Source organism: Burkholderia latens (assembly GCF_902499045.1).
Taxonomy (GTDB): Bacteria; Pseudomonadota; Gammaproteobacteria; order Burkholderiales; family Burkholderiaceae; genus Burkholderia; species Burkholderia latens.
This window is the reverse complement of record NZ_CABVPL010000013.1, coordinates 1-57,079: the sequence shown is the minus strand read 5'-3', so window position 1 is coordinate 57,079 and position 57,079 is coordinate 1. Positions and strand designations below refer to the sequence as shown.

47 protein-coding genes and 3 pseudogenes (1 of these 50 cut by a window edge) are annotated in these 57,079 nt (G+C 66.9%); 34 read left to right on the top strand and 16 right to left on the bottom strand.

Features of this window, described 5'->3' with window-relative positions:
* Window positions 1–34, bottom strand: the 5' portion of a protein-coding gene (locus tag BSE24067_RS32500) for a hypothetical protein (protein WP_151063942.1). The gene continues 161 nt to the left of window position 1, outside the view; 34 of the gene's 195 nt are visible here — the first part of the coding sequence; the start codon lies at window positions 32–34; its stop codon lies off the left edge, out of view.
* 607 nt (window positions 35–641) lie between these two features.
* On the opposite strand from BSE24067_RS32500, the gene BSE24067_RS12030 reads away from it, so the two are divergent.
* The 4 genes from BSE24067_RS12030 (at window position 642) to BSE24067_RS12015 (ending at window position 4,716) form a co-directional block, all read left to right on the top strand.
* Entirely contained in the window at window positions 642–1,628 is a 987-nt protein-coding gene (locus BSE24067_RS12030; RefSeq protein WP_151063941.1) for a TRAP transporter substrate-binding protein, read from the top strand.
* On the top strand, window positions 1,625–2,203 hold the full coding sequence (locus tag BSE24067_RS12025) for a TRAP transporter small permease (RefSeq protein ID WP_174904764.1): 579 nt from the start codon (window positions 1,625–1,627) through the stop codon (window positions 2,201–2,203). Before BSE24067_RS12030 ends, BSE24067_RS12025 begins: the two co-directional genes overlap by 4 nt.
* 4 nt (window positions 2,204–2,207) lie before the next feature.
* On the top strand, window positions 2,208–3,560 hold the full coding sequence (locus BSE24067_RS12020; RefSeq protein ID WP_151068558.1) for a TRAP transporter large permease: 1,353 nt from the start codon (window positions 2,208–2,210) through the stop codon (window positions 3,558–3,560).
* A gap of 331 nt (window positions 3,561–3,891) precedes the next feature.
* Window positions 3,892–4,716, top strand: a complete 825-nt coding sequence (locus BSE24067_RS12015; protein WP_151068559.1) for an alpha/beta fold hydrolase — start codon at window positions 3,892–3,894, stop codon at window positions 4,714–4,716.
* Window positions 4,717–4,782: 66 nt separating this feature from the next.
* On the opposite strand, the gene proP is transcribed toward BSE24067_RS12015, so the two are convergent.
* The 7 genes and pseudogenes from proP to BSE24067_RS11980 form a co-directional block, all read right to left on the bottom strand.
* Complete coding sequence (gene proP / locus BSE24067_RS12010; RefSeq protein ID WP_151068560.1) at window positions 4,783–6,252, bottom strand: glycine betaine/L-proline transporter ProP; 1,470 nt, start codon at window positions 6,250–6,252, stop codon at window positions 4,783–4,785.
* A 537-nt stretch (window positions 6,253–6,789) separates the two neighbouring features.
* Window positions 6,790–7,857: a porin gene (locus BSE24067_RS12005; RefSeq protein WP_151068561.1), complete on the bottom strand. Its 1,068-nt coding sequence runs from the start codon at window positions 7,855–7,857 to the stop codon at window positions 6,790–6,792.
* Between the two features lie 228 nt (window positions 7,858–8,085).
* Window positions 8,086–8,349 (bottom strand): annotated as a pseudogene (locus BSE24067_RS12000) (hypothetical protein); the annotation flags it as partial.
* A 242-nt stretch (window positions 8,350–8,591) separates the two neighbouring features.
* The gene (locus BSE24067_RS11995; RefSeq protein ID WP_420883510.1) at window positions 8,592–10,493 is read right to left on the bottom strand and encodes a sigma-70 family RNA polymerase sigma factor; all 1,902 of its coding nucleotides are present in this window, start codon (window positions 10,491–10,493) and stop codon (window positions 8,592–8,594) included.
* Window positions 10,477–10,791, bottom strand: coding sequence for a high-potential iron-sulfur protein (locus tag BSE24067_RS11990; protein ID WP_151063253.1), 315 nt, complete (start codon window positions 10,789–10,791; stop codon window positions 10,477–10,479). Before BSE24067_RS11990 ends, BSE24067_RS11995 begins: the two co-directional genes overlap by 17 nt.
* A 79-nt stretch (window positions 10,792–10,870) precedes the next feature.
* Window positions 10,871–12,139, bottom strand: a complete 1,269-nt coding sequence (locus BSE24067_RS11985) for a c-type cytochrome (RefSeq protein WP_151063136.1) — start codon at window positions 12,137–12,139, stop codon at window positions 10,871–10,873.
* Window positions 12,140–12,225: 86 nt separating this feature from the next.
* On the bottom strand, window positions 12,226–13,953 hold the full coding sequence (locus tag BSE24067_RS11980; protein ID WP_151063138.1) for a methanol/ethanol family PQQ-dependent dehydrogenase: 1,728 nt from the start codon (window positions 13,951–13,953) through the stop codon (window positions 12,226–12,228).
* Between the two features lie 678 nt (window positions 13,954–14,631).
* Here BSE24067_RS11980 and BSE24067_RS11975 point away from each other — a divergent pair.
* Together BSE24067_RS11975 and BSE24067_RS11970 are read left to right on the top strand one after the other, a co-directional pair.
* On the top strand, window positions 14,632–14,775 hold the full coding sequence (locus tag BSE24067_RS11975) for a hypothetical protein (RefSeq protein ID WP_170297425.1): 144 nt from the start codon (window positions 14,632–14,634) through the stop codon (window positions 14,773–14,775).
* Window positions 14,730–15,128, top strand: a pseudogene (locus BSE24067_RS11970) (TonB-dependent receptor domain-containing protein); the annotation flags it as partial. The gene BSE24067_RS11975 and the pseudogene BSE24067_RS11970, both read left to right, overlap by 46 nt.
* Here the strand turns inward: BSE24067_RS11970 and BSE24067_RS11965 are convergent.
* Window positions 15,032–16,105, bottom strand: a complete 1,074-nt coding sequence (locus tag BSE24067_RS11965) for an alpha/beta fold hydrolase (RefSeq protein ID WP_151063140.1) — start codon at window positions 16,103–16,105, stop codon at window positions 15,032–15,034. The pseudogene BSE24067_RS11970 and the gene BSE24067_RS11965 overlap by 97 nt on opposite strands.
* A 327-nt stretch (window positions 16,106–16,432) precedes the next feature.
* On the opposite strand from BSE24067_RS11965, the gene BSE24067_RS11960 reads away from it, so the two are divergent.
* From BSE24067_RS11960 to BSE24067_RS11865, 20 genes and pseudogenes are all read left to right on the top strand, one after another.
* A complete protein-coding gene (locus BSE24067_RS11960) occupies window positions 16,433–18,451 on the top strand; it encodes a sigma-54-dependent Fis family transcriptional regulator (RefSeq protein WP_151063142.1) in 2,019 nt (672 codons plus the stop codon).
* A 300-nt stretch (window positions 18,452–18,751) separates the two neighbouring features.
* Entirely contained in the window at window positions 18,752–18,826 is a 75-nt protein-coding gene (pqqA, locus tag BSE24067_RS11955) for a pyrroloquinoline quinone precursor peptide PqqA (protein ID WP_006410019.1), read from the top strand.
* A gap of 62 nt (window positions 18,827–18,888) precedes the next feature.
* Window positions 18,889–19,812: a pyrroloquinoline quinone biosynthesis protein PqqB gene (gene pqqB / locus BSE24067_RS11950; protein WP_151063144.1), complete on the top strand. Its 924-nt coding sequence runs from the start codon at window positions 18,889–18,891 to the stop codon at window positions 19,810–19,812.
* Window positions 19,813–19,815: 3 nt separating this feature from the next.
* Complete coding sequence (gene pqqC, locus BSE24067_RS11945) at window positions 19,816–20,535, top strand: pyrroloquinoline-quinone synthase PqqC (RefSeq protein ID WP_151063146.1); 720 nt, start codon at window positions 19,816–19,818, stop codon at window positions 20,533–20,535.
* On the top strand, window positions 20,532–20,813 hold the full coding sequence (gene pqqD, locus BSE24067_RS11940) for a pyrroloquinoline quinone biosynthesis peptide chaperone PqqD (protein WP_151063148.1): 282 nt from the start codon (window positions 20,532–20,534) through the stop codon (window positions 20,811–20,813). Before pqqC ends, pqqD begins: the two co-directional genes overlap by 4 nt.
* A gap of 1 nt (window position 20,814) precedes the next feature.
* Window positions 20,815–21,939: a pyrroloquinoline quinone biosynthesis protein PqqE gene (gene pqqE, locus BSE24067_RS11935; protein ID WP_151063150.1), complete on the top strand. Its 1,125-nt coding sequence runs from the start codon at window positions 20,815–20,817 to the stop codon at window positions 21,937–21,939.
* Between the two features lie 924 nt (window positions 21,940–22,863).
* Complete coding sequence (locus BSE24067_RS11930; protein WP_174904763.1) at window positions 22,864–23,934, top strand: helix-turn-helix domain-containing protein; 1,071 nt, start codon at window positions 22,864–22,866, stop codon at window positions 23,932–23,934.
* Between the two features lie 776 nt (window positions 23,935–24,710).
* Window positions 24,711–25,772, top strand: coding sequence for a sugar transferase (locus BSE24067_RS11925; protein WP_151063152.1), 1,062 nt, complete (start codon window positions 24,711–24,713; stop codon window positions 25,770–25,772).
* A 185-nt stretch (window positions 25,773–25,957) separates the two neighbouring features.
* Entirely contained in the window at window positions 25,958–27,133 is a 1,176-nt protein-coding gene (locus tag BSE24067_RS11920) for a polysaccharide biosynthesis/export family protein (RefSeq protein ID WP_151063154.1), read from the top strand.
* On the top strand, window positions 27,130–27,564 hold the full coding sequence (locus BSE24067_RS11915; protein WP_151063156.1) for a low molecular weight protein-tyrosine-phosphatase: 435 nt from the start codon (window positions 27,130–27,132) through the stop codon (window positions 27,562–27,564). The genes BSE24067_RS11920 and BSE24067_RS11915 overlap by 4 nt, the downstream gene beginning before the upstream one ends.
* Window positions 27,565–27,617: 53 nt before the next feature.
* Window positions 27,618–29,855, top strand: coding sequence for a polysaccharide biosynthesis tyrosine autokinase (locus BSE24067_RS11910; protein ID WP_151063158.1), 2,238 nt, complete (start codon window positions 27,618–27,620; stop codon window positions 29,853–29,855).
* 66 nt (window positions 29,856–29,921) lie between these two features.
* Window positions 29,922–31,154: an oligosaccharide flippase family protein gene (locus tag BSE24067_RS11905; protein WP_151063160.1), complete on the top strand. Its 1,233-nt coding sequence runs from the start codon at window positions 29,922–29,924 to the stop codon at window positions 31,152–31,154.
* A gap of 28 nt (window positions 31,155–31,182) precedes the next feature.
* Entirely contained in the window at window positions 31,183–32,382 is a 1,200-nt protein-coding gene (locus tag BSE24067_RS11900) for a capsular polysaccharide export protein, LipB/KpsS family (RefSeq protein ID WP_151063162.1), read from the top strand.
* Between the two features lies 1 nt (window position 32,383).
* On the top strand, window positions 32,384–32,914 hold the full coding sequence (locus BSE24067_RS11895) for a serine O-acetyltransferase (protein WP_151063164.1): 531 nt from the start codon (window positions 32,384–32,386) through the stop codon (window positions 32,912–32,914).
* Window positions 32,911–33,864, top strand: coding sequence for a glycosyltransferase (locus BSE24067_RS11890; RefSeq protein ID WP_151063166.1), 954 nt, complete (start codon window positions 32,911–32,913; stop codon window positions 33,862–33,864). The genes BSE24067_RS11895 and BSE24067_RS11890 overlap by 4 nt, the downstream gene beginning before the upstream one ends.
* 54 nt (window positions 33,865–33,918) lie before the next feature.
* Complete coding sequence (locus tag BSE24067_RS11885) at window positions 33,919–35,001, top strand: glycosyltransferase family 4 protein (protein WP_151063167.1); 1,083 nt, start codon at window positions 33,919–33,921, stop codon at window positions 34,999–35,001.
* 76 nt (window positions 35,002–35,077) lie between these two features.
* Window positions 35,078–35,923 (top strand): 3-deoxy-8-phosphooctulonate synthase, encoded by an 846-nt coding sequence (gene kdsA, locus BSE24067_RS11880; protein ID WP_151063169.1) that lies wholly within the window; start codon window positions 35,078–35,080, stop codon window positions 35,921–35,923.
* Window positions 35,920–36,471 carry a KdsC family phosphatase gene (locus tag BSE24067_RS11875; RefSeq protein ID WP_151063171.1) on the top strand — a complete coding sequence of 184 codons (552 nt, stop codon included), beginning with the start codon at window positions 35,920–35,922 and terminating at the stop codon, window positions 36,469–36,471. The genes kdsA and BSE24067_RS11875 overlap by 4 nt, the downstream gene beginning before the upstream one ends.
* Window positions 36,455–37,271: pseudogene (gene kdsB, locus BSE24067_RS11870) on the top strand (3-deoxy-manno-octulosonate cytidylyltransferase). Before BSE24067_RS11875 ends, kdsB begins: the two are co-directional and overlap by 17 nt.
* Complete coding sequence (locus BSE24067_RS11865; RefSeq protein WP_151063175.1) at window positions 37,249–38,184, top strand: KpsF/GutQ family sugar-phosphate isomerase; 936 nt, start codon at window positions 37,249–37,251, stop codon at window positions 38,182–38,184. Before kdsB ends, BSE24067_RS11865 begins: the two are co-directional and overlap by 23 nt.
* 57 nt (window positions 38,185–38,241) lie before the next feature.
* Here BSE24067_RS11865 and BSE24067_RS11860 read toward each other — a convergent pair whose 3' ends face one another.
* The 4 genes from BSE24067_RS11860 to galU form a co-directional block, all read right to left on the bottom strand.
* A complete protein-coding gene (locus BSE24067_RS11860) occupies window positions 38,242–39,435 on the bottom strand; it encodes a sialidase family protein (RefSeq protein WP_151063177.1) in 1,194 nt (397 codons plus the stop codon).
* Entirely contained in the window at window positions 39,432–40,625 is a 1,194-nt protein-coding gene (locus BSE24067_RS11855) for a hypothetical protein (RefSeq protein ID WP_151063179.1), read from the bottom strand. Before BSE24067_RS11855 ends, BSE24067_RS11860 begins: the two co-directional genes overlap by 4 nt.
* A 285-nt stretch (window positions 40,626–40,910) precedes the next feature.
* On the bottom strand, window positions 40,911–41,498 hold the full coding sequence (locus BSE24067_RS11850) for a phosphatase PAP2 family protein (protein WP_151063255.1): 588 nt from the start codon (window positions 41,496–41,498) through the stop codon (window positions 40,911–40,913).
* 25 nt (window positions 41,499–41,523) lie between these two features.
* Window positions 41,524–42,408 (bottom strand): UTP--glucose-1-phosphate uridylyltransferase GalU, encoded by an 885-nt coding sequence (galU, locus tag BSE24067_RS11845; RefSeq protein WP_151063180.1) that lies wholly within the window; start codon window positions 42,406–42,408, stop codon window positions 41,524–41,526.
* A gap of 357 nt (window positions 42,409–42,765) precedes the next feature.
* Between galU and BSE24067_RS11840 the strand changes: the two genes are divergently transcribed.
* Together BSE24067_RS11840 and BSE24067_RS11835 are read left to right on the top strand one after the other, a co-directional pair.
* A complete protein-coding gene (locus tag BSE24067_RS11840; protein WP_151063182.1) occupies window positions 42,766–42,999 on the top strand; it encodes a flagellar transcriptional regulator FlhD in 234 nt (77 codons plus the stop codon).
* A gap of 117 nt (window positions 43,000–43,116) precedes the next feature.
* Window positions 43,117–43,425 (top strand): H-NS histone family protein, encoded by a 309-nt coding sequence (locus BSE24067_RS11835; protein WP_151063184.1) that lies wholly within the window; start codon window positions 43,117–43,119, stop codon window positions 43,423–43,425.
* A 105-nt stretch (window positions 43,426–43,530) separates the two neighbouring features.
* Here BSE24067_RS11835 and BSE24067_RS11830 read toward each other — a convergent pair whose 3' ends face one another.
* Complete coding sequence (locus BSE24067_RS11830) at window positions 43,531–44,595, bottom strand: DNA topoisomerase IB (RefSeq protein ID WP_151063186.1); 1,065 nt, start codon at window positions 44,593–44,595, stop codon at window positions 43,531–43,533.
* Between the two features lie 448 nt (window positions 44,596–45,043).
* On the opposite strand from BSE24067_RS11830, the gene BSE24067_RS11825 reads away from it, so the two are divergent.
* The 4 genes from BSE24067_RS11825 (at window position 45,044) to yjfF (ending at window position 49,734) form a co-directional block, all read left to right on the top strand.
* The gene (locus BSE24067_RS11825) at window positions 45,044–46,006 is read left to right on the top strand and encodes an ABC transporter substrate-binding protein (protein WP_151063190.1); all 963 of its coding nucleotides are present in this window, start codon (window positions 45,044–45,046) and stop codon (window positions 46,004–46,006) included.
* Between the two features lie 70 nt (window positions 46,007–46,076).
* A complete protein-coding gene (locus tag BSE24067_RS11820; RefSeq protein WP_151063192.1) occupies window positions 46,077–47,591 on the top strand; it encodes a sugar ABC transporter ATP-binding protein in 1,515 nt (504 codons plus the stop codon).
* On the top strand, window positions 47,588–48,628 hold the full coding sequence (locus BSE24067_RS11815) for an ABC transporter permease (protein ID WP_151063195.1): 1,041 nt from the start codon (window positions 47,588–47,590) through the stop codon (window positions 48,626–48,628). The genes BSE24067_RS11820 and BSE24067_RS11815 overlap by 4 nt, the downstream gene beginning before the upstream one ends.
* Window positions 48,625–49,734, top strand: a complete 1,110-nt coding sequence (gene yjfF, locus BSE24067_RS11810; protein WP_151063196.1) for a galactofuranose ABC transporter, permease protein YjfF — start codon at window positions 48,625–48,627, stop codon at window positions 49,732–49,734. Before BSE24067_RS11815 ends, yjfF begins: the two co-directional genes overlap by 4 nt.
* Before the next feature lie 138 nt (window positions 49,735–49,872).
* Here the strand turns inward: yjfF and BSE24067_RS11805 are convergent, their stop codons facing one another.
* Both BSE24067_RS11805 and BSE24067_RS11800 read right to left on the bottom strand, forming a co-directional pair.
* Window positions 49,873–52,215: a sensor histidine kinase gene (locus BSE24067_RS11805; RefSeq protein ID WP_151063198.1), complete on the bottom strand. Its 2,343-nt coding sequence runs from the start codon at window positions 52,213–52,215 to the stop codon at window positions 49,873–49,875.
* Window positions 52,208–53,041, bottom strand: coding sequence for a response regulator transcription factor (locus BSE24067_RS11800; protein WP_151063200.1), 834 nt, complete (start codon window positions 53,039–53,041; stop codon window positions 52,208–52,210). The genes BSE24067_RS11805 and BSE24067_RS11800 overlap by 8 nt, the downstream gene beginning before the upstream one ends.
* 171 nt (window positions 53,042–53,212) lie before the next feature.
* Here BSE24067_RS11800 and BSE24067_RS11795 point away from each other — a divergent pair, with 171 nt between their 5' ends.
* A complete protein-coding gene (locus BSE24067_RS11795) occupies window positions 53,213–53,377 on the top strand; it encodes a hypothetical protein (protein WP_170297426.1) in 165 nt (54 codons plus the stop codon).
* 1,213 nt (window positions 53,378–54,590) lie between these two features.
* On the top strand, window positions 54,591–57,079 hold a 2,489-nt coding region (locus BSE24067_RS11790; RefSeq protein WP_302479008.1), incomplete at its 3' end, for an ESPR-type extended signal peptide-containing protein.

Genomic DNA, 57,079 nt, shown 5'->3' with positions numbered 1-57,079 from the left:
GATGCTGTCGTTCTTGCGGCTCGTTCGTCTGCATCACGCACCTCCTTTCGCGTTTGGCTGTCGCGGCTGGCGCGCATTGTCCGTGCCCGCCGCGACAAGCACGTAAGCAGGTGGCGGACCGCGTGCAGGCAGGGTGCGCAAATGCGCACGATGGAAGCAGCGGCCCGCGTCACCGCATGAACACTGAAGCGGCGGAAGACCTCCGGCGGACCGGTGCGCCTGGCTCCGCCTCGCGCGGTCGCACGCGACTATGTGCGGCCGGCGCGGGTTCATGACGGCGCGGTGCGTCGTTGTTATGTGATCGGTCATCCTACAACAAGTGATGTCGAGCCGAATTACACCGCCCGATGGCAGGAAAGCACCGCAACGGTCGATCGGATTCGCGGGCCGCGCCGTTTCCGGAAAACGTTTCGCGATATAGATCAAAGAAAGAGAAGGGTTTCCCGCTGAGACCGGCTGAAACCCGTGACAGAAGCGTGTCTAGGGGTATGCACCGAGTGAGTTAAACGATTAACCGACGTACATTCCGGTCAACACGTCATACAACGTATGACTGCGGCCCAGCGCAGACGCTGCCTCGACGCGTGCGGAACCCGCCGGAATCGCCGCCGAACAACGAGCAACCATCAAGGAGACTGACGATGAAGCACCGATTCACCCGCTCCCGTACCGCCCTGGCCGTCGCGCTGCTGGCCGGCTTCGCGGTGTCCGCGCACGCGCGCGTGTTCCGCTCGGCGGACGTGCACGGCGACAGCTTCCCGACCAACATGGCGGTCAAGTTCATGGGCGACGAGCTGTCGAAGCTCACGGGCGGCAAGGATTCCATCAAGGTATTCGGCAACAGCGCGCTCGGTTCGGAAAAGGACACGGTCGACCAGGTGCGGATCGGCGCGATCGACATGGCGCGCGTGAACGGCGCGTCGTTCAACGAGATCGTGCCCGAGTCGCTGATTCCGTCGTTTCCGTTCCTGTTCCGCGACATCGATCACTTCCGCAAGGCGATGTACGGCCCGGCCGGCCAGAAGATCCTCGACGCATTCGCGGCGAAGGGGATGATCGCGCTGACGTTCTACGAGAGCGGCGCGCGCTCGATCTACGCGAAGCGCCCGGTGCGCACGCCGGCCGACATGAAGGGGCTGAAGGTGCGCGTGCAACCGTCCGACCTGATGGTCGACGAGATCAAGGCGATGGGCGGCACGCCGACGCCGATGCCGTTCGCCGAGGTGTACACGGGCCTGAAGACGGGCCTCGTCGACGCGGCGGAAAACAACCTGCCGTCGTACGAGGAAACCAAGCACTTCGAGGTGGCGCCCGACTACTCGGAGACGCAGCACGCGATGACGCCCGAAGTGCTGGTGTTCTCGAAGAAGATCTGGGACACGCTGTCGCCGCAGGAGCAGGCGGCGATCCGGAAGGCCGCGGCCGATTCGGTGCCGTACTACCAGAAGCTGTGGACCGCACGCGAGGCGTCCGCGCAGCAGACGGTCACGAAGGGCGGCGCGAAGATCCTGCCGGCCGCGCAGATCGACCGCGCCGCGTTCGTGAAGGCGATGCAGCCGCTGTGGGCGAAGTACGAGAAGACGCCGCAGATGAAGCAGATCGTCGACGAGATCGAGGCGACCAAGTGACCCGACGCACTTCCCTGAATGGCGCCGCGGCCGTGGGCTCGCCGGACGCAGCCGCCGCCGACGGCGCGGCGCCGTGCCGGCCGCGCGCGGCCGCGCCGCTGCTGCGCTGCGCGAACGACGTGCTGTACCGCGCGCTGGCGGTGATCGCGTCGCTGAGTCTCGCGGCGCTCACGGTGCTGGTGTTCTACGCGGTCGTGATGCGCTACGTGTTCGAGAACGCGCCTGATTTCGTCGAGCCGATCGCGCTGCTGCTGGTGATCGTGATCGCGATGTTCGGCGCGGCGATGAAGGTGCGAGACGGTGGCCACATCGGCCTCGACTCGTTCGTGCGGCGGCTGTCCGCGGGCCCGCGGATGGCCGTGATCGCGATTCAGCACCTGAGCCTGATCGCGTTCGCGATCGCGATCATGGTCGGCTGCGGCACCATGGCCGCCGAGACGATGGGCGACCGCATTCCGATCATCGGGCTGCCCGAAGGCGTGCGCTACCTGATCACGATTCCCGCGGCGATTGCCATCATCCTCTTCTCGCTCGAGCATCTGCTCGCGCTTCGTCGTTCTTCGTCGGAACAATAACGCCATGGAACTCGCGATCTTGTCCGTCAGTTTTCTGATATTCCTCGCGCTCGGCGTACCCGTGTCGTTCGGGCTCGGGCTTGCATGCGTGCTGACCTACATGGTCGAAGGGCTGCCGATCGCGACCGCGATGCAGTCGATGATCTCGGGAATGAACGCGTTCTCGTTTCTCGCGGTGCCGTTCTTCATCTTCTCCGGCGAGCTGATGCTGCATGGCGGCATCGCCGATCGGATCCTGCGCTTCGCGCAGGCGACCGTCGGCCATTTCCGCGGCGGCCTCGGGATGGCCAACGTCGTCGCGTGCACGCTGTTCGGCGGCGTGTCGGGCTCGCCGACCGCCGATACGTCGGCGATGGGCGGCGTCGTGATTCCGCTGATGAAGCGCGAAGGCTACAGCGCCGCGTATGCGGTCAACGTGACGACGCACGCGTCGCTCGCCGGCGCGCTGATGCCGACGTCGACCAACATGATCATCTACGCGTTCGCCGCGCAGGGGATCACCGGAATGCTGCACGGCCAGCAGGTGAGCGGCGTGTCGATCGGCGACCTGCTGTTCTCCGGCCTGCTGCCGGTGCTTTGGGTGATGGGTTTCGTGCTCGCGGCCGCGTACTGGCAGGCCGTGCGTCACGGCTATCCGCGCCGCGACGACGGTTCGTCCGCGCTGCCGTCGTTTCCCGGCTGGTATGCGGTGCTGCGCAGCTTCGTCGGCGCGGTGCCGGGCCTGATGGTCATCGCGATCATCCTCGTGTGCGTCGCGAAGGGGATTGCGACCGCGACCGAGGCTGCAGCGATCGCCGTCGTGTATTCGCTCGTGCTGACCGCGATCGTGTACCGCACGCTGACCGTCGACAAGCTGCGCCGCGCGCTGTCGCATGCCGCGCGTACGACGGGCGTCGTGCTGCTGCTGATCGCGGTGTCCAACATGCTGCGCTTCCAGATGTCGTACCTGGAGATTCCCGATGCGATCGAGGGGCTGCTGAAGCAGTCGACCGCCGCGCCGTGGCTGATGCTGCTGTACATCAACATCATCCAGGTGTTCCTCGGCACGTTCGTCGACATGGCCGCGCACATCCTGATCACGACGCCGCTGTTCCTGCCGATCGCGATGGCATGCGGCGTCGGGCCGGTGCAGTTCGGGATCATGCTGTTGTTGAACTGCTCGCTCGGTCTCGTGCATCCGCCGATCGGCTCCGTGCAGTTCGTCGGCTGCGCGATCGGCAACGTGTCGATCGGCGAGACGACGAAGATGGCGTGGCCGTACTACCTCGCGATCTTCAGTGCGATCAACATCGTCACGTACATGCCGTTCTTCTCCACCTGGCTGCCGAGCCTGATCAGCGGGCACGCGGTGTTCTGACCGCATGCGTTGCCCGTCGCGGCGCGAAGCGGTGCCGGCTGGCAGCGTCCGCGGGCGCCGCCAGCCGGCGTGACTGTGATCCGATTGCCCGACTAATCCTGTCGTGCCTTCACACCGTCGGCTTCGTCCGACGCGTCGTCGCCCTCCGGGATGGCGGACCGCATCCGCTGCGCGGCAACTCGTCGCCATTTGAAGCCTGCGTCGTCATTGGCAAATCGCTGCAACCTGTGCGATGATTCGCAGCTTCGCGCGCGTCGCAATACGCCGCTGAACACGGCACCCGCTGGCGGGCCGCCATCCATCGTCAAGACATCCACGAACCGGAGGCGGGATGCCCGCACTGACCCTTCGACGCAGCACGCTCCACTACCAGGATCACGGCACCGGCTTTCCGGTGCTGCTCGGCCACAGCTATCTGTGGGATTCGGCGATGTGGGCGCCGCAGATCGACGCACTGTCGAGCCGCTATCGCGTGATCGTGCCGGACCTGTGGGGCCATGGCGCGTCGGGCCCGCTGCCCGACTGCACGCATACGCTCGACGATCTCGCCGCGCAGGCGAGCGCGTTGCTCGACGCGCTCGAGATCGAGCAGTGCGCGGTCGTCGGCCTCAGCGTCGGCGGGATGTGGGGCGCGCGGCTCGCATTGCGCGAACCGCAGCGCGTGCGCTCGCTGGTGCTGATGGATGCGTCGCTCGAGGCCGAACCCGATGCGACGCGGCTGCGCTACTTCGGAATGCTCGATGCGATCGCCGCCGCAGGCACCATCGTGCCGCCGCTGCTCGATGCGATCGTGCCGCTGTTCTTCCGGCCGGACGTCAACCTGGCCGACCCGGTGCCGAGCGCGTTTCGCGCGGCGCTCGCGAGCCTGCCGGCCGACCGGCTGCGGGAATCGATCGTTCCGCTCGGCCGGCTGATCTTCGGGCGGCCGGATACGCTGGCGTCGCTCGCGGAACTGGACGCCGAACGTACGCTGCTGATGTGCGGCGCCGGCGACATGGCGCGCCCGCCGTCGGAAACCTTGAAGATGGCGAGCGTGATCGGCTGCCGGCATGTGCTGGTGCCGGACGCCGGCCATATTTCGAACCTGGAGAATCCGGCATTCGTCACGCGCACGCTGCTCGACTGGCTGGACGAGCAGCAGCTCGCGGCGGGCTGACCGTCAGGCGCGCGACGCCGGCGGCGGAGTGCCGCGCGGCATCGCGCGGCGGCACAACGGCCTGCGTTACGCGCGTTCGCCGATCGGCGTGAGTTTGCGCTCGCGCACGCGGCCGTCGTCGGCGCCACGGCGAATCAGGTCCTGCGCTTCCGCGCGGCTCGATACGCACGGCGCGGAACCCGGCAGCGGCCGCCGTGCGCTCTCGCGCAGCGCGAGCACCGACACGATGCCGATGAACGACGCGCCCATCAGGTAGTAGGCCGGCATCATCAGGTCGCCGGTGCGATCGACGAGCCATGCGGTGACGAGCGGCGTCGTGCCGCCGAACAGCGACACCGACACGTTGAAGCCGATCGCGAGCGCGCCGTAGCGGATGCGCGTCGGGAACAGCGCCGGCAGCGCCGACGGCATCACGCCGGTGAAGGTCGACAGCAGCGTGCCGTAGATCAGCATCCCGCCGAACACCGGCAGCATCCCGCCGGTGCGGATCGGCAGCAGCGCCGGCACCGACAGCACGAGCAGGCCGACACAGCCGAACATCATCACCGGCTTGCGGCCGAGCTTGTCCGACAGATGGCCCGCGTAGAGCGTCATCGGCATCATCAGCACCATCACGAGCAGCACCATGAAAAGGCCGTGCGTCTCGTTGAAGTGCAACGTCGCCGACAGATAGTTCGGCAGGTACGACAGCGCCATGTAGTCGGTCACGTTGAAGATCAGCACGAGGCCGACGCACTGCAGCAGCGGCTTCCACTGCTCGACGAGCAGCGCGCCGAACGACTGTTTCGGCCGCGCCCGTTCGTCGGCTTCGCGCGCGTCGGCTTCCCTCTTGAACGCGGGCGTCTCTTCCAGCTTGAGCCGCACGTACAGGCCGACGAGACCGAGCGGCCCGGCGATGAAGAACGGCACGCGCCAGCCCCACGACAGCAGCGCTTCCTGCGACAGCGTGGCCGTCAGGATCGCGACGGTGGCCGCGCCGAGCGTGTAGCCGATCAGCGTGCCGAACTCGAGGAAGCTGCCCATGAAGCCGCGGCGCCTGTCGGTCGAGAACTCGGCGATGAAGGTGGCTGCGCCGCCGTATTCGCCGCCGGTGGAGAAGCCCTGCACGAGGCGGGCGACGAGCAGCAGGACCGGCGCCATGATGCCGATCGACGCGTAGCTCGGGATCATGCCGATCGCGAAGGTGCCGACGGCCATCATGATCATCGTCGCGGCGAGCACGCGCTGGCGGCCGATGCGGTCGCCGAGCGGGCCGAACACCATGCCGCCGAGCGGGCGCACGAGGAACGCGGCCGCGAACGTGCCGAACGTGGCGAGCAACTGCGCGGACGGGCTGCTCGACGGGAAGAACACCTTGCCGAGCGTGACGGCGATATAGCTGTAGACGCCGAAGTCGAACCATTCCATCGCGTTTCCGAACGCCATTGCGCCGACCGCGCGTTTCAGCACGGCAGGGTCGACGATCGTGACGTCGTCCAGCTTGAGGGCCTTGCGCGAAGACCGGGCTTTCGCGGGGTGCGCTTGCGATGAACTCAATGAACGCTCCTGGAAGGGCCTTCGCGGCTGGCCGAGCAGCGGCGCGGCGGCAGGGGCGCGTGACTGTCGGGGCGAAGGCGGTTGTCTCTGGATCGCCGTGATGTCGGTGGCGCGGCGCGCGGCATGCGACACCCGGCAAGCGTGTGTTGGTGTGAAGCAGTGTAGAGAAACGGATGGAGCGGACTATCGGTCATGCGCCCGGAAACCGGTCGTAAACGACACGGATGGCGCACGCAGGCAACTCGCCGCACGACATTTCGGCGCATGTGCATGTCAGGCGGGGGCGGTACGGGTCGTGCCGGTGGCGGTCTATACCGGGGCCGCCCGGACTGCGACTGTGGCGCACACGCACGCGCGTGCCGATACGTCGCGCGTCGCGCGAGCATGACGGCGGCACGGCACGGTACGCGCGAAGCCTTACGCGATGAAGCCGGCGCAGAATCCGGACGCATCGCTGCAACCCGGATTCTGCGCAGATCGATTCGCACTGCGAATGCATGACGGCGGCGATCCGGCGCAGCAATCACCGCCGGTGCATCAGAACATGTGGCGGATCCCGAGGTTCGCACCGACGGTCGTGCCGGTGACCGCATACAGCGCGTTGTTGATGCCGAGCCCGGTGTTCATCGCGCCGTGGTTATTGACCATCGCGACCTGCGCATACAGCGCGGTTGCCTTCGACAGGCTGTACGTCGCGCCAAGCGCCGCGAGCAGCGAGTGATTGGCCGTGTCGTTGCGATCGCTGGTGAACCACACGCCGCCATTCAGGTCGACCGCCGGCGTCGCCTGGTAGTCGAGGCCGCCGCCGTACACGTTGTTGCTGAATGATCCGCCGACCTTGTAGCTCGCGAATGACGCCTTCGCGGTGAGCGGGCCGAACCGGTACGCAGCGCCGATCGTGCGTCCGACGAATGCGACCGTGCTCGGCGTTGGCGTGGGGTTGGTGCCGTCGTTGCCGTCGTAGAACGCGGCGTCGACCATGAAGCCGTCGTGCTCGTACTTGACGCTCGCCGAATATTGGCGGCCGGCCTGGAAGTCGCCGGCCTTGCCGCCGAATGCGAACATCGCGCTGCCGGTTAGGCCGGCGATCGTCGGGCTCGTGTACGACACGGCGTTCGGGTTGAACAGGCCGGTCACGAGCACGTTGTCGACGTAGTTGATCAGCCCGCTGCCGAAGTGCGAGAAGCCGCGCGGATCCGAATCGAAAATCGCGAGCAGGAACGGCGAGTACTGCACGCCGGCCTTGATCGTGCCGAAGCCGCCGTCGAGCCCTACCCATGCCTGGCGGCCGAAGAAGTTGCCGTTCGAATGGTTGAACGCGCCGTTGGTCACGGCGAAGCCGCTTTCGAGCTGAAATTTCGCCTTGAGGCCGCCGCCGAGATCCTCGGTGCCGGTCATTCCGAACGTCGTCGGCGTCATGCCGGTGTCGGTCATCGCGAACTGATGGCCGGCGTTCGCGCCGGTGGCTGCGTCGAGCGTCTTGCTCGTGTACAGCAATGCGGCGTCGAGGTTGCCGTACAGCGTCACGCTGCTTTGCGCGAAGCTGCCGGTGCTGGCCAGTGCGCCCGCGAGTGCGGCACAGCCGATCACGATTCTGCTTTTCATTGGGGTGTCTCCAGTGTTGTGGTGTCGTACGTCGATGCATCGAACAGCGGATGCGACGGGTGCCCGCATGGCGGGCGCCGTCGCGCACGTCGCGCACGCGGGATGGGGCGCGGCTGGGCGCACGTGGGCGGCCGGATAGCAGCCGCGCGCGACGCGTTCATGGCGCGGATGAGCGCCGGAACGCGCGTGCGTCGAAGATGTCGGGTGAGGCCGGCCGCTTCGTCAGACCATCGTGCCGAGCCGGTGGCCCGACACGTTCAGCACGTCGTCGATGCGGCCCACGATCGTGAAGTAGCCGGTGTCCTTGTCGCGCACCGTGCCGTCGCGTGCGAGACGCGCCCAGAAGCCTTCGTAATCGCGCTCGGCTTCGGCGGCCAGTGCGCGGTAGGCCGGCATGCCGGAGATGGTCGCCGGCTCGCGCGCGTCGGCCGTCGGTTCGAAGATTCTGTTCTCCTGAAGAATCGATACGAGGGCGGTCAAGGTGTTCTCCATGGAAATCGTCCGGTGTAGCGTGACTGTCGAAACGCAACTTGCATGCCAATCGACGGGAGGATCGGCTGCAACGGCGTGCGGTCGCGATGCCGCGCGGCTTCCGGCGTTCGATCCGCAGTGCCGGGCACGGACAGACGATGATCGGCGTTCCTGGCGGCGTACGCGTTGCGTCGAAATGCAGCAGCCGGTGTTGCAGGCGTCAACATGGCGAGCGGCACGCGGCGTGCGCGCAGAATGCCGTGCTACGCGATGAACGACCGGAGCGCGCCCAGCGCGTCGGATTCGCGCAGGCGGGCAAGTGCCGACGCCTCGATCTGCCGCACGCGTTCGGCGGACAGGTTCAACTGGCGGCCGATGTCGCGCAGCGAGCAGCCTTCGTCGGTGTACAGCCCGTAGCGCAGCCTCAGGACCGTCGCTTCGCGCGGCGGCAGCCGGTCGATCGCGGCGGCGATTGTTCTGCGCAATTGCGTGGCGCCGGCGGCATCCTCGGGCGACGGCGACGACAAGTCCGGCGCGACGTCGGCGAACGTCATGTCGCCTTCCGGCGAGATCGGCACGTCGGCCGATACCGGTTCCTTCACGATCGCCATCAAGTCGCGCACCTTGTCGACCGGTTCGTCCATGCGCGCGGCCAGTTGCGCGAGCGTTGCCGCCGTGCCCGCGCGCTGCCGATGCGCGCGGGCGACCCGCGTGAGCTTGTTCAGCGCATCGACCGTGTGCGTCGGCACGCGGATCGTGCGGCCGAGATCGGCGAGGGCATGCGTGATCGCCTGCCGGATCCACCACGTCGCGTAGGTCGAGAACCGGAAGCCGCGCCGGTAGTCGTAGCGCTCGATTGCCTTCAACAGGCCGATGTTGCCTTCCTGGATGAGGTCGGCGAACGGCAGCCCGCGATCGGGATAGCGCTTCGCGATCGACACGACGAGCCGCAGGTTCGCGTCGAACAGCGCTGTACGGGCCGGTTGCATCGCGCGCTCGATTGCGTCGACGCGCGCATCGAGCGTCGCGGTCGCGGCGGGCGGAAGCGCCGATGTCCGGGCATCGCGCAGGATCGTGTCGCGTGCGTCGACGAAGTCGGCGGCACGCCGTGTCAATGCCGGGCCGCAGGACGGATGCGCGGCGATGCATGACGCGAGCCAGCCCGCGTGATCGTCGTCGGCCGCGTGCGCGAACGACGGCGGCACGCCCGCGTCGGCCAGCATGCGCGCGAGCCGGCCCCGCAGCACGCGTTGCCGGCGTGCGCGGGCGCGCAACGGTTCGCTCATCCGCTCGAGCGCGCGTGCGGACAGGTGCAGCGTGCCGAGCAACGCGGCGGCGTCGCTGACGTGCGTGCGATACGCGGCCGACGCCGTGCCGCCGCATGCGAGTGCCGCGCGCATGCCGTGGGCGAGTGCGTCGAGGCCGGCGAGCCGCGCCACGATCGCGTCGCGCGCGGCGGAATCGTCGTGGCGTGGGTCCGTGTCGCTGTTTTCGACATCGTGAGCGGCTTCACCGGCGAGTGCCGGCGAAGCGTGTGCCTCTGCGTTGACAGACCTTGCATCATCGCCGTCGCCATCGGCAACACAGATCACATAGATCGATGCGGCGGCCCGGCAATCGGCGATTTCCGTGCGGATGGCGATCAGCGCATCGAGGGCATCGGGGTCGCCGCACAGCACCGCGACCGATGCCGCGCGGCCGCGCTCGAGCCGCCGCGCATACGCGAATTCCTGGTCGCGCGTGAGGAGCGGCGTCATGCCCATGTCGCGCAGGTACAGCCGGACCGGATCGGTCGTCCGCGGCGCGAGCAGGTCCGCGGCGGCAATCGGGCCGGCGCCGTCGGCCCACCCGCGCGCCGGCGGCGCCGGCCGGAAGTGGCGGTCGAGCGACCAGCCATTCGCGGTATCGGCGCGCTCGCATACGGCGATGCCGAGCTCGCCGAGCGCCGCGGCCGCCGCGTCGATGCCGCCTTCGTGCGCGTCGTCGTCGGGCAGCGCGTCGATGATGTCGCCGCGCGTGACGAACCCGCGCGCCAGGCCCGTCGCGATCAGCGCATGAAGATGCGCGGCGGCGTGCGGCAGCGTGCCGTCGTCGCCGCCGGCCGCGGCGACCGGTGCGGGCCGCGCGGGCATCCCGCCGCGCGCCGCGTCACGCGCGCTTCGCATATACGTTGCACCAGCCGTCCGCCGCGACCGACTTGCCGCCGAACATCGGACACGAGCCGGTCGCATCGGCCGCCTCGCCCTTGTAGAAGCGGCAGTTCGAGCAGCGCTGGCCGGCCTGGTATTTCGGGAACTGCGCGGCGTCGACGCTCGATGCGTGCGCGCGATAGCCGAGCGTCTTCGCGGCGGCGTCGTTCTCGTCGACGAGCGGCGGCGCCGCGAAGGCCGCACGCGTGGCGGCGAGCGTCGCGCACAGGCCGATGGCGTGGATGAAGAAGGTTCTACGAGAGGTCGGATGCATCACGGTCGTTTCCTGGTGAAGATGAAATCGTGGGGAAGGGCGCGGCTCGCGTCGCATCGCGAAGCCGCCGGGCGCGCTGTCACTGGCTCGCGTCCTTGTGTCCGGCCGGACCGACGACGAGCGGCGCCGTCGATGCGCGCGCGGCATCGGCCGTCAGCTTCGTCTTGCTCGCGACATAGCCGTTCGACGCGAGCAGGAACGCCATCAGGTCCGCGTATTCGTCGTCCTTGAGCTTGCCGGGCTGATCCGCCGGCATGTTGGTCGCCATGTAGCCGAACACGCCGCCGATCGTCAGGTGCGAATGCGACAGCGGCGCGAACGACGGGCCGCTCAGCGCGGGCGCGGTGTTGCCTTCGAGATCGGCGCCGTGGCATTTCGCGCACGCACTGCCGTAGATCTGCTTGCCATGCGCGGCTTGCGCGGCGTCGAATGCGGGCGCGGCGTCGCCCCCGCTCGCGGCGATGCGGATGAAGCGGCCGCCAGCGGATGCATTGCGCGCGTGCAGCAAGCCGACAGACGTGCGGCCGCCGGCCGCCATCGCACCGTCGAGGAAGCGCGCCGGCATGCGCGACCCGTGCGACTCATGCGCTTCGAGCGCACTGCCGGGGAGCGCCCACTTGCGCGTCAGCGCGGCGAGCCGGCCATCGTTCTTCATTTGGGTGAGCGCTGCATCGATACGCTGCTGCAACGCGGCCGAGCGCGGCGCGAACGCGAACGTGAGCTGCCACTCCGCATACGGCGACGACGTCGCGCCGATACGGAACGCCTGCTTCGGATGCGTGGCTTGGTACGCGACGACCGCCGGATACCAGACGATCGCGCGATGTGCACGACCGCGGGCGACCGCGTCCACCGTCTGCGCGGACGTGTTCTCGAGATCGAAGCGCGCGTCCTTCTGCTGGACCGCGATCAGTTGCGCGGGGCTCGCGTAAGTGGCCGCGACGATTTCGCGGCCGGGCGCCGGCGTGCCGGCGTCGCGGCGCGTGACGCTCACGTAGCCCGAGCGCAGGTAGCCCTGCGAGAACAGCAGCTTCGTGTCGGACGCGTCGGCGATCGCCGAGCGCGGGAAGCCGGCGAGCACGTCGCAATCGCGTTCGAGGATGCCGGCGAGTTCGTGCGCGGACACGCCGTCGTCGTCGCTGCCGCCGGCTTCGTGCGCGGAAAACGTTGCGGCGATGCCGGCCGTGCGAAACGCGTCGCGGGCGACGGCCTTGTCGAGCGCGGCCGTCGGCGTACCGGGCAGCGAGCAGACGCGCACCGGCGTCGCGGCCGTGGCCGGCGCCGGGGTCAGCGCGGCGCCGGCCGCGAACGCACAGGCCGCGGCGACGCGGGAATATCGGATGTTCATGATCGGACGCTCGGTTGAAAAGAGTAACGAGGGGGAACGCACCCGCGCCGGCGGCGCGGGCGTCATGCGGTTGAATGGGACGACGCTCAGCCGCGGTTCAGCGCGAACACGTACAGCGTGCCGCCGCGCGGCACATCGTCCGCCGCCTTCGCCATCGGGCCGCCCCAGATCGGGTTCGCGCCGCCGTAGCCGGCGAGCACCGCTACGTACTCCTTGCCGTCGACTTCAAACACGGACGGCTGCGCGATGATCCCGCTCGCGAGCTTCGGGCTTTCCCACAGCACCTTGCCGGTCGACACGTCGAACGCGTACAGGTGGCCGTCGAGCGAGCCGCTGAACGCGAGGCCGCTCGCGGTCGTCGCGACGCCGCCGTTCCACGGCAGCTTGCTCCAGTGACTCCACACCTTCTTGCCGGTGTTCACGTCGATCGCCTGCAGTTCGCCGTAGCCTTCGCTGCCCGGCTCCGGCTTGATCTCGAAGCCTTCGCCGAGATACGGCAGCCCTTCCATATAGGTGACCGATTTGCCCGACAGGCTCATGCACGCATGCAGCGACGGCACGATCGCGAGATGACGCTCGGGGTCGTACGACACCGACCACCAGTTCTTGCCGCCGAGGAAGCTCGGGCACGTATCGATCGTCGTGCCGACCTTCGGATACTTCGCGGGATCCTGGATCGGCGCACCGTCTTCCGTGTAGCCGGTGACCGACGTCGCCTTCACGAACGGCTCCGCGTAGATCAGCTTGCCGCTGTCGCGGTCGATCGCGTGGAAGTAGCCGTTGCGGTCCGCGTGGATGATCGCGTCGTGTTCCTTGCCCTTGTACTTGATCGTCGCGAGCACGGGCGTGTTGACGCCGTCATAGTCCCAGGTGTCGTGCTTCGTGTACTGGTAGTGCCACTTGAGTTCGCCGTTCTTCGGATCGAGCGCGAGCAGCGAATCGGAGTACAGGTTGTCGCCGGGGCGCAGGTCCGCGAGCCACGGCCCCGGGTTGCCGACGCCCCAGTACAGCGTGCGCGTCGCCGCGTCGTAGGTGCCGGTGAGCCACGCCGGTGCGCCGCCGTGCGCCTGCATCCCGTCGGGCCACGTGTCGCCATGCTTCTCGCCCTGGCCGGGGATCGTGAAGCGCTTCCACAGCACCGAGCCGTCGTTCGGGCTGAGTGCGGCGATGAAGCCGCGCGCACCGTATTCGCCGCCCGAGCTGCCGACGACGATCGCGCCGTCGATCGCGAGCGGCGCGAGTGAGAACGCGTAGCCGAGCCCCGGCTCGAACATCTGCTTCTTCCACACGAGCGCGCCGGTCTGCGCATCGAGCGCGGCTACTTCGCCGCTCAGCATCGCGACGTAGACGTTCTTGCCGTACAGCGCGACGCCGCGGTTCACGACGTCGCAGCACGCCGTCTTGAACGATTCTGCTCCGAGCTTCGGCTCGTATTTCCACAGTTGCGCGCCGGTGGCCGCGTCGAACGCATATACGTTGTCCTTCGGCGTGGTCACGAACAGGTAGCGGCCGTTGACGATCGGCGTCGCTTCGAAACCCTGCTTCAACTCGGCCGGAAACTTGTAGCTCCACGCCTGCGTGAGCTGCTTCACGTTTGACGGCTCGATCTGCTTGAGCGGCGAATGCGCGTGGCCGTTGTATGTGCGGTAGTAGGTGAGCCAGCCCGGATCGCGCTGCGCATCGGTGAGACGCTGGTACGTGACGGCCTGGTAATCCGCGGCGGCATTCACGAAGCCGGGATTGAAGACGACCGCGGCTGCCGCCGCGATGCCGATCATTGCCAGTCGGCTCGTCGAAGCCGAGAGTTTTTTCATGGTTGTCTCCTGAGTCATTGTGGTCGCACCGCGGCCAACATCCGGCCAGGCCGGCTCGGTGGGGTTCCGGGTTCAGTGCGCTGCCAATCACGCAAATCGCATGCCATTGCGCAGCGAGCCTTGCCGTGCAACGCAGAGCGGGAAATCGCGCGCGCTGCGGCCACGCGCGCGGTGCAGCGCAGTTGATCCGCGTGTGTTGCGTTCGGGGACAGCCGTTGCCCGAGTGTTGCGAAACATGACAGTGCGTCGATGGGGGGATGGTGCGCAGCGGGCGCGTTTCGATGGCGGCGGCGGCGCGGGCGCGCGTCTGGACGCTGCCGATGACCGTCGGGTGATGCACCCGGATTTCCGGCCGCGTGTGCGCGATGTCGCGCCGCGGCGATGTGCACGTGATCGGCAGCCGGCGTGGCGCCGCGCTCGCGTCAATGCCGCGGCGCTGATCCAAATTGACACAGGTGCAACAGCGTTGGCACGAACCGCAACAGCGACGCACGGCACTTCCCGGCGCGGTCGCGGCAACCAGGCACCCGGTCGGACGATTCGCACATCGGCATGTTTCTTGCCGCTGTCGGTGCGCCGCGAGACAGCCAACGTGATGTTGAACGAGGTCGCGCGATGCAACATTGCCGACCGCCGCCGCGTCGCTACGGATAACGATATAAAAAGAGGAGACGGAAGATGAAGGGAGCGCACGCACCGAAGCGCCGCGTCGTCGCACGGCGCGCGAGCGTCACGGTGTGCTTCGGCGGGCTGCTCGGCGGCTGGCTGATGCCGGCGTCCGCGCCGGCGACCGCATACCGGGGATTCCGTCGCGCACCGTGAAGTTGCGGCTGGACTATGCGGCGACGCCGGAACGGGACGTCGGCGCGAACGTCACGTACCGCAGCGGCGTATTCGCGCGCGGCGACGAGAACAACGAGGACGTCAACGGCAAGATCCCGAGCTATTGCCTGATCGATGTCGACACGACGTGGCAAGTCACGAAACACGTGCAACTGTTCGCGTCGGTGACGAACCTGCTCGACAAGCGCTATGCGAGCTTCGCGATGCTCGGCCGCAGCTTCTTCAACGGCCCGAATCACGAGTTCGACGGGTTCAAGCCCGTCAACGAGCAGTTCGTCGGGCCGGGCGCGCCGCGCGGTGCGTGGATCGGCGCGCGCCATGCGTGGGACTGAGCGGGCGCGTCGGTGTGCTGCGGGGCGCCGGCTGCCGTGACGCCGAGCATGTCGCGCACCGCGCGTGCGACGCCACGCGCAAGCGCATCGTCGGTCGCCAGATGCCCGGCGGCCACGCGTTCGACGATCGCGGCCGGCACCGCGCGCGCGAGACGATCGACGTTATCGACCGGACATACGCGGTCGCGCGTGCCATGCACCGCGTGGATCGGCACGCCGGCTTGCGCGGCCTGTCGCGCGAGCGCGAGCAGCCGGCGCTCGCCGAGCCAGCAATTGCGCCGCAGGTAGTGCGCCTGGATCCGGTATTTGGCGATCAGGCGATCGATGGCGGGTTGCGTCGGCCTTGCCCCACGTGCCGGCTGCCCGGTGAGGATCGCGTCTTCATACGCGTTCCACGCGAGCGCGATCGCACGTTGTCGCGCCGCGGCGGCGCCGGGCTGCAAATGCCGCGCGCAGTTGGCGATCAGACGATGCGCGCACGCCGTGCCGGCGGCGGCCGTCAGGCGTCGCCATGCTCGCGGCGCTTGCGCACGTGCGCCGACGAACAGGCCGCGCACTTCGCGCGGCGACGTGAGGAACAACCCGCGCAGCACGACGCCTGTCACGCGACACGGATGCCGTCCCGCATACGCGAGCGCGAGCGCCGCGCCCCACGATCCGCCGACGACGCCCCAGCGCGCGATGCCGAATTGCGCACGCAGCGCGTCGAGGTCGCCGACGAGGCGCATCGTGTTGTTGTGACGCAGGCCGCCGCGCGGTGTCGACGCGCCCGCGCCACGCTGATCGACCAGCACGACGCGCATGCGCGTCAGGTCGAACAGGCGCAGTACGGCAGGACGGCTGCCGCTGCCGGGGCCGCCGTGCAGCACGACCACCGGGTCGCCGAGCGGATTGCCGGCTTCGGTCCACGCGATCGTGCACGCGTCGCGCGACAGCCGGCGCGCGGCGAGGGGGAAATGGCGGGGCGATTGCGTCATGTCGATCGTGCGTCACGAGAAAAGGGGGCTGCCGTGCGCTGGGCGGCCGGCGGCGAAACGAAACGTATGAAGCCAGAATCGCGCCCGTGATCAAGATAGGGATTCGTCCGGGTGGCGATTCGCCCGCGTTTCGCGCTATCACGTTCGCGATGCCGGACCGCGCTGCGCTACGTGCGTCCCGTCGACATGCTTGCGTTTTCCTTTCATATCGGGCCGAGCAGCACCGCGGCCGGCCGACGCGTGGCGCGGAACACGTCGTGGCCCGATGTTTGCTTGCCTCTACGGCAAAGAGTCCGGCACCGACCGGAAGGATCCCCGGAGGAGACAATGCGCGATGACGTTCATCCGACGGCCAACGCACGGGCCACGCATGCGCCCGGCTGGCCGACGCCGACGATCCAGAAATCCCATCAGCGGTCCGAGACGTTCGGCCTGCAGGCGTCCGCACGTCCCGACTACGACGTGCTGTCCGGCGCCGCACTCGCGCTCAAGCGCGAACAGAACCGCGTGCTGTGCGTGCATGCGATGCCGGTGATGGAAACGCTGCACGAGCAGATCGTCAATACGCAAAGCATGATCGTGCTCACCGATGCGGAAGGGCTGATCCTGCATTCGATCGGCGACGACGACTTCCTGCGGCGCGCGGAACGCGTCGCGCTGCGCCCCGGCGCGAACTGGGCGGAGAACCGGCAGGGCACCAACGCGATCGGCACCGCGCTCGCGGAGCTGTGCCCGATGGTCGTGCACGGCGACCAGCACTTCCTGGCTGCGAATCATTTCCTGACCTGCTCGAGCGTGCCGATCCTCGACCCGTACGGCGATGCGATCGGCGTGCTCGACGTGACGGGCGACCATCGCAGCTATCACCAGCACACGATGGCGCTCGCGAAGATGTCGGTGCAGATGATCGAGAACCACCTGTTCACGACGACGTTCCAGGAGACGCTGCAGGTGTCGTTTCACGGCCGCCCCGAATTTCTCGGCACGCTGATGGAAGGCATCGTCGCGTTCACGGCCGACGGCCGCTTCCTGTCGGCGAATCGCAGCGCGCAGTTTCAGCTCGGGATGCCGCTCGCGGCGCTGCGCGCGCATACGCTCGCGTCGCTGTTCGACGTGACGAGCGCGCAGCTGATCGACCGGATGCGCGCGAGCACCGAGCCGCACGTGTCGCTGAACCTCGGCAACGGCGCGGTGGTGTGCGCGCGTGTGCAATTCCGGCGCGCGTTGCGGGCCGAGGGCAGCCGGCCCGCCGAAGTGCACGACGGCGCCGCGCCGCCCGCGCGGCCGGCAGCGGCGCAGGGCGCGGCGAGCCTGTCGCGGCTCAGCTATCTCGACACCGGCGATCCGCAGGTCGCGGCGGTAATCGCGAAGGTCCGCAAGGTGATCGGCAAGGACATCCCGGTGCTGATCACCGGCGAGACCGGCACCGGCAAGGAACTGCTCGCGCAGGCGATTCACAATGATTCGCCGCGCCGCGACGGTCCATTCGTCGCCGTCAACTGCGCGTCGATTCCGGAGACGCTGATCGAATCCGAGCTGTTCGGCTACGAGGAGGGCGCGTTTACCGGCGCACGCCGCAAGGGCGCGACGGGCAAGCTGCTGCAGGCGAACGGCGGCACGCTGTTTCTCGACGAGATCGGCGACATGCCGTATCCGCTGCAGGTGCGGCTGCTGCGCGTGCTGCAGGAGCGCATCGTCAATCCGCTCGGCTCGACGAAGGCGATCGGCGTCGACATCGCGATCATCTGCGCGACGCACCGCGACCTGCGCGACATGATTGCGCAGAACCGTTTCCGCGAGGACCTGTACTACCGGCTCAACGGCCTCGTCGTGCGCCTGCCGCCGCTGCGCGACCGCACCGATCTCGCGGTGGTCGTCCAGAAGATGCTGCAGCGGGAGACGCTGTCGGGGCCCGGCCGCCGGCCGCTGAGCGTCGCGCCCGACGTGATGGCGCTGTTCGAGCGCTGCACATGGCCCGGCAACTTCCGGCAGCTCGCGAATCTGCTGCGCACCGCGGCCGCGATGGTCGACGACGACTGCGAGATCCGCTGCGAGCATCTGCCGGACGATTTCTTCGACGACGTGCGGCGCGCCAGTGCGCGCACGGCGCAGCACGGTTGCGCGGCGCCGGCGCCGTCTGCCGGGGAAACCGCTCCGCTCGCGCCGGTGCCGGCCGCTTGCGATGCGCGGCTGCAGGACGTGGCGGCTTCCGCGATCGCGGCCGCGCTCGCGCGTCATGGCGGCAACGTGTCGGCCGCTGCCCGTGCACTCGGCGTGTCGCGCAATACGATCTATCGGAAGATGCCGGCCGCCGGAACGGACCCGCGGGAGGCCGGCGAACATTGACGGCGGCCGCGAGTGTCACGCGGGTGTGTCAGGTTGCAACACCCGGTGTTCACGGATTCAACACCTGTTCAATCCGCCGCGCGCACCGTGAGCCATCGCTCGATGGTTTCTGAAATGTATTCGTATTGTAATCGTAAGAATGCCGGCGCCGCGAGTACCCGGCGGCTGCCGCATGCACGCGCACGCCGCTGCATGACGCACAACCGGCCCCGGCATGCTCCTTGCTGAATGGGTATCGGCTGCTCGATCGATGCGGCTGTTTCGAATCACCAGCTCACCAACTCAACAAGGAGACACATCATGCAGTGGACGACCCCCGCATATACCGACCTGCGTTTCGGCTTCGAAATCACGATGTACATCGCCAACCGCTGATCGCGCGCGCAGTGCCGCCCGCATCGACGACACGTTGCGGGCGGCACCGGGAGCACACGCAGATGAAGATCACGATACTGGGCTCGGGCGCCGGCGGCGGGCTGCCGCAATGGAACTGCAACTGCGGCAACTGCCGCCGTGCGCGCGCCGGCACCGACGGCATCGTGCCGCGCACGCAATCGTCGATCGCGGTCAGCGGCAACGGGATCGACTGGGTGCTGGTGAACGCATCGCCGGACATCCTCGCGCAGTTGCGCGCGGCGCCCGATCTGCAGCCGGCCCGCGAGATCCGCGACAGCGCGATCGTCGCCGTCGTGCTGTGCGACGCGCAGATCGATCACGTGACGGGCCTGCTGATGCTGCGCGAGCGCACGTCGCCGCTGCCGCTGTACGCGAGCGCGCCGGTGCTCGACGATCTGTCGACCGGCTTGCCCATCGTGCCGCTGCTTGGTCATTACTGCGGCGTCGACGTGCACGCGATCGCACCGGGCGAACCGTTCGCGATTCCGGGCGCCGCCGGCCTGCGCTTCACCGCCGTGCCGGTCGACAGCAAGCCGCCGCCTTATTCGCCGCGCCGCGACGCGAGCGTGGAAGGCGACAACATCGCACTCCTGATCGAAGATGCGCGGACCGGCCGGCATGCGTTTTATGCACCGGGGCTTGCCGACGTCGACGACGGTGTGCGCGCCGCGATGCGCGATGCCGATCTCGTCCTGGTCGACGGCACGTTCTGGACCAGCACGGAGATGATCGATCTCGGCCTGTCGTCGAAGCAGGCGGCCGACATGGGCCATCTCGCGCAGTGCGGCGATGCAGCGCGGCCGGGGATGATCGACCGGCTGCGGCTGTTGCCCGCGCGCACGCGCAAGGTCCTCACGCATATCAACAATACGAATCCGATTCTCGACCCCGGCTCCGTGCAGCGTGCGAAATTGCGCGAGCACGGGATCGAGGTCGCCCACGACGGCATGCAATTCGAGGTTTGACCGATGAACGCACCGATTCCCGCCGCGGCGCTGCACGCGACGCCCTGGAGCGCGGAGGAATTCGAGGCGCGCCTGCGCGCGCTCGAATCGCGCTACCACATCCATCATCCGTTCAACCGGCGCCTGAACGCCGGCGCGTGTTCGCCGGCGCAGATCCGCGGCTGGGTCGCGAACCGCTTCTACTATCAGGTCAGCATTCCGCTGAAGGACGCGGCGATTCTGTCCAATTGCCCCGATCGCGATACGCGCCGGTTGTGGGTCGAGCGCATTCTCGACCATGACGGCCATGGCGATCAGGAGGGCGGAATCGAAGCGTGGGCACGGCTCGGCGAAGCGGTCGGGATCGAGCGCGCGCAATTGTGGTCGCTCGAGCACGTGCTGCCCGGCGTGCGGTTCGCGGTCGATGCGTACGTGAATTTCGCGCGGCGCGCGCCGTGGCAGGAAGCCGTGTGCTCGTCGCTGACCGAGATGTTCGCGCCGCAGATTCACCTCGACCGGCTCGCCGGCTGGCCGTCGCACTATCCGTGGATCGATGCTGAAGGGCTGCATTATTTCCGCAGTCGCGTGCCGCTCGCGCAGCGCGACGTCGAGCACGGGCTCGCGGTCACGCTGCGCCATTTCACGACCCCGGAAGCGCAGCGGCGCGCGCTCGACATCCTGTCGTTCAAGCTGGATGTGCTGTGGTCGATTCTCGATGCGATTGAAAAGGCGTACCCAGCATGAACACCAACGACGCCGTCAGCGGCGTGCCGCTGCGCCCCTCGCTGAGGGGCATGTACCGCCTGCAGTGGGAGGCGGCCCAGGATGCCTACGTGCTGCTGTACCCGGAAGGAATGGTCCGGCTCAACCCGAGCGCGGGCGAGATCCTCGTGCGTTGCGACGGCACGCGCGAGCTCGACGACATCATCGGCGAACTCGAGCAGCTGTTCAGCACGTCGGATCTCGCGTCGGACGTCTACCGCTTCCTCGATCATGCGCGACTGCGCGGCTGGCTCGACTGACATGGACATGACACCTCCTCCGAACCGGCCGTCCGCGCCGCTGTGGCTGCTCGCCGAACTCACGTACCGGTGCCCGCTGCACTGCGCGTTCTGCTACAACCCGGTCGACTTCGCGACGCACGGCCCCGAACTCGATACCGACGCGTGGCGCACGGTGATCAGCGACGCGCGCGCGCTCGGCGCCGCGCAGATCGGCTTTTCCGGCGGCGAGCCGCTGCAGCGCGACGATCTCGAGGAGCTGGTCCGGCATGCGCGGTCGCTCGGCTTCTATACCAATCTGATCACGTCGGGCGTGGGCCTCAACGACGCGCGCATCGACCGGCTCAAGGCCGCCGGGCTCGATCATATTCAGCTGTCGCTGCAGGATTCGACGCGCGAGCTGAACGATTTCCTGACGAGCACGCGCACGTTCGATCTCAAGCGCGGCGTCGGCCGGCTGATCAAGTCGCGCGGCTACCCGATGGTGCTGAACTGCGTGCTGCATCGCTACAACCTGCCGCACGTCGGGCAGATCATCGAGATGGCGCTCGACCTCGGCGCCGATTTTCTCGAGCTCGCCAACACGCAGTATTACGGGTGGGCGATGCTGAATCGCGACCAGCTGATGCCGACTGCCGAGCAGTTGCGCGAGGCGGAGGAAACGGTCAACCGCTACCGGAAGCTCGTCGGCGAGCGTTGCAAGATCCTGTTCGTCGTGCCCGACTACTTCGAGCAGCGGCCGAAGGCGTGCATGAACGGGTGGGGCTCGGTGTTCCTCGGCGTCGCACCGGACGGCACCGCGCTGCCATGCCATGCCGCGCGCTCGCTGCCGGGCCTCGCGCTGCCGAACGTGCGCGAGCGGTCGCTGAAGGAAATCTGGTACGAAAGCGACGCGTTCAACGCATTTCGCGGCGACGGCTGGATGCGCGACCCGTGCCGAACCTGCGACGAGCGCCATGTGGATCATGGCGGATGCCGATGCCAGGCCTACATGCTGGCCGGCGATCCGGCGCAGGCCGATCCGGTCTGTGCGAAATCCGCGCATCACGGGCGCGTCGAGCAGGCGGTACAGTTCGCGAGGCGGCCGGCGCGCGACGACGAGCGGCCGCTGGTTTTTCGCAGTGTTGCCAATTCGATAGCGCGTTGAGCGGCACGCATGCCGCCCGGGCTCGCGTTTCCATTCAAACGGCTGTTCGATATATGCGGGGCGCATGGGTATACCATGGCGCGCACACCTGCGTCGTCCCGTTTCCCCATTCGACCGAAGCACAACGGTCATGTAAGCGATGGGCTTCCGGATGCGGTTCGGCTTTAGCGCATCCGCACGCGCTCTCATGTGACGAATGCGCGCCGGCCCGTCCGGTAAATGGCGGCGGATTCGCATCACATACGCGTCGGCTGTAATCCACGGTAATGCCGGATAATCCGATGCATCTGCTCATGGGTAAGTCCGTTTCGACGACAACGTTTGCCCGGCGCTAAATCACGCAGATCCGACGATGACAGCAATATTGCATTGTCGATACGAAACGACACATTGCGCGAATTGCCATTAATGTTCGCCAAAATTGCCGTGTCGAGCGTTTCCCCGAAATCGAAGCGTGTACGATGCAAACACGGTGTCGCCGATCGGCATTCACTGACCCGCCGGATCGCGCTCGCGCCATTCGGCCGTCTGTCGCATGCGTAACATTTAAAGCGCCGGGGATCCCGCCTCGGCAGTATCCGCCCATTGTGGTCGCGATACCGTCCCTTCGTCCGTTTCGGCAGTGCCAGCCGGAATAGACAGCACATTCAGCCGATTTCAGCTTCTCTTCATCCCCGCTGGAGAAGGCATACGCCATATCCTGATTAAAATTGCGGCACATTGACACATGTCAATCGTCTGAAAATACGCGCGAATGCAATTCGTCCGAATGTGACGGATATCACTAAATAGTGCCATACCATAGGCTTGATGGATTCCGACAACAACACGGCGAAAACAGACATTGGGAAATCGGCGGGCAAGGGTCGCCCCTATGATGCGGCGCAGAAAACAACAAATGTAAGAAATTGTTAAAGGGCCGCAATGATGCAAACAGTGTCGAATCATTCCTCGACGGGGTTAAGCGTGAATCGTGGTAGAAGCGCCGGCAACCGGCATCAACGAGCAAGCGTAATCGTACTGTTGCTCGAGGGTTTCTCCATCATGCAAATGGGCAAGCTGGCTGCCGTTTTCGAACTCGCAAATCAGCTAGGGCGTGCCGATGGCGCTTTCACCGATCGTTACGAATTGCGGTTGTATTCCGTGCATGGCGGCCCGGTCCGTTCGTCGTCCGGCGTCGGCATCTGGACGGAAGCAGCCCGGACGCTCGAGGCGAGCACGGTGCACGCGATGTTCGTACTGAGTGGCCAGGACGGGATCGACGCGCTCGACGAACAACTGATCGGGTGGCTCCGGCATGCGCATCAGCGCGCACGGGTCGTGCGCGGCAGTCACGGCGGCCGCAAGTTGCTCACGCAGATTCGTCTGAACCAGAAGGCGGCCGAAAAGGCTGCGGCCGGGATCGGCGCGGGCGTTGCGTCGGCCGACGGCCGCGATGGCGGTGAGCCGGACGGAGACGAAGACGACGGACCGTTCTCCGACGCGTTGTCGATCGTCCGCGCGGACATGGGCTACGAAATCGCGCAGGAAATCGTGATGTGCATGGTGTCCGGCGCGAACCGCAAGCTGACCGACGTACTGTTCGGCGCACGAATCGCACGCGCGAGCACGTTGATCCGGATGGCCGCGCATCATCTGCGCGTGAACAGCGAGAACCGGATATCGATCGCGGATGCGGCGCAGGCCGCGGCGATGAGCGAGCGCAACTTTCTGCGGCGTTTCAAGAACGAGATCGGCGTCACGCCGACCGAGTTCGTACTGAAAATCCGCCTCGAAAAGGCGTGCCGCATGCTGATCGAGACCGACCTTCCGGCGGACAAGGTCGCGCGACGCACCGGTCTCGGCAGCGGCGACCGGATGGCGAAACTGTTTCGCCAGCACCTTCAGACGTCGCCAACGGAATATCGCGCGGCCGCACGCAAGGACGGCGCCGCATCGGCGGACCTGCTCTACGCGGCGGATCTCGGCGACTGGATGAGCGGCGCACCCTCGTAGATCCGCGATTGCGATTCGACGTTGGCCGCCGGGCGCCGCGTCGGTCGACGCGGCGCAATTGCATTGCGCGAATTCGAATCGATATTCCCGGCATTAACGACTCGTTCGAATGACGATGCCGTTATTCCGGCGTCGAAAATTCCCGATATAAATCGCGCTGCATCTGACGAAGGCGAATTCGGCCACAATCGTGGCGCAGTCCGACACAGGCCGGCCCAAACCCGCTTTTCCCGCTTAATTTATCGACTGGCCTTTCGAGGAGGCGGCACCCCGGCACTCCTCGGAATTTTGCCTGCCGTGTTGCCGTGAGCACACCGTGCAGGCCTTTTTATTCATTGTGCGAGCATCCGGCGCGTCCATCGGCCGATGCTCGCCTGCAGCTTGCCGCAGTGCCGCGCGAAGCATCGAATGCTCGATGCGCGCGCTGCAGCGCGCACGCCGAGTCGCGCCTCGACATGCAATAACGGGTCGTGCGCGCGATTTGAAATTCGATCGGAAATTATCGTGCGCGGCCGTTATGCACGCATGAAACACGCATTGCCGGATTCAAGAAATCAATTGAATAATTCGCGCGCGTAACGTGCCTTGATGTGTTCCGCCATCAACAAGGCGAATTCGGACGCCAGCGATAAAACCGCGAGTTGCGACGCATATGATGCACTGCGGAAACGTTGAAGCAACGGTATCGCAACAAGCGCGCCCTGTGGACGCGCATCGGCGTGATGCGCCGCTGCACCTCGAACGGATGTTGGACGATGAATTAGGAGTTCATATCAATGAATTCGTTGATCAATCGAGCGACCGATATCGGACTGATCGTGCTGGGCGCATTCATTCCCGCGTTGATCGGGGCTACCGGCGGCGCACGCGGGACCCTGTTCGACGGCGTACTCGTGGCATTCGCGGCAGCGCTCGCGCTGTCGGTCTTTCCCGCGTGCGGCATCTACGAGGCGGCGCGCACGCGCTCCGCGCTGCACGTGCTCGGCCGCACGATACTCGCATGGATCGTCGTGCAGGGGATGAGCACCGCGCTGCTGTACGTGCTGCATCGCGCGCACGTGCTGTCGAGCGAGTGGTTCGTGTACTGGACGCTCGCGAGTGGGATCGCTCTGATCGCGTTCCGCGCGCTGACGCTCGCGATCTTCGGCATGCTCGAGCGGGCCGGCGGCCGGGTGCGCGCGGCAGCCATCGCGCACGCGGACCTGCGTGGACAACGCACGGTCGGCCGCATCAAGCGGTTGGTCAAGCGCAGCTTCGACCTGGCCGGCGCGTCGTTGCTGCTCGTCATGCTGGCGCCGGTATTGCTCTGCATCGCCTGGATCGTGCGGCGCGACGGCGGTCCGGCGATCTTCGGGCACGAGCGTGTCGGTCGTGACGGCCGCCGGTTCAAATGCCTCAAATTCCGCTCGATGGTGACGAACGCCGATGCGGTGCTCAAGGCGCTGCTCGAGCGCGATGCCGACGCCCGCGCGGAATGGGATCGCGAATTCAAGCTGAAGAACGACGTGCGCATTACGCCGATCGGCCGCCTGCTCCGCAAGACGAGTCTCGACGAACTGCCGCAGCTGCTCAACGTGCTGAAGGGCGACATGAGCCTGGTCGGACCGCGTCCCATCGTCGAGGCGGAACTCGAGCGCTACGGTGCAGACGTGCGCTATTACCTGATGGCAAAACCCGGCATGACCGGTCTCTGGCAGGTCAGCGGCCGCAACGACACCGACTATTCGACGCGCGTGTCGCTCGATGTGCGCTACGTGCGCGAATGGTCCCTGCGTCGCGACATCGGCATTCTGTTCCGGACGATCAACGTGGTGGTGCGCGGTTCGGGCGCGTATTAGTACGCCACCGCGCGCCGGTCCGCCGCCACTGTGCGGCGGGAACGCGTGACGACGGCGGGCGACACGGTATTCGGCAGCAGGCAGTGGCAGCAAGCATGTCCGGTCTCGACAGGGGTGCTGTACTCGCGGTCGACACGACGCGGGGCGACCGGCGCAATTTCAAATTAAAAAAGTGCGAGGTTGTAATGCAGAGGTTGCGTCAAATGGAGTCGGCGCGCGGGTGCGCGCCGCGTCGACCATCGCGTGTCGGTCCGCTCGTGATGATCCTGCCGCTGTGTGCATTGCTGGGCGCATGCGGCATCGCACCGGGCATGCGCATGCAGCAGCCGGCGTCGATCCCGCTGCAAAGCGGCGCCACGCCGGCCGACAGTGCGGCGCTGCCGGTGCCGGTCACGAATATCGATGTTGCGCTGATCCGTCGGATGCGCGACAGCGAGCGCAGTACGCACGGCGATGCGCACGATATCGTGTCGGCGCCGGGCGCGTACACCATCGGCCGCGGCGACGTGCTGCAGATCACCGTGTGGGACCATCCTGAACTCGCAGCCGCACTCGGCGCGCCCGCGCAGGCCGCGCCGCGCGCGGCGGATGCGCCGCCGGGCTTCGTCGTCGACCAGGACGGCACGCTGCAGTTTCCGTTCGCGGGCCGGTTGACGGTTGCCGGGCTGACGGCCGAGCAGGTGCAGACGCAGCTCACGCGCCGTCTCGACAAGACGTTCAGGAATCCGCAAGTGACGGTGCGCATTGCGTCGTTCCGTGCGAAGCAGGTGTATATCGAGGGCGAGGTGCACACGCCGGGCTCGCAATCCGTAAACGATATTCCGATGACGCTGTACGACGCGATCGGGCGAGCCGGCGGCTTTTCCGCGTCGGCCGACCAGAGCCGCATCGTGCTGGTGCGCGACGGCGTCGAGCGCCGGATCGACCTGACCGAGATGGCCGAGCAGGGGCGCAATCCGTCGAAGATCGTGCTGCGCAACGGCGATCTGGTGCGCGTGTTGCCGCGCGACGAGAGCGGCGTGTTCGTGATGGGCGAGGTCAACAAGCCCGTCACCGCGCTGCCGATGCGAAACGGCAGGCTGACGCTGAGCGAGGCGCTCGCGCAGGCAGGCAGCCTGAACGCGAACACCGCCGACGCCGCGCAGCTGTACGTGGTGCGCGGAATGCAGGGCCAGCAGCCGCAGATCTATCACCTCGATGCGCGCTCGCCCGTCGCGATGGTGCTGGCGAACCAGTTCCAGCTGAAACCGAAGGACGTCGTGTACGTCGACGGCAACGGGCTCGTGCGCTTCAGCCGGGTGCTCAGCCTGTTGCTGCCGGCCATCAACGCCGGCCTGACCGCGGCGATCGCGACGAAATGATGGAATCGATCCTGATCGTTTGCGAGGGCAACATCTGCCGCAGCCCGATGGCCGAAGCGATGCTGCGCCGAGCCATGCCCGGGCGGCGCGTCGCGTCCGCCGGGCTGAACGCACTGGTCGGCATGCCGGCCGCGCCGTACGCGTGCGAGGTGATGCAGATGCGCGGCTTCGACGTGTCGACGCATCGCGCGCAGCAGATCGGCCGCTCGCTGTGCACCGACGCCGATCTGATCCTCGTGATGGACCGTCGCCAGCGCACGGCGCTGGAGAACCAGTTCCCGTTCGTGCGGGGACGCGTGTTCCGTCTCGGCGAGTACTCGGATTTCGACGTGCATGACCCGTACCGCCAGCCCCGATTCGTGTTCGAACGCTGCGCGCGCCTGATCGAACTCGGCGTGTCCGAGTGGTCGCAGCGCTTGCGTATCGTCTGATGCGGCCGCAGGTCGATGCCCCACTGGAACCCAATACGCCTTCTATCGTTGCCATGACCCAACCTTCCGCCCCGCCGCAGCGACCCGTCGAAGACGGCAGCGAGACCGATTTCGTCGCCGTGCTCGACATCCTGCTGGAAAGCCGCTGGCTGATCGCGGCCATCACGTGCGTGCTGCTCGCCGCCGGGCTCGCGTACGCGATTCTCGGCAAGCCCGTGTTCGAAGCGAACATCATGGTCCAGGTCGAGGACAGCCCGGACACGTCGGCCGCCAAGTCGTTGCTCGGCGACGTGTCGTCGCTGTTCGACGTCAAGTCGTCGGCCGCCGCCGAACAGCAGATCCTCGCGTCGCGTCTCGTCGTCGAACGCGCGGTCGACAAGCTCAACCTGTTCATCGACGCGGAGCCGAAGCGCTTTCCGTTGATCGGCGACTGGATCGCGCGCCATGGCGACGGCCTGTCCGATCCGGGCCTCGCCGGCTTCGGCGGCTACACATGGGCGCGCGAGCGCATCGCCGTACCGCGTTTCGACGTGCCGCGCAAGAACGAAGGCGATTCGTTCACGCTGACGAGCCTCGGCGGCAAGCGCTATCGGCTCGAAGGCGGCGATCTCGCGGCTCCGGTCGAAGGGACGGTCGGCACACTCGAGCGCTTCCATTCGCCGCGCGGCCCGATCACGCTGCAGGTCGCATCGATCGCCGCGAAACCCGGCGCCGCGTTCGTGCTGGTGCGCAATTCGCGGCTGAAGACGATCGAGGACATCCGCGACCGCCTCAACGTGCAGGAACGCGTGAAGCAGTCGGACGTCGTCGTCGCCAGCCTGCAGGACACCGATCCGAAGTGGGTCAGCGACACGATGAACGAGATCGGCCGTCAGTACGTGCGGCAGAACATCGAACGGAAATCGGCGGAGGCCGCGCAGTCGCTGGAATTCCTGACCGCGCAACTGCCGCAGCTCAAGCGGCAGTTGACCGATTCCGAGGCACGGCTGACCAGGCTGCGCAACGAGCGCAGCACGGTCGACCTGACCGAGGAAGCGAAGCTCGCGCTGGCGCAAACCGCCGACGCGAAAACGCGCCTGCTCGAACTGCAGCAGAAGCGGCAGGAGCTGATGTCGCGCTTCACCGAACGGCACCCGAGCGTGGCCGCGATCGACGAGCAGATCGCCGCGCTGAGCGGCTATCGAAACGCGGCCGAGCAGCAGATCCGGCGCTTGCCCGACTTGCAGCAGGAAATGGTGCGGCTGATGCTCGACGTGAAGGTCAACACGGATCTCTACACCGCGCTGCTCAACAACATGCAGCAGTTGCAGCTCGTGCAGGCCGGCAAGACCGGCAACGTGCGGCTCGTCGACACCGCGGCGGTGCCGGAAGTGGCCGTGCGGCCGAAGAAAGCGCTCGTCGCGCTGGCGTCGCTGCTGCTCGGGTTGCTCGCCGGCTGCGGCACCGCGATCGTCCGCTCGATGCTGTTCCACGGCATCTCCGATCACAACGAGATCGAGCGGCGTCTCGGCCTCGCGGTGTACGCGACGGTGCCGATCAGCGACCATCAGCGCGAGCTGGCCGAGGAGGCCGCACGCAAGAGCGGCCACAAGTCGATCCTGTCGATCGATTTCCCGAACGAGCCCGCGGTCGAATGCCTGCGGAGTTTGCGCACCGCGCTGCAGTTCGCGATGCTCGAGGCGAAGAACAACATCGTGCTGATTGCAGGTCCCGCGCCAGGCGTCGGCAAGACCTTCCTGTCGTCGAACCTCGCAGTCGTGATGGCAAGCGCCGGCAAGCGCGTGCTGCTGATCGACGGCGACATCCGCAAGGGCCGGCTGCACGACTATTTCGGCTTCCCGCGCGGCCGCGGCTTTACGGAACTGATCGCCGGCAGCGTGCGCGTGGAGGACGTGATTCATCGCGACGTGGTCGACGGTCTCGACTTCATCTCGACCGGGACGATGCCGAAGAACCCCGCCGAACTGCTGCTGAACCGCAATCTCGCGATGCTCGTCGGCGATCTGTCGTCGTGCTACGACATCGTCGTGATCGACTCGGCGCCGGTACTCGCCGTGCCCGATACCGGCATACTCGGCGCGGTCGCCGGCACCGCGCTGCTCGTCACGATGGCGGGCAAGACGAAGCTCGGCGAGATCGACGAATCCGCGAAGCGGTTCGCGCAGAACGGCGTCCGCCTGAACGGCGTGATCTTCAACGGCGTCAATCCGCGGCTCGGACAGTACGGGTATGGATCGAAGTACGGCGGCTATCGCTACGTCGCGTACGAATACGGGGCGCAGGATGCGTGACGCGCGCAGCGCTGCCGTCGGCGGCACCGCCCGCGCATCTGCCCGCGCACGGCGCATGGAGGCGAGATGATCAATCCACGGGACTCGATCGTATCGCTTGCCGGCGTCGTGGCCGGGCAGATCGCGCTGTTCGTCTGCATCTTCGTGATCGGACGGCGTTTCGGGCCGGAGTCGCTCGGCCACTTCAACTATCTGCTTGCGCTCGCGACCTTCGTCGGCACGTTGCTCGCGTTTCGTTACGAGCTTGCGTGCGTCGACGACGCACCGGGCGAGTCGTTCAATGCGTTCGTCAACGTGACGGCGCTGAGCATGGCAGTCGTTGCCGGGTTCGCGACGCTGCTCGCGATCGCCGGGCGTGGCGACCTGTATCTCGTCGCCGTCTATGCGCTCGCAACGTTCGTGCAACTCGCTGCCGGATCCTATCTGAACAGTCTCCGACGCTACGGCTGGATCGCGCTGTCACGCGTGGTGGTCAACGGTGCGTTTCTCGCGGGCCTCGCGCTGTCGCTCGCTTGCGCCGCGTGCGGGCATGCCGACGTGTTCGCGCTGTACACATGGGTCACCGCCGCGGTGTCGAGCGTGATGGCGGCGGCAATCATGATTTCCGGTTATCGGGCCGGGCATTCGTTCCGGCTGTCGCGCGGATTTTTCGTGAGGAACCGCCGTTTCGCGCTGTATATCCTGCCGTCGACACTGTGCGCGTCCGTGCTGACTTACGCGCTGTCGATCGCGATTCCGCACTGGTTCGATGCGCAGAGCGCCGGTTACTTCGCGGCCGCGTACCGGCTTGGGTTCTTTCCGGTGTCGCTGATCGCACAGAGCGTCGGCGGCGTGTTCCGCCGCGACGCGATCGGCGCGATGGCCCGCCCGGATGCCGACACGATGGTGCCGCGCGTGTATCGGTCCTACGCTCGCGCGCTGACGGCGCTCGCGGCCGTGTACCTGGCCGGAGGGCTCCTGCTGTTCGCGCCGCTCGTCAATCTCTTTTTCGGCGAAAGCTGGCGCGGCTCGGTCGGGTTCTATCACAGCCTGATGCCGCTGTTCGCGTTGCAGCTGATCTACGTGCCGCTGTCGCAGATCTTCCTCGCGACGCGCGCGCAGCGCATCGATTTCCTGTTTCAGCTGACCTGCGGCGTGTGTCTTGCCGGCGCGCTGGGCGCCGCGCGGCTGATGAACCTGTCGGCCGCGATGAGCGTGCAGGTTTTTTCGCTGACCGGCGCGGTGCTGATGGCGGCCGGCATTGCGCTCACGTACCGGGTCCTCGGCACGAACCTGTCCCGATCCGGGGCGCTGGCGTGAGATCGCCGAAACGACGAACGAGCCTACCATGATCCTGATAGTCATCGATTCCCTCGAGCGTTACTACTTCGTGAAGCGCCTCGTGAACGCCGTGCGACATGAATACGAGTTCGCATTCCTGACGAGCGAACCGGTCGCGCATCTCGGCCTGCTGCTGAACGGCTATCGGTCGGTGTATCTGAATCGCCTGCTGCCGATCGACGTGCGCGACGGCCAGCCGGCCGACCGCACGCCATACCAGTTGTCCATCGAAGTGCTGAACGGACAGATGACCGACGCGCGCGCGAAGCGCGAGTCCGCGGCGATTTTCCATATCGCGTCGGCACTGCTGCGCGGGCTCCGGGTCGACCAATGCGTGATGTGGAACGGGCAGCAACTGGTGTGTCGCGCGGTGCGGCAGGCGTGCACGGTGCACGGCGTCGCGACCCGCTTCATCGAGATCTCGAACCTGCCGGGCAAGCTGTTCGTCGATCCGATGGGCGTCAATGCGCTGTCGACGATCAGCCGCAACCCCGAAGTCATCGATCGGCTGCCGCTGCCCGACGAGGACACGCATGCGCGCTGGCTGTCGGCGTATGAACGCTACAAGCAGATGCCGCTGCCGCAGGCGCGAACGTCATTCGCGCGCAAGGCCATGTCCGCGACGAACTATGTGCTCAAGGCGCTCAGCCGCGGCGTCGGCCGCCGGCGTCTCGCGAGCGTGCGCACGCGCAACGGGATGCCGGCGCCGCGCGACGCGAAGTACATGCCGGCCGACACGCTGGCGACCTGCCGCTATGTGTTCCTGCCGCTGCAGGTGTCCGGCGATACGCAGATCAAGCTGCACTCGGACGTCGGCAATCTCGACGCGATCCGTCACGCGTTCGAGTTCGCGGCGAACGAGAGCGCCGATCTGTTCGTGAAGCTGCATCCGGCCGAGACGGATGCAGCGGAGATCGATGCGATCGTGCAACTGCAGCGGACCTATCACTTCGAGATCGTCACGTCGCCGACCACCGACCTGCTGCGGCACGCGTATGCGGTCGTGACGATCAACTCGACGGTCGGGCTCGAGGCGATGCTGTACGGAAAGCGCGTGGTGTCGCTCGGCCGCTGCTTCTACAGGGAATTCGACCGCGAGCGGCTGCTGAAGTACATCCATTCGTTCCTGGTCGACGGCATCGATTATTTCGGCGCTGCGCGCATTCCCGCCGATGCCGCGCGGCGCGTGTTCGCAAGGCGGCACTGACATGGCCGTGTCGTTGCGACAGACCGCCGAGGCGATCGCCGAAGACTGCCGCCGCAACGCGTTCTTCAAGACGCGCTGCGTGGTGATCTTCTACCGCGTCGTGCATTACCTCGCGTGCCGGAGCCGGTTCACGCTGCTGGCCGGCGCGCCGCTGATCCTCGTCTACATCGTGCTGTGCGACTGGCTGATGGGCATCGAGATCCCGGTCAAGACGAGGATCGGCAAGGGGCTCGCGCTTTATCACGGCACCGGCCTCGTGATCAACGGCTACGCGGTGATCGGCGACTACTGCACGTTGCGGCACGGCGTGACCATCGGCAACACGATCCGGAAGGACGGCACGCTTGGCGGCGTGCCGACGATCGGCGATCACGTGGAATTCGGCGTGCACAGCGTCGTGCTCGGCGCGGTGCGCGTCGGCGACCGCGCGCGGATCGGTGCGGGGGCGGTAGTGCTGCGCGACGTACCGGACGGCCGCGTGGCCGTCGGCGTGCCGGCGCGCATTCTCGACATCGGAGATGGACCGACATGAAAATATTCATCGTGCATCCCGGCAAGGCGAACTATCCGGAGGTTGCCGCGTACGGCCGCCGCCTGAGAACGCACGGGTTCGAAGTGTTCGACGGCGATCTCGACGCATACGCGCGCTTTCCGGACCAGGACACGTGCATCCTGTGGTGCATCATGGGCTTCTATCGCGCGTTGCCGCCCGCGCGGTTCGTGATTCACGACTATCGGTCGCTGTCGGTCGGCCGGCTCGCGGCCGTCAAGGACTGCGTGAAGCGCGCCTTCAACGTGCGCCCGGATCTGCGCATTTTCCAGAACGAGCGGATGCGCGACGCGATGGCGTTTCGCGACGGCGTGCGTTCGCTGCTGCTGCCCATGGGAGTGCCGGACTGGATCTTCGAACCCGCTGACGCCGATGCCGGCGACGCCGGGCAAACCGTGTCCGGACGATTCTGCTATATCGGCGAGATGAGCCGCGAGCGCGGCTTTCACAAGGTGCTGGCCGCCTATCGCGATGCGCGGCGCGATGAAGCGGACACGCTCGTGCTGGTCGGCAACCCGGAGCCCGAGATCCGCGCGGCGTTCGCCGATACGCCGGGCATCCGTTTCGTCGGCCGCGTGCCGCAGCCCCATGCTTTGCGGATCGTCCGCAACAGCGAATACGCGGTGTGCTTCTTTCCCTATCACCGGCCGCATTGCTTCCAGACACCGACGAAGCTGCTCGAATACGCATCGCTGGGCAAGAAGATCGTGTGCAACGACGCGCCGTCGAACGTGCGCACCGCGAGTGAGCTCGGCATCCAGTGCCACGTCACCGGCGCGACGATCTTCGACGAACTGTTTCCGCTGTCGACGATTCGCGCGACGCGTCCCGATCCGGCTGCGATGAAGTCGCTCGAATGGGGGCGCGTGATCGAGCGGTCGGGGGTGCTCGCGTATATCGATGCGGTCGCGGGGCGCACGGCGAGCGTTTGACGATGCCATTCGCCATCGACGCGCGATGGCTCATCCCTCATGGAACGGACTCCGATGAAGATCGTCCACATAGTCGAATCCAGCGCGACGGGCACGCTGTCGATGGTATGCCTGATCGCGAATCGCCTGGCCCGCGAAGGGCACGACGTGCATGTCGTCTACTCGGTGCGGCCCGATACGCCACGCAACCTCGCCGCGATGTTCGACACGCGCGTGTCGCTGCGCCACGTGCAGATGAAGGGCGCGGGGCTGCTGCGCACCGTCGGCCGGCTGCGCGCGGCGCTCAACGAGATCGGTCCGGACGTCGTGCACCTGCATTCGTCGTTCGCCGGTTTTCTCGGGCGGCTGTCGACGCTGTTTGCGTTGCCGAAGGCAGCGTTCTTCTATAGCCCGCACTGCATTTCGTTCATGCGCCGCGATATTTCGGGCATGAAGCGTCTGGCGTTCGTCGCGCTCGAGTGGATCGCGTGCGTGCGCAAATGCCTGTACGTCGCGTGTTCCGAAAGCGAAGGCCGCGCGATTCGCGCATGGCTTCGTCAGCCGGTGGTGGTCGTCGAGAATGCGGTGAGCGACGTCACGTCGTCCGCGCGTGCGGGCGATGCGGACGCGCGCGCCGATGGTGCCCGATGCGTGTTGACCGTCGGCGGCGTCCGTGCGCAAAAGAACCCCGAACTGTTCGCCCGGATTGCTCACGGCATGCGGGCGCACGGCACGCGCTTCGTATGGATCGGCGACGGCGACGCGGCGCTGAAGTTGCGGCTGGCGGCAGCGGGCGTCGAAGTCACCGGATGGTTGCCGCACGACGAAGTTGCGCGCCGGCTCGAACGCGCGGACGTGTATCTGTCGACGTCGTCGTGGGAGGGCATGCCGGTGTCGGTGATCGAGGCGATGCTGGCGGGCCGGCCGGTGGTCGCGTCCGACTGTGCCGGCAACGTGGATGTCGTCCGCCATTTGCAGACTGGCGTGATCTACGCGACGGCGGCCGATGCGGTCGCGTGGCTGACGCGCATTACCGGCGACGACGCGCTGCGACGGGAACTGGGCCGCCGGGCGAGCAGCGAGGCGCGGCAGCGCTTCGGCGAGGAGCGCTTGTTCGCGGAACTCGCGCCGCTCTATGCTGAACGCGTGGCCCGCTGACAACTTGAAGCGGCCGCGCTCGACCGGTGCGCTCGCGCAACACCCGCAACGCCGCCCCAATTTCGTGGAGAACCGTATGAATGTAACCATCACCCCGGACGTCATCGTCGGGAACGACCAGCCGTTCGTGCTCTTCGGCGGCCTGAACGTGCTGGAAAGCCTGGAGTTCACGCTCGACGTCTGCAGCACGTTCGTCGAGGTCACGCGCCGTCTCGGCATTCCGCTGGTGTTCAAGGCGTCGTTCGACAAGGCAAACCGTTCGTCGATCCACTCGTATCGCGGCGTGGGGTTCGACGAAGGACTCAGGATCTTCGACGAAGTCAAAAGCCGCTTCGGCGTGCCGGTGATTACCGACGTGCATGAAGTGTGGCAGGCCGAACCGGTCTCTCAGGTCGTCGACGTGCTGCAGGTGCCGGCATTCCTGGCACGCCAGACGGATCTCGTCGTCGCGATCGCGCGGACCGGCAACGCGGTCAACATCAAGAAGCCGCAGTTCATGAGCCCGACGCAGATCGAGCACGTCGTATCGAAGTGCCGCGAGGCCGGCAACGACAACGTGATCCTGTGCGAACGCGGGTCGTCGTTCGGCTACGACAACCTCGTCGTCGACATGCTCGGCTTCCGCCAGATGCGCGATGCGACGGGTGACTGCCCGGTGATCTTCGACGTCACGCACAGCCTGCAGATGCGCGATCCGGGCGGCGCCGCGTCCGGCGGCCGGCGGCGCCAGGTGCTCGATCTCGCGCGCGCCGGGATGGCTGTCGGACTCGCCGGGCTGTTCGTCGAAGCGCATCCGGATCCCGATCGCGCGCGCTGCGACGGCCCGAGCGCGCTGCCGCTCGCGTTGCTCGACCCGTTCCTGCAGCAGGTGAAGGCAGTGGACGACCTGGTCAAGCGGCTGCCGCCGCTCGAGATCCGATGAGCGGCGCGATCTATCGCGGGCCCGTGCGGCTGGTGCTGTTCGACGTCGACGGCGTGCTGACCGACGGTTCGCTCCACGTCACGGCGGACGGCGAGTTCATGAAGAGCTTTCACGCACGGGACGGCGTCGCGTTTGCGCTGTTGCGCGCGCACGGCATCCGCACCGGCATCCTGTCGGGCAAGCACAGCGGCGCGCTGGCGTGGCGCGCGGCACGGCTCGGCGTGGACGTGCTGGTGACCGGTTGCGACGACAAGGCCGCCGGTTATGCGGACATCAAGGCGCGGCAACGGCTCGGCGATCACGAGATCGCGTACGTCGGCGATGACGTGAACGATCTCGCGGTCATCGAACGCGTCGGCTTGTCGTATGCGCCAGCCGATGCGCATCGGCTCGTCCGCTCGCGGGTCGATCGCGTGATGGACACGGCCGGCGGCCACGGCGTCGCGAGGGAGGTAGCCGAGCATCTGCTGGCGGAGGGCGGACTGTCGCTCGACGACGCGTACCGGCCGCTGTTCGAACAATGGAGCGATCATGACGTCGTCCAATAACGCGCGGCCGGTGCGTGTCGTGATTCCGGCCCGGTACGGTTCGACGCGACTGCCGGGCAAGCCGCTCGTCGATCTCGACGGCAAGCCGATGATCGTTCGCGTGCATGAGCGTGTGCGCCGTGCGCTGCCCGGTGCCGACATCGTCGTCGCGATCGACGACGGGCGCATCGCCGATGTGCTCGACGCGCGCGGCATCCGCTTCGCGATGACCGACGCCGGTCATGCGTCCGGCACCGATCGTGCGGCGGAAGTCGCGCGTGTGCTGGGCTGGGCCGACACCGATGCGGTGATCAACGTGCAGGGCGACGAACCGTTCGTGCCGACCGCGCTGCTGCAAGCGTTCGCCCGCTTCTGCGGTGCCGCGCCCGACCTCGGTGTCGCGACGGTGGCGTGCCCGGTCGGCGACGCCGCGCTGCTCGACGAGCCGGCCATCGTCAAGCTCGTCGTCGATCGCCGCGGCCGTGCGCTGTATTTCTCGCGCGCGGCGATTCCGTTCTGTCGGGACGGGCGGCCGGCTGACGTGGGCCACGCAAGTGAATCGGGCGGCGACCGGTTTCTACGCCACATTGGCCTCTACGGCTACGGAAACGCGAGCTTGCAGGCACTCGCGAGCACGGCGCCGTGCGAGCTCGAGCAGCTGGAAAAACTCGAACAGTTGCGCGCACTCTGGCTCGGCATGCCGATCGACGTGATGCGCTGGCCCGATGCGCCGCCGCCCGGCATCGATACGCCCGACGACGTCGAGCGCGTCGTCTCCCTTCTCAAAACGGCAAACCCATGATGCGACAGAACCATACTGAATCGGCACGGCAGGTCTTCGAGATCGAGTCGCTCGCACTGGCCGGCGTGGCCGCACGGCTCGACGCGAACTTCGACGACGCGATCGAGATCATCCTGGCTTCGCGCGGCCGCGTCGTCGTGTGCGGAATGGGCAAGTCCGGCATCGTCGGCAGGAAGATCGCCGCGACGCTGTCGAGCACCGGCACGCCCGCATTCTTCATGCACCCGGGCGAGGCCTATCACGGCGACCTCGGCATGGTGACGCCGGACGATACGTTTCTCGCGATTTCGAATTCCGGCGAAACCGACGAAGTGATCAAGCTGATTCCGTTCCTGCGCAGCAACGGCAACGACCTGATCGCACTCACCGGCAATCCGGCGTCGACGCTCGCGATGGCCGCGCGCGCCCATCTCGACATCGGCGTCGAGCGCGAAGCGTGCCCGCTGCAACTCGCGCCGACCGCATCGACGACGGCGACGCTCGCGATGGGCGATGCGCTGGCGGTCACGCTGATGCGCGCGCGCGGCTTCCAGCCTGAACACTTCGCGCGCTTTCATCCCGGCGGCTCGCTCGGCCGACGGTTGCTGTCGATCGTCGACGATGAAATGGCACGCGCAAACCTGCCGTTCGTGACCGAGGACATGTCGACACTCGATGTGCTGGACGCGATGACGCGCGGGCGGCTCGGGCTCGCGATCGTGAAGCGGCGCGCCGGTTGGGGCATCGTGACGGACGGCGACATCCGTCGCGCGATCGAACGTCACGGCGACGAGGTATTGCGGCGCACCGCGGCCGACATGATGTCGATCGAGCCGTCGACGGTGCGGCCCGGCACGCGGGTCGAGGATGCGCTTCAGCTGATGCAGCAGCAGCGGATCGGCGCGCTGCTGGTCGTCGACGGCGGCGAGGTCGTCGGCGTGTTCAAGAAGTAGGCGAAGGCATCCGCCGAAACGTGCGCTGCGCGCGGCCGCCGCCGGTGGCGACGCGCGCTACTGCAGGCTTTGCGTCAGCGCGCGGGACATCGCGTCCTGCCGGAACCGGCGCACGCGCAGGAACGTGATGAAATTCGAATCGTGCTGGCTTGCCGCACCGCCGTCCGGGTCGTCGAACGCGACGCGCAGCACGGCGATGAGGTCGTTGCCGTCGAATTGCCAGTCGACGTACTGGAAGCCGTGCCGTTTCGCGTCGGCATGCTGCAGCAGCACGCGCCGCGCGGTCCACTCGCGCAGATCCGGCGACGACAGCAGCACCAGCGTGTTGCGCATGCGCTCGAGGTTCATCCTGCCGACACGCTTCGGCACCGCGTTCGTGATCGTCCAGTACTGCCTCGACGCCGGATCGAAGCGAATCGTGAACTTCTTTCCGCCGCCGGGCAGGTCGACGAAATCGCGTGCCGGGTCGAACGACAGCGTCCGCCCGTCGTTGCCGGTGGCCACCAGCGCGGCCTTTTCGGGGCCGTTCACGGTGTTTACGCGCAGCATGACGGCGGGCCCCGCGTCCTGCCTGCCGACCACGTTGCCTTCTTCCCACGACTGGAACCTGCCGTCGAGCCAGCGCTTGTCCGACGGCAGGTGCGCGGACACGCGCCAGTTGCGGGTATCGAGCAGGTCGCGATCGACCGGCGCGGACATCACCAGCGCACGCAGGTCGCCGTCTTCCACGCTTTCGTATGCGCGCCACACGCGCCCGCGTTCGACGAGCACCGGCACCGGCCCCGTGATGAAGCGTCCCGGATACTGGAACAGCCCGGTCGATGCATCGACCGGCGTGGTCCACGTTACGCCGCCGTCATCGGACCGGCGGATCGACGGCGTGCCCATCGAGCGATTGGTGCCCATCAGGTACAGCGCGCCGTTCAGCACGAACAGCGACGACCAGTACTGGTCCGGCACGTCGCCGAGCCTGGACCACGTTGCGCCCTTGTCGTGCGACGTGAAGACGGACACGCGGTTTTGCGCCGCCGCGGCGCCGAACGTGTCGAAGCTCGCCACATAGTCGCCGTTCGGCAGCACGGCCAGCGACGGCGAGCCCAGATATACGCGCGTGGCGGCCCGGCTGTGCGCGATCACGTCGCCGGGCGGTGCCGGTACGGGTTGTGCCGTCGCCGTGCAGCTCGCGCACAGCAACGCGATCAGCGACCGCTTTATCGCGCGCAACGTTGCCGCATGTCGGAGTGATGTCATGTGAGGTGCGCGAGCGGCTTGCCGCCGGAAACGTCCGGCATTCGACGGGCGGCCGTTCGCCGGTTCGGCGCGTCCTGGTCGGCCAGCACGACGAACAGCAGGATCGTGAGCCAGAGCATGCCATAGAGGACGTGGTACTTGAACAGCAGGATCGGCAGCAGGTACAGCAAATATTTGCGCCGGCCCTTGCGCCGGAACAGCATTGCAAGCGTCCCGAAGAACACGACGAAGCCGGCGGCGCCCGCCGCGAACACGAGATAGATATAGAACGAGCTGTCGCGTACCTGGTAGCCGCGCAAGTGGGTTTTTCCGACGTTGTTGCGCTCGTCCCAGAACAGGCCGCCGCCGAACACGCCCGCGACGGCATCGCGCTCGGTCAGTTCGGTCAGCACGAGCGTCCGGCTGCCGAGCGCATCGTAGTCGACTGACTGGTTCACCCGCTGGTCGTACACGGTGTAGAGCCACGGCGCGCACGCGAGCGCGACCACGACGACGGCGATCCGGGTGCGCAGCCGGCCGTGCGCCGACAGCAGGTGCAGCGCGCCGAGTACCGCGCAGACGGCCATCGACGCGACCGAGAAGCTGAGCAGCGCGGTGGCGAACCCGATGACGGGCGCAAGCGTGATGCGCCGCTGCGACAGCAGCAGGATCACCGAACTCGGGACGACCGTCATCGCGTAGAACGACGGTTCGGAATACAACCCAAGCGCGCGGATCGAGATCAGGCTGTCGGTCAGCGCCTTGGTCGCATAGAGCGCTTCGGAATCGGCTTCACGCACGTAGCTGTCGAAGTCGATGAAGGTGCCGGTGCCGAGGTAGTACACGAGCTGGAACGTGAAGAACGCGGCGTGAACGTAGATGAGCGTCTTGCATGCGGTATCGAGCGATTCGCGCGTGAGCACGCCGCCGGCGAACATCCAGTAGCTCAGCGCGATATACGTCTGGATCAGTACGAACTTGATGAAGAAGTTCACGTAGAAGTCGCCGAACGCGGACAGGATGAACGCGAGGCAGGTGCTGATCACCCAGTATGTGCAGACGGGAAACAGATGTCGCTGCCGGTTCATCAGCGTCGGCGCGCGGAGAAAAGCGAGTGCGCAGAGCAGGAAATATGCGGCGAAGGTTGCCCGTACGCTGAACGCGTTGAGCGAGAAAAACAGTACGCTGGCTGAGAAGAGCAAGGTCGACATGCGTGAGCCCGATCGGAGACTCCGGATTCGCCGCGTGCCGGACGTTTCGGCGCCGCGCGGCGGGATGCCGTGCGACACGGGGCAAGACGCCTGCCGGGCAGGGCTGGCTTGCGCGCCGGTTCGCACGCGGAATGCGCGTGCGTCGTTCGGGACGAAGCGATTCCGGCGGTCAAGCATAGGCGGTCGTGCGCTTGCGCGGCGCGCGATGTCCGATCCGGCCGGCATTCTGTCCTTTTCCGGCGAGATCGGCGGCGCGAAGGCGCGCAGGACGTTCCGGCTCGATCGTCACGGCTGCGGCGCGAACCGCCCGCACAAAAACGGCGAATACGACTCGATCGCCGCCTGAATGGGCGCATGCCGGCCGTAGGCGGCGGCCGACACGACCAGCAGCGACCCGGCAACGAGCGCGTGATACCGTGCATCGACACGCGGCGCGCCATGCCGCCACGCGAACGCCAGCGCGACCGCCGCACCCACGACCCAACCTGCGACGACTTCCGACGGCGTATGCGCATCGTCGAACACGCGCGCGACGCCGATCAGCGCACCAAGTGCGAGCCCGGCCAGCAACGGCATGCTCGCCCGCAGCTGGGCGCCGCCGCTCAGCGCCAGCACACACGTCATCGGCCAGACCGCCGACGCGAGCATCGTGTGTCCGCTGATCACGCGGAAATCGATCGCACGGATCTGGATCCCGCAGCCGGCGTACAGTACCTTCGTGATGCCGACCAGCGCCATGCCGGCCGCGAGCATCAGCGCCCACGACGCTGCCTGCCGCCGCCCGGCCGTGGACCACGCGAGCCAGCCGATGCACCAAAATGCGAGCGGCAACGTCATCGCCGCGTCGCCGAGATCGCTGACTGCCGTCCACACGACCGGGTACGCGACGCCCATCCGCTCAGGCAGCCAGCAGCGCCGACATGCGCGTGGCCAGATAGCTTTCGAAATCCGCGGCCACTTCCGGGTGCCGCAACGCGAACTCGACCGTCGCCTTCAGATACCCGAGCTTGCTGCCACAATCGAAGCGCGTGCCGTCGTAGCGATGGGCGAGCACTTGCTCGTCCGACAGCAGCGACTGGATCGCATCGGTCAGCTGCAGTTCGCCGCCCGCACCGGGCCGCAGCGCGCGCAGATGCTCGAACACCTTCGGTTTCAGCACGTAGCGGCCGACTACGCCGAAATTCGACGGCGCGTTCGCCGGCTCCGGCTTCTCGACGATGCCGGACAGCTTGAACAGGTTGTCTTCCCAGCGCTTGCCGTCGATCACGCCGTACGACTTCGATGCGTCGGGTGCAATCTCCTCGACGCCGATCACCGACGCGTGATAGTGGTCGAACACGTCGATCATCTGGCGCAGCACGGGCGTCGGGCCGTCGAGCAGATCGTCGGCGAGGATCACCGCGAACGGCTGGTCGCCGACCAGTTTCTCCGCGCACAGCACCGCGTGCCCGAGTCCCAGCGCTTCGGCCTGCCGCACGTAGAAGCAGTCCACGTGGCTCGGTTTGATGCCGCGCACCAGCGACAGCAGCTTTTCCTTGCCGCGCGCTTCGAGCTCGGCTTCGATCTCGTAGGACTTGTCGAAGTGGTCTTCGATCGCGCGCTTGCTGCGGCCCGTCACGAAGATCATTTCGGTGATGCCCGCGTTGATCGCTTCTTCGACCGCGTATTGAATCAGCGGCTTGTCCACGACCGGCAGCATTTCTTTCGGACTGGCTTTGGTCGCCGGCAGAAATCGCGTGCCGAGACCGGCGACCGGAAATACGGCTTTCGTCACTTTCAACATGATTTTCGGATTCCATCCGTTCAGGATCCGGCATCGACGATGCCGAGGGAGGGCGGCGGTGCGCGTAACGCAATCATCGTTCACCGGTGCCGGGCCGCTCGCGCTCATGGATTCGCGCGCCGTCCGAAAATCGTATGGGCGTTCCCGGTCCGGATAGTGACCGAATCTAGGCTGAATCCGACAGCGGCGAATTGCGAATCGCGAATGGCAAGCGACGAATTCGAAAATGTCGGATGCCATCAAGGAATTGTCGGCACGACGGCGATTGCATGACATAGATTCAGGCATCCATTACCGGACGGCCTGTGACGGCGCCGCGCTCGCGGCGGGCACGGCGCCGTCGGATCAGGAGCAATCATGACCGGGCAGGGCGACATCTTCGATGCAATCGCGGAATTCAATCGCGCGTATCTCGTACTCGCGCAGCGCATATTGCGCATCGATTACGAGCAAGGCAGGCGGCAATTGGGTATTTCCGACGAAATTGCGGCATCGATTGTCGCGTTGACGCCGGTTCAAATCGATGAACTCGCAGCCAGTGGCGAACTGGTGTGTGAATTTCGCGCAGAAAACGCGCCGGGCCGCGCGTGATCGGCTTTCCGGTTTTCCCGAATGGACGTTCGACTCACGGCCTTCAAGCGGATTGCATCGTGGCAATCCCGCGTCCATTCGGTCTTTTATCACGCCATGTCAATGTGGAGGAATCGCATGTCCGGTTATCGCGAATTGAAGGCGCAAGCCGATGAATTGATGAAGCGCGTCGAGGAAGCCCGGCTCGCCGAACTCGACGCCGTCATTCAGGAGATTCGCACGCGTATCGCGGAATACGGCCTGACGGCCGGCCAGATCTTCGGCCGCCACGGTGGCGCGCCGAGAACGACGCCGCGCAACAGTGGATCGGCGCCCCGCTATCGCGACCCGAAGACCGGCGCGACCTGGAGCGGCCGCGGGCGCGAGCCGCGCTGGATCAAGGGCGGCCGTCGCGAGCGGTTTCTGATCGAGCGCAATCCCGGTTGAGCGCGCCGCGGCGCGGCGAAAACGCGGCGTTGCCGGGCCGCGAACGAGTACGAGAACCGGCGCGCGCGCGTTGAACATCGATAGGCGTGCGCCCGCGGCGGCGGATCATCGACGCGCGCGCCGCCGATCCCGCCGCGCCACCTGCTCCAGCAGCGCCACGAACGCCGCCTCATCCGCGCGCAACCCTCTCGGCTTGCGGACGACCTCCAGCGTGTCGAGCTCCCCGGCCTCGAACGCATCGAGCACTACCGGATGGATATAGCAGCGCCGGCACACCGCCGGCGTGTTGCGCAAGATGTCGGCGACGGTCCGCACCGTTTCGACGATCTGCTTGCGCGCATGCGTGACGCCCTGATGGGGGATCCGCCTCAATAGCGCGAGCGCCTGCACGCTGCCCGCCCACGTGCGGTAATCCTTCGCGGTGAATTCCGCGCCCGCCGCGTCGCGCAGATAGTCGTTGACGTCGGACGACCCGACCGAATGGCGCGTGCCGTCGTCGTCGACATACTGGAACAGCTCGTGCCCGGGCAACTCCGCGCAACGCCGCACGATGCGGCCGACGCGCGGATCGTCGACGGTCACGTCGTGTTCGATCCCGCTCTTGCCGGTGAAGCGCAGCCGCACCTGCCCCGGGCGGATCGTCACGTGGCGCTTGCGCAGCGTCGTCAGCCCGTACGACGCGTTTTCGCGCGCGTACTCGGCGTTGCCGATCCGCGCAAGCGTCGTGTCGAGCAACCGGACGATCGTCGCGACGATCTTGTCGCGCGGCATCCCGGGCAGCGCGAGGTCGCGCGCGACGCGCGCGCGGATGCGCGGCAGCGCCCGCGCGAATGCCGCCATCCGCGCATACTTGTTCGCGTCGCGCGTCTCGCGCCACAGCGGGTGATAGCGATACTGCTTGCGCCCGCGCGCGTCGCGGCCGGTCGCCTGCAAATGGCCGCGCGGGTCCATGCAGATCCATACGTCGGTGTACGCGGGCGGGATCGCGAGCGCGTTGATGCGGGCGATTTCGTCGGCATCGCGGATCCGCACACCGTCCTGCGTGTAATACGCGAAGCCGTTGCGCAGCCGGCGGCGCGTGTAGCCGGGGCGCCGGTCGTCGACATGGCGCAGCGGCGGGGCGACGGCGCACGCGTTCGCAGGCGCCGTAACGGACGCGCGTTTCTTCATGCTGCGGCGCACCAGTCGGCCGGGACACGGATGGGGCGGACGCAGTGTTCACGCACGGCAGGCATCGTTGTTCTCCTTGGTGACGGTCCGCGCGCGATGCGCGAGCGGGGCTGGCGACGCGGCAGCAAGATTCGTGCGCCGGCGATGGCCTTGATGACCAACCGCGCCGAACGCCGGCCGACACGGCCCGCACCGCACGACGAGCGCCGTGCGCTCGCACTTAGGTGTTTATACGTATGCCGATACCGATATCGTTTCAATCCAAGATTTCATTGGAAGGTTATCGGACTTGTTCCTAGACTGATCCGGGGGTAGGTATCTGGCCGGCCGCAAGCGCGCGCCTGCAGCACCCCGACCCGCGTCCGCGCCATGCAGAACCACAACAGCACAGCCCGGCATCGCGCCAGGCCGGCGCCGCGGCATACAACGACACCATCGGAGACGAACCATGACATTCATCAGGAAGCTGGCGGCCGGCGCGATCGTCGCGGCGGCGACGGTGCTGGCCACCGGCGCGCACGCGCAGCAAAAGCCGATCACGCTCGGGTTCTCGCAGGTCGGCGCGGAAAGCGCGTGGCGCACGGCGAACACCGTGTCGGTGAAGAGCGCGGCGAAGGACGCCGGCATCAACCTGAAATTCTCGGATGCGCAGCAGAAGCAGGAGAACCAGATTCGCGCGATTCGCTCGTTCATCGCGCAGAAGGCCGACGTGATCGCGTTCTCGCCGGTGGTCGAGTCGGGCTGGGAGCCGGTGCTGAACGAAGCGAAGGCGGCGCATATTCCGGTGATCCTGACCGACCGCGGCGTCGACGTGAAGGATCCGTCGCTGTATGTAACGATGATCGGCTCCGACTTCCTCGAGGAAGGGCGGCGCGCCGGCCACTGGCTGGAAGAGCGCTACAAGAACGACGCGGGCCCGATCAACATCGTCGAGCTGCAGGGCACGGTCGGCTCCGCGCCGGCCAACGATCGCCGCGCGGGCCTGCTCGAAGTGATCAAGAACAATCCGAAGTTCAAGGTGATCGCGTCGCAAAGCGGCGACTTCACGCTCGCCGGCGGCAAGCAGGTGATGGAAGCGTTCGCGAAGACCTACGGCAAGCAGATCAACGTCGTCTACGCGCACAACGACGACATGGCGCTCGGCGCGATCCAGGCGATGGAGGAGGCCGGCATCAAGCCCGGCAAGGACGTGAGCGTCGTGTCGTTCGATGCGACGAAGGGCGGCTTCCAGGCGATGGTGGCCGGCAAGATCAACGTCGACGTCGAATGCAGCCCGCTGCTCGGCCCGCAGCTGATGACGGCCGTGAAGGACGTGGTCGCCGGCAAGCAGCTGCCGAAGCGGATCGTCACGAACGAGACGGTGTTCCCGATGAACGTCGCGGCGCAGGTGCTGCCGACCCGCAAGTACTGAGCACCGCCGACGGCGCGGGCGGCGGCGCAACGGCCGCCGTCCGCCAACTCCATCGAATCGAGGGCGATCCATGACGAATTCGCCGGTGGTCGAGATGACCGGCATCGACAAGGCGTTTCCGGGTGTCCGTGCGCTGCAGCACGTGAACTTCCGGCTGTTTCCCGGCGAAATCCATGCGCTGATGGGCCAGAACGGCGCCGGCAAGTCGACGCTGATCAACGTGCTCACCGGCGTGCATGCGCACGACGCGGGCGAGATTCGCGTCGGCGGCGCGCCGGTGAATTTCGCCGCGCCGCGCGAGGCCGAGGCGGCCGGCATCCAGACGCTGTACCAGGAAGTGAACCTGTGCGCGAACCTGTCGGTCGCGGAGAACATCTTCGCGGGCCGGCAGCCGATGCGGCGCGGCGCGATCGACTGGAAGACGATCCATGCGCGCTCGCGCGACGCGCTCGCCGAACTCGACCTGTCGCTCGACGTCACGCGCTCGCTCGATTCGTATCCGATCGCGGTGCAGCAGATGGTCGCGATCGCGCGGGCCGTGTCGGTCGACGCGCGCGTGCTGATTCTCGACGAGCCGACGTCGAGCCTCGACGACGGCGAAGTCGCGCGGCTCTTCGACGTGCTGCGCCGGCTGAAGGCGTCGGGCATCGCGATCCTGTTCGTCACGCACTTCCTCGAACAGACGTATGCGGTATCCGACCGGATCACCGTGATGCGCAACGGCGAGCGCGAAGGCGAATACCTCGCGCGCGACCTGCCGGTCGACATGCTCGTCGCGAAGATGACCGGCCGCGAACCGATGTCGGGCACGCTGCGGGCAGGCGCGGCCGCGGTGTCGCCCGATGCCGGCGCGGCCGCGCCGTTCCTGTCGATGCAGCAGGTCGGCCGGCGCGGGATGATGAGCCCGCTCGACCTCGACGTGCGGCCCGGCGAAATCGTCGGGCTGGCCGGGCTGCTCGGCTCGGGGCGCACCGAAACCGCGCGGCTCGCGTTCGCGGCCGAGCGCAACGACACCGGCGCGATCGAGATCGACGGCGCGCGCAAGCGGCTTTCGTCGCCGCACGACGCGGTGCGCAACGGCATCGCGTATTGCCCGGAGGATCGCAAGAAGGAGGGGATCGTCGCCGCGCTGTCGATCCGCGAGAACATCGTTCTCGCGCTGCAGGCGCGGCGCGGCTGGTGGCGGCTGATCAGCCGCGCGCGCCAGCGCGAGCTCGCCGACACCTACATCGCGCGGCTCGGCATCAAGGCGCGCGACGCGGAACAGCCGATCGGGCTGCTGTCGGGCGGCAACCAGCAGAAGGTGCTGCTCGCGCGCTGGCTCGCGACGGAACCGAAACTGTTGATCCTCGACGAACCGACGCGCGGCATCGACGTCGCCGCGAAGTTCGACATCATGGAGCGCGTGCTCGCGCTGTGCGCGCAGGGGCTCGCGATCCTGTTCATTTCGTCTGAAATCAGTGAAGTCGTGCGCGTGAGCCACCGCATCGCGGTGCTGCGCGATCGCCGCAAGGTCGCCGAACTGTCCGGCGCCGACGCCTCGGAGGAACACGTGTACCACCTGATCGCGGGAGGCCGCTCATGATGCGGCTCCGTACGCTGCTTCGTCATCCGCTCGTGTGGCCGTTGCTGACGCTCGCGCTGCTGTTCGCGATCGACGTCGCGCATCGGCCGGGCTTCCTGTCGGTCTCGCTGCTCGACGGCCACCTGTTCGGCGCGCCGATCGACATCCTGAATCGCGCGGCGCCGCTCGTGATCGTGTCGCTCGGGATGACGCTCGTGATCGCGACGCGCGGAATCGACATCTCGGTCGGCGCGATCGTCGCGATCGCGGGCGCCGCCGCGGCGATCGTGCTCGACGGCGATCCGGCGCGAGTCGGTGTTGCGCTCGCCGCCGCGCTCGGCGTCGGGTTGCTCGCCGGCGCGTGGAACGGCGTGCTCGTCGCGTTCGTCGGGATGCAGCCGATCATCGCGACGCTGATCCTGATGGTCGCCGGACGCGGGATCGCGCAGCTGCTGACCGGCGGGCAGATCATTCCGATCGGCGCGCCCGGCTACCTCGAACTTGGCGGCGGCTATCTCGCGGCCGTGCCGTGTGCGGTGTGGATCGCGATCGCGACGATCGCGGCGACCGCGCTGCTGGTGAACCGCACCGCGCTCGGCCTGTTCATCCGCGCGATCGGCGTGAACCCGGTCGCGACGCGGCTCGTGGGTTTGCGCGCGGGCGCGGTCGTGTTCGGCGTGTATTTGTGCTCGGGCGTGATGGCGGCGCTCGCGGGCATTCTCGCGAGCTCGAACGTCCGCAGCGCGGACGGCAACAACGCAGGCCTGCTGCTCGAACTCGACGCGATCCTCGCGGTGACGCTCGGCGGCACGTCGCTGCTCGGCGGCCGCTTCAGCCTCGCCGGCTCCGTGCTCGGCGCGCTGATCATCCAGACGCTCACCTACACGACCTATTCGATCGGCGTGCCGCCGGAGGCGACGCTCGTCGTGAAGGCGGTCGTCGTGATCGTCGTGACGCTGATCCAGTCGGACGCGGCGCGCGCGCTGGTGGTCCGGCACGCATCGCGGCTGCTGCCTTTCGCGCGTTCGCGCGCCACCACCGGAGCGACGCCGCGATGAACCGATTCCTCGCACGGCTTGCCGACCCGCGCACGCTGCCGATCGTCGTGACGATCGTGCTGTTCGCCGCGCTGTTCGGCTTCGGATCCGTGATGTACACGGGCTTCTTCTCGATGCAGGTGCTCACCGGGCTGCTCGTCGACAACGCGTTCCTGCTGATCGTCGCGATCGGGATGACGTTCGTGATCGTGTCGGGCGGCATCGACCTGTCGGTCGGCTCGGTCGTTGCGCTGACGACGATCCTGTGCGCGGTCGGCGCCGAACGGCTGCACTGGCCGGTGTGGGCGATCGTGCCGGTCGTGCTCGTGTTCGGCGCGCTGTACGGCGCCGCGATGGGCGCGCTGATCCATTACTTCCGGCTGCAGCCGTTCATCGTCACGCTGGCCGGGATGTTTCTCGCGCGCGGCGCGTGCTTCCTGATCACGACGCAGTCGATCACGATCAACGAGCCGACGTTCCATGCGCTCGCCGGCATCAGCGTGCCGCTCGGCGGAGGGACGCTCAGCGCCGGTGCGCTGATCGCGCTCGCGACGCTGGCCGCCGCGATCTACGTCGCGCATTTCACGCGCTTCGGCCGCAACGTGTACGCGATCGGCGGCAACGAGCGCTCGGCGCTGCTGATGGGCCTGCCGGTCGCGCGCACGAAGGTCGGCGTGTATGCGCTGAGCGGTTTCTGTTCGGCGCTGGGCGGCGTGGTGTTTACGCTGTACGTGCTGTCCGGCTACGGGCTGCAGGGGCAGGGCATGGAACTCGACGCGATCGCCGCGACCGTGATCGGCGGCACGCTGCTGACCGGCGGCGTCGGCTACGTGATCGGCTCGGTGTTCGGCGTCGGCATCCTCGGCACGATCCAGGTGCTGATCACGTTCGACGGCACGCTGAGCTCGTGGTGGACGCGCATCGTGATCGGCGCGCTGCTGTGCGTGTTCTGCCTGCTGCAGCGGGTGATCGAGCGGCATGCGGCGCGGCGGCGCAGCGGCGGCACCGGGCTCGATCCGAAGCGCGCGAAGCGCGATGCGGCCGGCGTGACGCCCGCCGCGTCCGGCGACGATGCGGCGCTGGTGTCGACGATGCGCAGCCTGTTCGGCTTTCAGCGTTCTGCTTGAGCGTGCGCGCGCCGGCGTGGCGTGCGCGGACGGCTGGCGCGCTTGCTTGATGGCGGTTGCGGGCGTACGGATGCGGGCCCCGCGGGCGACCGCGCAGCGAATGCGGGCAGCGTGCGCGACGCTGGCGCGCCGTCGCGATCACACCGGCCGGGCCAGGTCCGGTTCCGGGTCGAACGACGGATCGGCGATGCCCGTGCGTTTCAGCGATTCGGCCAGCCGCTCGATCGCGTGCAGGTCCAGCACGTCGAGGCGTTCGCGCATCGCCTGCACGAACGCCGCGTGCCGCGGCGCGCGTGCATGCTGCCCGAGCCATTCCTCGATATCGGTGAGACGGCCTTCGCTGGCGAGCGCGCTCAGTTCGTCGAGCGCGTCGGCGGGCGGGCAGTGCATCCCGTGCGCATCGGGCACGAGTTCGCCATGATCGGCGAGTCCGGCGGGACCGTCGGCCCGCATCAGCGCCGATGCGGGAATCAGCGCGTGACCGATCGCCGGCGCGACGATCTGGAACGTGAACGACGTGCCGACGCCCGGCTGGCTCGACACGGCAAGCTCGCCGTGCATCGCGCGCACGATCCGCTGTGCGATGAACAGCCCGAGCCCCGTGCCGCCGTTCACCGCCTGCACCTGCTGGTATGCGCGGAAGATGTCGGTGGTCTTGCCGATGTCGATGCCGATTCCCGTATCGGCGACTTCGAACACGATCCGCCACGCATCGCGTTGCGGATAAGCGCCGACCGATAACGTAACCGTACCGTCGCGCGTGAACTTCGATGCGTTCGACAGCAGGTTCAGCAGCACCTGCTGCAGCCGGATCCCGTCGATCGACAGCTTGCGCGGCAGCGGCGTCAGCGGCCGGTAGTCGAACCGGTTGTTCTGCTGCGAACACAGCGCGACCGCATAATCGCCGATATCGTTCAGCAGCCCGGGCAGGTCGGTCGCGTCGGGCGAAATGCCGAGCGGCTGCAGTTCGGCCTTCGTGTATTGCAGCAACTCGTCGATCAGCGCAAGCTGGTAGCGGATGCTTCGGTCGATCGAGCGGATCAGCCGCGCCTGGCTGCGCGTCGCGCTTTGCAGCAGCAGCTTCGCGTAGCCGTTGATCGTCGACAACGGCGCGCGCAGGTCGTGGCTCACGTAGCCGAGCGTTTCGATCTTCTGCTGCATGTGCGTTCTCGCCTGATGCAGCGCGTCGTTGAGCGCGACCGTGCGCTTCGCGACCTCGTCGCGCAGCCGGTCCTGCTCGGTGAGCTGCCAGTGTTCGAGGCGCTTGCGCGCTTCGGTGCGTTGACGGCCCACGTGGTTGATCCATGCGGCCAGCACCAGCAGATGCGTCGCGAGACCGACGATCGCGATCACCGGATTCGGATAGACGTCCGACTTGAGCCAGAACAGCCACGGCGGCACCGCGCTCATGCCGTCGAGCACGCGCAGCAGCATGTTGAAGCTCGCGAACGTAACCGCGATCAGCATCACGCGGCCGGTAGGTGTCCTGCGAATCGCGAGCGTGAGCGCGATGCCGATGTTCACCACCGTCAGCACGGTGTTCAGCCGCAGGCAGAACCATGTGAAAGTCAGCAGGTCGCCGAATGCGGCGCCGGCGATGCCCGCGCATTCGAGGCCCAGGATCGTCAAGTAGACGGCGCGCAACGGTATCCGGGCCTTTTCGCGGTGCGCGACCATCAGGATGAACGCGATGAAGAGCGCGACCGACACGTACACGAAGACGATTTCGCCGCGCGCGGACCATTCGCGCGCGCCCGGCCACAGGATCAGTGCGGTATAGCCGCGGTACGTCGCCTCGAACAGCGTCGTGCACAACGCGATGCCGGCCAGCACGTGGAATACGCCGCTGCGCGAGAAGAAGCCGATCAGCAACGCGCACCACACGAGCGCCAGCAGCCCGCCGAAAAATCCGAAGTCCCACATCGCAGCGCGCATTTCTTTCGCGTCCCACGCGTCGCGCGTGAACGCGGCCGGCGCAAGCCGCATTTCCTTGCGCGACGTCACGCGGATCAGCACGGGCAACGCGTCGCCCGGACGCAGCGTCGCGTCGAGCACCGGGTATCGCGAATGCGGCCGGATCGCGCCGTTTGCGTCGTCGGGGAAACGGCCGACGAACGTCCACGTGCCGCCGCGCTTTGCATAGAAGTCGGCGCGATCGACGCGCGCGTCGCGCAACGCCAGAACCAGATCGCGCGCGACGTCGTCTCGATTGACCAGCGTCGCGCCGACCCACCATGCCGAGCGGGAGAATTCGATATTGAACGACGGCTGCGCCGGCGCGACCGCGCGGTGATGCGGGTCGGCAAGCCGCGCGGCGACCTGATCGACGGACAGCGTCTTGCCCGGATCCTCGAGCAACGAGACTGCTTCGACGGGCGCTGGGTGTTCGGTCGCTTCGGCGCGGGGCGCGGCGAACGCGGCGATCAGCGCCAGCACGACCAGCAATACGGCATGCCACGCCGATGACCGACGCCTATGCATCGTGCGGCCGGTCGTGCGACGCGGGCGGTGCATCGGCCGCCGGGCGCTGGCGCCGCCAGTCGGACGGCGTGATGCCGAACCGCTCGCGAAACGCGGTCGCGAAATTGCCGGGCGTCGAGAAGCCGATTTCCTCCGCGATGTCGCCGATCCCCATCGACGTTTCCGCGAGAAAGTGCTTCGCGGCGCGCAGCCGCGTGTCGCGCAGGTACTCGAATACGGTCTGGCCGAGATGGTCGCGGAACACGCGCGACAACCTTTTTTCATGCGTGCCGACTTGCCGCGCGAGTTCCTCGAGCGTCGGCGGATTGCGCAGTTCGCGCAGCAGCACTTCGCTCGCGGCGCGCACGAGTGCGGCGTCGGGGTGATCGGGTAACTCGGGAAGGTGCGCGAACGGCTGGCTGCGCCGTGCGCGCTTCAGGTGATTACGGATTCGCGCGATGACCTCGACCGGCTCGAACGGCTTCACGATGTAGTCGAGCGCGCCGGTTTCGAGCCCGGCGATGCGATCCTCGAGATCGCCCGCGGCGGTCAGGATGATCACGGGAATGTTCTGCGTGGACGGCGTCGACGCCAGCAGCCGGCACGCGGCAAAGCCGTCCATGCGCGGCATTCGCACGTCCATCAGGATCAGGTCGGGCGCGATTGCCTGCGCGCGGTGATACGCCTGCAAGCCGTCGAATGCGACGCTGATCCGGCACCGCGCCGCACGCAGAATCTCCGTCAGGAGCCGCAGGTCGTTCGGTCGGTCGTCTACGACAAGAATGTGTGCGCCAACGAGATCCGGCGTGGCGCGGAGCGACGCCGGACTGGACGAGCGGGATGCCATGGTTGCGAACGCGTAGGGAGGTAGGCCGGTCAGAATCGGTGCATCGATGTGCCCGATTGTTGCAAAAAATTATATGACGCCAGAATCGTCGACGGTGCGGTTCCCGCGCGGTCCGTGTGGAAATATTTGACACAGTGACCGGTTTGCGCGGCGACAGGAAATCGTAAAAAAATGGATCGGGAAAAATATGCCGAATTCGAAAAAATATCGGTCGTTATTTCCTGCCGGATTTCTGCAATTGGCGTTGGCCCGGGCGATGAATTGGAGCGGAATATGTCGCGCGGGCAGCAAGTCACGGTGCGAGCGGCGTTCGCCAATTCAATGTCTCCTGATTAAGATTTTATTTATCGCCGGTTAAAAAATACTTTCATGTCGGAGCCGATTTCCATGTCGGCGTGTATGAATGTAAATGTCGTCCGCTCGGGAAAACAATTTGTCCGTCCAGGAAAAGATTTTATCCGACGAAACCCTGCACACTAGGCCCCAACGCGGCTATCGGTTCTTCGATGGAACCGGAACCGCCGCGAAATATATCGGTCGCGGCCCTGCCGGTTTCAGTGCGCAATATTCAATGTGACATTGCGTACTGATAGTCTCAAATTCCGGGATTCTGGGCGGCGGCGAAGGCCGGCACGAGGGCAATGCGAGCTTCATCATCCTTCGAATGAATTGATATACAAGATGAATGGAAGGATTTTGAAGCTTCTGAGAGTGTGACATACAAGGCGACAATAAATAGTCAAAGAAAGTCAGTTGATTAATGTGATGTAGGGGTCATCCAGCCGCTCGCTGGTTTTCCGGAAATCCGGAAAGTTCCGGCGGTCGCCTGGATGGAAAGGGGTGAGTGACGTCGTGTCGACCGCCGGGCAATTGGATTCCCTGGCCGGCGGTCGCGCGCAACGCGCTCTCGAATCAGGCGGCACGACAAACATGAACATGAAAAGCGTGGCAGATCAAAGCACCGGAACGCGCGAACCGGTGTCGGCTGTCAGCGTTCGCGATCCGGCGGCGCATGCTTCAGCCACGGGGTGCGTGCGGCGTCATCCTCCTCCCGAATGAAACAGGACGGTCGGCCCATGGATCGGGCCGGCGCGCGTCCGTCCGGCGTCTGAACGACGCGTTCACATGAGATTCGAAGTCGCCGCCGGTTCGGTGCGATGGCGTTCGCGCGTGTTTCCGCGGTGTGCCATGCAGCGTGCGCGCGCCCGGCCGGCCCGGTCGACTTCCATGATTCGATCCATTCCGGTCGTAGCCGCAAGTCGTGTCTGACCGACCGTGTCTGACCGACCGTGTCTAACCGACCGTGTCTAACCGACCGTGTCTAACCGACCGTGTCTAACCGACCGTGTCTAACCGACACACGAGGTTTGTGGTCGTGTGATCGCGGCGTGCGTCGCAAGTGCCGCGCAAAGTCGTTCAGCTTTTAAGTTAGTCGTGCGAAGTGAGTCGGGAAGCGTTGCGGTACGGGCGATACGGAGACGGAGACAGTCCTTGCCCTGCCGCGTGCGCCGTCGCGTCATCCAGCGAATTTAAACCGAGGGAAAACAAGATGAACAAGTCGTTCAAGTCGATCTGGAACGAAGCACTGGGAGCCTGGGTTGCGGCGTCCGAGCTCGATCGCGCGCGCGGCAAGCGCGTCGCGTCGACGCGATGTGCTTCAGCGCATGCGGCCGACGCGACCGTGGCCGCACACATTGCCACGCCGGCGGGGCTATCGCCGCGGCGGCTCGCCGTGATGATGGCGGCCGCGTACCTCGGTCTGTTTCAGACCGGCGCCTACGCGCAGTACTCGGCGGGCGGCGGTTCCGCGACCGGCGGCGCGAGTTCGCTCGCGATTGGTAATGGTTCGATCGCGACGCAGACGAATTCCACTGCGCTCGGCAACCTGTCCACGGCGACGGGCGTGTCGGCCACGGCGCTCGGCCCGGGGGCGCACGCGACCGCGGACGGTTCGACGGCCATCGGCATCAACTCGCAGGCAACCGGCGTCAATAGCGCCGCGCTGGGTGTGCAGGCAATCGGATCGGGAGCGTATTCGGTCGCGATCGGCAATCTGTCGCAGGCCACGCAAAGCGGCACTGTGTCGATCGGCAGCGGCGCGACGGCGAGCGGCGTGTCGGCCATCGGGCTCGGGAACAATGCGACGGCCTCCGGGCAGTATGCGGCCGCGCTCGGTCTCGGCGCGTTCGCGACCGGCGCGCAAAGCGTCGCGCTCGGCTACGCCGCGCACGCGACCGACACGGGCAACATCGCCGTCGGCAACCAGGCGACGAGTACCGGCACGGCCGGTGTTGCGGTGGGGAGCGGCGCGCTGGTGACAGGCAATTCCGGCGTCGCGATGGGCGTCAACGCAGGTGCGAAAGGTACGTCGTCGATCGCGATCGGCTGGGGCGGAACCGCGGGCGTCCCCGGGTCCGGCACGCAGTCCCTGGGCACGAGTTCGATCGCGATGGGCTCGAATACGTCGGCCGGCGCGGACAATGCGGTGGCGTTGGCCCTGAATGCCAACGCATCGGGCCTCAGTTCGATTGCGATGGGCGTTCAGTCGACCGCGACGCAGCAGTTCGCAACCGCGCTCGGCAATCTCGCGCTTGCGACCGGCGTGTCGTCCAGCGCGCTGGGGGCCGGTGCGACGGCGTCGGCCGCGAATGCGACGGCAGTCGGCATCAACAGCATCGCGGCCGCGACGTCGACCGTCGCGATCGGCGACAGCAACTCGGTCGCCGCGACCGCGGGCGCGGGTTCGATCGCCGGCGGGAACCTGTCGAAGGTGCTCGGCGGCACCGGCGCCGTCGCACTTGGCTTCGGCCAGACCGTGAGCGGCAACGGCGCGGTCGCGATCGGCGACCCGAGCAGCGCGATCGGCACCGGTGCGGTCACGATGGGCTCGAACAACACCGCGAACGGCAACGGTGCGGTGGCGATCGGGAATACGAACAATGCGCAGGGCACGGGTTCGCTCGCGCTCGGCAATACGTCGACCGCCGCGGCGGCGGGCGCGGTCGCGTTCGGCGCGTCGGCCATCGCGAACAACGCAAACGATGTCGCGCTCGGCTCCGGTTCGGTGACGGCCGCACCGAATCCGACGGCGACCGGCACGATCGGTGGCGTCACGTACAGCTTCAACGGCATCAATCCGACCAGCGTCGTCAGCGTGGGGAACGTCGGCGCCGAGCGCCAGATCACCAACGTCGCGGCCGGGCGGATCAGTCCGTCGAGCACGGACGCGATCAACGGCTCGCAGCTCGATGCGACGAACCAGGCGGTGACGTCGCTGTCGACGTCGACGCTGTCGAGCATCACGTCGTTGTCCACGTCCACGTCGACGGGCATCGGTTCGTTGTCGACCGGGCTGAGTTCGACGAACAGCACGATCGTGTCGCTGTCGACGTCGGCTTCCACCGGCATCAGCTCGTTGTCGACCGGCCTGAGTTCGACGAACAGCGCGGTCACGTCGCTGTCCACGTCGACTTCGACGGGCATCAGTTCGTTGTCCACTGGCCTGAGTTCGACGAATAGCGCGGTGACGTCGCTGTCGACGTCCACGTCGACAGGCATCGCGTCGTTGTCCACTGGCCTGAGTTCGACGGACAGCACGATCGCGTCGCTGTCGACTTCGGCGTCCACCGGCATCGGCTCGTTGTCCACCGGCCTGAGTTCGACGAACAGCACGATCGTGTCGCTGTCGACCTCGACCTCCACCGGAATCAGCTCGCTGTCCACCGGTTTGAGCTCGACGAACAGCACGATCACGTCGCTGTCCACGTCGACGTCGACGGTCGTCGGTTCGTTGTCCACCGGCCTGAGCTCGACGAACAGCAGCCTGACGTCGCTGTCCACCGCGACGTCCACCGGGATCAGTTCGCTGTCCACCGGCCTGAGCTCGATCACGAACAACAACACGAACCTGGGCAACAGCACGGCCGGCGCGATCGGCGGCGGCGCGACCTACGATCCGGCCACCGGCACGATCTCCGCGCCGTCGTACGTCACGTACAACAGCGACGGCTCCACGACGATCAACAACAACGTCGGCTC

What these genes read in the sequence shown, in the direction of transcription:
- galU (WP_151063180.1), bottom strand. Translation starts at nt 42,408, where the DNA reads ATGTTGAAAGTGACGAAAGCCGTATTTCCGGTCGCCGGTCTCGGCACG.
- kdsA (WP_151063169.1), top strand. Translation starts at nt 35,078, where the DNA reads ATGAATGTAACCATCACCCCGGACGTCATCGTCGGGAACGACCAGCCG.
- BSE24067_RS11895 (WP_151063164.1), top strand. Translation starts at nt 32,384, where the DNA reads ATGGCCGTGTCGTTGCGACAGACCGCCGAGGCGATCGCCGAAGACTGC.
- BSE24067_RS11890 (WP_151063166.1), top strand. Translation starts at nt 32,911, where the DNA reads ATGAAAATATTCATCGTGCATCCCGGCAAGGCGAACTATCCGGAGGTT.
- BSE24067_RS11875 (WP_151063171.1), top strand. Translation starts at nt 35,920, where the DNA reads ATGAGCGGCGCGATCTATCGCGGGCCCGTGCGGCTGGTGCTGTTCGAC.
- BSE24067_RS11815 (WP_151063195.1), top strand. Translation starts at nt 47,588, where the DNA reads ATGATGCGGCTCCGTACGCTGCTTCGTCATCCGCTCGTGTGGCCGTTG.
- BSE24067_RS11990 (WP_151063253.1), bottom strand. Translation starts at nt 10,791, where the DNA reads ATGCATCCGACCTCTCGTAGAACCTTCTTCATCCACGCCATCGGCCTG.
- BSE24067_RS11905 (WP_151063160.1), top strand. Translation starts at nt 29,922, where the DNA reads ATGATCAATCCACGGGACTCGATCGTATCGCTTGCCGGCGTCGTGGCC.
- BSE24067_RS11830 (WP_151063186.1), bottom strand. Translation starts at nt 44,595, where the DNA reads ATGAAGAAACGCGCGTCCGTTACGGCGCCTGCGAACGCGTGCGCCGTC.
- BSE24067_RS11835 (WP_151063184.1), top strand. Translation starts at nt 43,117, where the DNA reads ATGTCCGGTTATCGCGAATTGAAGGCGCAAGCCGATGAATTGATGAAG.
- BSE24067_RS11800 (WP_151063200.1), bottom strand. Translation starts at nt 53,041, where the DNA reads ATGGCATCCCGCTCGTCCAGTCCGGCGTCGCTCCGCGCCACGCCGGAT.
- BSE24067_RS11820 (WP_151063192.1), top strand. Translation starts at nt 46,077, where the DNA reads ATGACGAATTCGCCGGTGGTCGAGATGACCGGCATCGACAAGGCGTTT.
- pqqE (WP_151063150.1), top strand. Translation starts at nt 20,815, where the DNA reads ATGGACATGACACCTCCTCCGAACCGGCCGTCCGCGCCGCTGTGGCTG.
- BSE24067_RS12030 (WP_151063941.1), top strand. Translation starts at nt 642, where the DNA reads ATGAAGCACCGATTCACCCGCTCCCGTACCGCCCTGGCCGTCGCGCTG.
- BSE24067_RS11860 (WP_151063177.1), bottom strand. Translation starts at nt 39,435, where the DNA reads ATGACATCACTCCGACATGCGGCAACGTTGCGCGCGATAAAGCGGTCG.
- BSE24067_RS11920 (WP_151063154.1), top strand. Translation starts at nt 25,958, where the DNA reads ATGCAGAGGTTGCGTCAAATGGAGTCGGCGCGCGGGTGCGCGCCGCGT.
- BSE24067_RS11915 (WP_151063156.1), top strand. Translation starts at nt 27,130, where the DNA reads ATGATGGAATCGATCCTGATCGTTTGCGAGGGCAACATCTGCCGCAGC.
- BSE24067_RS11795 (WP_170297426.1), top strand. Translation starts at nt 53,213, where the DNA reads ATGGATCGGGAAAAATATGCCGAATTCGAAAAAATATCGGTCGTTATT.
- BSE24067_RS12020 (WP_151068558.1), top strand. Translation starts at nt 2,208, where the DNA reads ATGGAACTCGCGATCTTGTCCGTCAGTTTTCTGATATTCCTCGCGCTC.
- pqqB (WP_151063144.1), top strand. Translation starts at nt 18,889, where the DNA reads ATGAAGATCACGATACTGGGCTCGGGCGCCGGCGGCGGGCTGCCGCAA.
- pqqD (WP_151063148.1), top strand. Translation starts at nt 20,532, where the DNA reads ATGAACACCAACGACGCCGTCAGCGGCGTGCCGCTGCGCCCCTCGCTG.
- BSE24067_RS11980 (WP_151063138.1), bottom strand. Translation starts at nt 13,953, where the DNA reads ATGAAAAAACTCTCGGCTTCGACGAGCCGACTGGCAATGATCGGCATC.
- BSE24067_RS11805 (WP_151063198.1), bottom strand. Translation starts at nt 52,215, where the DNA reads ATGCATAGGCGTCGGTCATCGGCGTGGCATGCCGTATTGCTGGTCGTG.
- BSE24067_RS11885 (WP_151063167.1), top strand. Translation starts at nt 33,919, where the DNA reads ATGAAGATCGTCCACATAGTCGAATCCAGCGCGACGGGCACGCTGTCG.
- BSE24067_RS11965 (WP_151063140.1), bottom strand. Translation starts at nt 16,105, where the DNA reads ATGACGCAATCGCCCCGCCATTTCCCCCTCGCCGCGCGCCGGCTGTCG.
- BSE24067_RS11855 (WP_151063179.1), bottom strand. Translation starts at nt 40,625, where the DNA reads ATGTCGACCTTGCTCTTCTCAGCCAGCGTACTGTTTTTCTCGCTCAAC.
- BSE24067_RS11840 (WP_151063182.1), top strand. Translation starts at nt 42,766, where the DNA reads ATGACCGGGCAGGGCGACATCTTCGATGCAATCGCGGAATTCAATCGC.
- BSE24067_RS11865 (WP_151063175.1), top strand. Translation starts at nt 37,249, where the DNA reads ATGATGCGACAGAACCATACTGAATCGGCACGGCAGGTCTTCGAGATC.
- BSE24067_RS11825 (WP_151063190.1), top strand. Translation starts at nt 45,044, where the DNA reads ATGACATTCATCAGGAAGCTGGCGGCCGGCGCGATCGTCGCGGCGGCG.
- BSE24067_RS11910 (WP_151063158.1), top strand. Translation starts at nt 27,618, where the DNA reads ATGACCCAACCTTCCGCCCCGCCGCAGCGACCCGTCGAAGACGGCAGC.
- BSE24067_RS11900 (WP_151063162.1), top strand. Translation starts at nt 31,183, where the DNA reads ATGATCCTGATAGTCATCGATTCCCTCGAGCGTTACTACTTCGTGAAG.
- BSE24067_RS12015 (WP_151068559.1), top strand. Translation starts at nt 3,892, where the DNA reads ATGCCCGCACTGACCCTTCGACGCAGCACGCTCCACTACCAGGATCAC.
- BSE24067_RS11985 (WP_151063136.1), bottom strand. Translation starts at nt 12,139, where the DNA reads ATGAACATCCGATATTCCCGCGTCGCCGCGGCCTGTGCGTTCGCGGCC.
- BSE24067_RS11930 (WP_174904763.1), top strand. Translation starts at nt 22,864, where the DNA reads ATGATGCAAACAGTGTCGAATCATTCCTCGACGGGGTTAAGCGTGAAT.
- BSE24067_RS11925 (WP_151063152.1), top strand. Translation starts at nt 24,711, where the DNA reads ATGAATTCGTTGATCAATCGAGCGACCGATATCGGACTGATCGTGCTG.
- BSE24067_RS11975 (WP_170297425.1), top strand. Translation starts at nt 14,632, where the DNA reads ATGAAGGGAGCGCACGCACCGAAGCGCCGCGTCGTCGCACGGCGCGCG.
- BSE24067_RS12005 (WP_151068561.1), bottom strand. Translation starts at nt 7,857, where the DNA reads ATGAAAAGCAGAATCGTGATCGGCTGTGCCGCACTCGCGGGCGCACTG.
- BSE24067_RS11995 (WP_420883510.1), bottom strand. Translation starts at nt 10,493, where the DNA reads ATGCGAAGCGCGCGTGACGCGGCGCGCGGCGGGATGCCCGCGCGGCCC.
- yjfF (WP_151063196.1), top strand. Translation starts at nt 48,625, where the DNA reads ATGAACCGATTCCTCGCACGGCTTGCCGACCCGCGCACGCTGCCGATC.
- pqqC (WP_151063146.1), top strand. Translation starts at nt 19,816, where the DNA reads ATGAACGCACCGATTCCCGCCGCGGCGCTGCACGCGACGCCCTGGAGC.
- BSE24067_RS11960 (WP_151063142.1), top strand. Translation starts at nt 16,433, where the DNA reads ATGCGCGATGACGTTCATCCGACGGCCAACGCACGGGCCACGCATGCG.